Genomic DNA, 57671 nt, shown 5'->3' on the forward strand with positions numbered 1-57671 from the left:
CTTGTCCCGAGGTAATTACCGAAATCAAGATTGATCAGCTTGTGGTAAACGAAACCTGGCTTGCCGCTTCCATCCATACGTTTGATTTTGTACCAGTTGTTGTTTTTACCGATGAGTTCAACTTGTATGTCTTTCGCAAGAATATCGACGATATCCGCCTTTGAAGATGAAACTTCCCGCACATTGCTTTTTAGAAGAGTTCTACCTGTTACGATAGGTGTCACAACTACTGTTTCAGTTCTTACAGTCGTCTTCACAGCATTATTTTGAGTGTTTGTTTTGGGAATACATCCCACTACAAGCAGGCAAGTTATCAAGCAGATTATCAGGCCGAAAAACAATCTAGATGACATGAAATACCTCCCTTTATTCATGAAAATGCGCTGGCTGCTAAGATATGTAAATCGGGACGATTTTAAAAATCATTCCAAGTTGCAATCTGCTGCATATTTTCTAGATAGAATAAGGCGGTTTACCTGATTTTGTCGATAAAAAAATAAATTTATAGGAAGAAATTTTTGAGGAAGGAAAATAAAAAATCCCACAGAGTCATTCTCTGCGGGATTTGCTTATACTTGTTCACCGGTTTTGCCGAATCTGCGTTGCCTTCCGGCAAAATCAGCCAGAGCTTTATCCAACTCTTCGGGGGAAAAGTCCGGCCAGTAGACGTCTGTGAAATATAATTCCGAGTAGGCGGCCTGATAGAGCAGGTAGTTTGACAAACGCTGCTCTCCGCTGGTGCGGATAATCAGATCGGGATCAGGCTGTCCGGCTGTATACAGATACTTGGACAGTGATTCCTCTGTTATATCATTTTCTCTGACGCCTTCGGCGATCATTTTCTTGCAGGCCCGCACCAGTTCGTCCCGGCCAGAATAATTCAGAGCCAGATTAAGTGTCATGGACTTGCAGTTTTCCGTTTTTTTTATGGTGTGGGCAACAACCTGCTTTACGCCAAAGGGGAACTCAGAGAGTTCCCCCAGTATTTTCAAGCGTATATCCTGCTCACGCAGGCTGGACAGTTCTTTCTTGAGGAAGACTGTCAGCAGGTCGAAAAGCGTGCTGATTTCATCTTTCGGTCTGGCCCAGTTTTCCTTGGAAAAGGTATACAGGGTCAGGTGTTCAATACCGAGTTCGCGGCATCGGGTAACGATGTTTCTCGCAGCTTCTGTTCCGGCCCGGTGACCTTCACTACGTGAAAGCCCTCGGGCTTGTGCCCACCGTCCATTACCGTCCATAATAACGGCTATATGTCGGGGCATCATTATACTAGATTTCCAGAATTTCCTTTTCTTTCTCGCCGCATGATAAGTCGCATTTTTTGACGTAATCATCGGTGAGCTTCTGAACATCATCCTGAGCTTTGCGCTGTTCGTCCTCGGAGATATCCTTGTCTTTTTCCAGCTTCTTCAGGGTATCGTTCATGTCGCGGCGAACGTTACGGATAGCGACCTTGGAATCTTCGGTGTATTTTTTAGCGATCTTAACCAGTTCCTTACGGCGTTCCTCGGTGAGAGGAGGAATGGAGATGCGCAGTACTTTACCGTCGTTAACGGGGTTCAAGCCGAGGTCGGACTGTTGCAGTGCTTTGTCGATAAGGGGAAAAGCACCTTTGTCCCAGGGCTGGATGGAGATGGTACGGGAATCCGGGATGGAAACGGAAGCCAGCTGGTTAATGGGAGTGGGAGTTCCGTAGTAGTCAACGGAAATGCTATCCACCAGCGAAGTGGCCGCGCGACCTGTGCGCAGTTTTGCAAAGTCGTTTTCCAAAGCGGTCAGTGCGCCTTCCATTCTTTTTTTGCCATCGGCAAGAACTTCATTAATCATTATTATCCTCCGTGAACAATTGTTCCGATCTGCTCACCTTTAACAACCCTTTCAATGTTTCCTTTTTCGAAAAGGTTGAAAACAATGATGGGCATGTTGTTGTCCATGGCCAGTGAAGTGGCGGTGGAGTCCATTACACCCAGTCTCTTTTCCAGAGTCTCAAGGTAGGTGATAGATTCAAATTTAACAGCATCGTCGTGCTTCATCGGGTCCTTGTCGTAGACACCGTCCACTTTAGTCGCCTTGATGATAGCTTCGGTCTTAAGTTCCATGGCCCTGAGCGCTGCTGCGGTATCGGTAGTGAAGTAAGGGTTACCGGTACCGGCTGCACAAATTACCACCCTGCCTTTTTCAAGGTGGCGTACGGCTCTGCGGCGGATGTAAGGCTCGGCCACGGCCTGCATGGGGATTGCTGACATTACTCGTGTATCGCATCCCAGCTTTTCAAGAGCATCCTGAACAGCGAGGGCGTTCATGATGGTTGCGAGCATTCCCATGTAGTCGGCGGAAGCGCGATCCATGCCTTTTGCAGAATCAGACATGCCGCGGAAAATATTACCGCCACCGATGACCAGGGCAACCTGAAGTCCTTTCTTGGCAACCTCTGCAATTTCGCCTGCGAACTGGCTGATTGCTGAAGGTTTAATACCGAACTGCTGGTCACCTGCGAGTGCCTCACCGCTGAGTTTGATCATTACCCGTGAATAGCGCAATTTGTCCATAGTTTCTCCCGTTTTTCCGCGGATCTTGTCCGGTTATTAGTCGATAAGCAGGCCGGAAGTTAATTTAATTGGCGCGGGAGGGTGCTCCCTCCAGTTTCCGGCTGTATAAAAATCGTTGTTATCCGTTTCCGTTCAGTTGCCCGATGTTACCGGAAAATCCCGCTTCCGGTAATTGATCGGGTGAAAATTGCCCCTTTAAAAAGCTCAAACCCATACGGCCATTACCGTATTGATTTGAGCTTAGAAAAATATCCACCGCTGAACTTCCTTCATTCTCTTTCGTTGGATTCGTTGATGAAGGTCGGTTCGTTTTTGCGGCTTTCCGGTGCTATGAGGAGCAATTGTTATATGTTTCAAACTTGTCCTTGGTATGTGTGTGGCCGCTTGTTAAAAAACGGACAAAAAAAACGGGCCTTGCGGCCCGTTTTAATGAAGTCTTATTCGGCTTCGCTTTCTTCAGCGACTGCTTCCGCGAGGTTGATGCGGGCGAAGCGACCGATCTGCATGTTCTCGCCGAGAACTGCGATGGTGTCGTTGAGGAGATCTTTAATGGTCTTCTTGTCGTCCTTGATGAAGGGCTGTTCAAGAAGGCATACTTCTTTGTAGTATTTGTTGACACGGCCTTCAACGATCTTTTCAGCGATGTTTTCGGGCTTGCCTTCAGCGATAGCCTGCTGCTTGTAGATTTCTTTTTCTTTCTCAAGCATTTCCTGAGGCAGATCTTCAGGCTTTACACAAACAGGGCTGGTCGCTGCAACCTGCATTGCGAGGTCTTTGGACAGCTGGATGAACTGTTCAGCCTTAGCAACGAAGTCGGTTTCACACTTGAGTTCAACCATAGCAACGAGCTTGCCGTTGCTGTGGGTGTAAGTGCCAACCAGACCTTCACTGGTAGCGCGGCCTGCTTTTTTAGCAGCCTTGGCGAGACCTTTCTCACGCAGGTATTTGATTGCGTTTTCTTCGTTGCCATCGCATTCAGCGAGAGCTTTTTTGCAATCCATCATTCCTACGCCGGTTTTCTCACGCAGGGCCTTAACCATCTGTGCGGTAATAGCCATGATTATTTTGCCTCCTGAGGAGTTTCTTCTTTAGCTTCAGTTTCTACAGCTTTCTCAGCAGCTTTGGTTTCTTCTGCTTCCATAGCTTTGTCTTCCTTGCGGCGAGCTGCGCCTTCGAGGCAAGCATCAGCCATGTGGGAAGCGAAGAGCTTGATGGCGCGGATAGCGTCATCGTTACCGGGAATGATGTAGTCAACCATATCGGGATCGCAGTTGGAGTCTACTACTGCAACTACGGGGATACCGAGTTTGCGGCATTCCTGAATAGCGATCTGCTCACGCTTGGGGTCGATGACGAAAGCAACAGCGGGTGCACCGTTAAGGTCCTTGATACCGCCGAGTGCGAGGTTAAGTTTTTTAACCTCACGACCCATCATTACGATTTCCTTTTTGGGGAAGCGTTTGATGGAACCGTCTTCGAACATTTCTTCAAGCTTTTTGAGGCGATCGATGCTTTTTTTGATGGTCTGGAAGTTGGTAAGAGTTCCACCCATCCAGCGGTGAGTCACGTGGAACATGCCTGCACGGCTTGCTTCAGCAGCGATAGCTTCCTGAGCCTGGCGCTTGGTACCGATGAAAAGAACTTTGCCGCCTTTAGCTACGTTGTCAGCGATGAAATCGTGAGCTTTGCGGAAAAGTTTAACAGTCTGCTGCAGATCCATAATGTGGATACCGTTACGTGCACCGAAAATGTAAGGGCGCATTTTGGGGTTCCAACGACGGGTCTGGTGACCGAAGTGAACGCCGGTCTCAAGCATCTGTTTCATAGTTACGTATGCCATAATTTCCTCCTGGGTTTTTCCTCCATTCCGGCGGTAATGAACCTGCAACCGCTGCAGGCACCCATATTGAGGCCGGAATGTGTGATTTGGCTACGCACCATTACGGGAATTAGGTTTGAAAATCAAGTCCCGGTGCGCGTTTTTTGAAAAAAATTATATAAATGTATCCCGGAAACAACAATCAGGGACTCCAATTATTGCTTACTGAACCGGCGTCTTCAGCGAGTCGTCGTCAACAACGGGGTTGCTGAGTTTGCCGATTCCTTCGATTTCTACTTCAACACGATCCCCGGCTTTAAGAGTGCCGATTCCCGGAGGTGTTCCAGTCAGGATCACGTCTCCGGGATTGAGAGTCATGTGGTGCGAAATATAGCTGACCAGTTCCGCAGGGCTGTGCTGCATGTCGGCAATGGTGCCTTCCTGCCGGACCTTATCATTAACTATAGTACGGATACCAAGACCGCTGATATCGATATCTGTTTCAATACAAGGTCCGATGGGTGCGAAAGTGTCAAACCCTTTGGCCCGGGTGAATAAAGTGTCCTTGCGCTGGAAATCACGTGCGGTGACATCGTTGGCACAGGAATACCCGAAGATCATTGGATCGACATCCTGCGGCTGAACGTTCTTGGTCGTCTGGCCCATGATGATGGCAAGTTCCCCTTCGTAATCAACCTGCTCCGAGATGGAAGGGATAACAATAGCATCATTGTTGCCCACAACGGCAGATGGCGGCTTAAGGAAAATCATGGGGTCATCCGGGATTTTCATATCCAGTTCAGCTGCATGCGCCTTGTAGTTCAGGCCTACGCAGACAATTTTTGAAGGAACCACGATGGGCAGGATCACGCATTCCGAAGATGGAATAGGTACGGAACCGGGCTGTCCGGTTACCAGACTCTTGAAATGTCCGTCTTCCAAAGTTGCATAGAAAACCTTTTCGCCATGTCTGATTCTGTAAACTTTCATTTAATCTCCCGGCATGATCTGATTCAGTCGCAAAAATAAAAATAGCACAAATGGAAAAAACAGCCAAACAGGTGTTGGTGTTTTTAGAGAATACATTTATCGCACTTGGCGTCGATATCCTTTTCTTCGTCCCCGGTAATGGAGATAACGAGGGGGATGACCACCGGATCACGGCCGAGAACCTTGCGGAAAAAACGGCGCAGGGCAGAGCGAATGCGTTCCTTGAGCTTATTGGTGTGTCCCGGGGGTATGTTTTCAAAAACATCAAGCACAATGCACTTGGCATCTTCCAGCAGATGAGAATACTGCTGTTCAAAGACAAACCCTTTGGATGTAACTTCCGGCCCCCTGAGGATTTCTCCGGTGCTAACATCAACAACCAGTGCGACAATGACCAACCCTTCTCCGGCCAGCAGCTGGCGTTCCTTGAGCACGGTCTGCCCAACATCGCCGACTCCCTTGCCGTCCACGAGAGTGCACTGAACAGGCACGTTTTCTTCAAAACGGATGCCGTGCAGCAGGAAGGTTACCGGTTCACCGTCTTCAATTACTAAAGAACGCTCTGGAGCGACTCCGGTTTCAACGGCCAGACGGGAATGCTTTATTAAATGTCTGTATTCACCGTGTACGGGGATAAAATATTTGGGACGCACAGTTTCAAGCATGGTGCGCAATTCTTCGCGATGTGCATGGCCGGATGCGTGAATGCCCTGCACCTTTTCATAGAGGACTTCTGCTCCAAGCTTGTAAAGCCTGTTGATGACCCGGGTGATGGCTTTTGTGTTGCCGGGGATAAAACGCGAAGACATGAGTACAAGGTCGCCCTCTTTGATGGAAAGCTGGCGGTGGTCCCCGGTGGAAAGACGTGAAAGGGAGGCCAGTGATTCACCTTGAGATCCGGTTACCAGCAGTACTATTTCATCATCGCGATAATCGGGAAGGTCTTCGAGATCGATAAGTGTACCGCCCGGAAAACGCAGCTTACCCAGATCGCGGGCCAGATCAATATTGCGGGCTAAAGATTTTCCGCTGACCCCGACCTTGCGCTTGGACTCAACCGCAAGATCAAAAATTTCCTGCATGCGCTGAATATGGCTGGAGAAGAGAGTGACCAGAATACGGCCTTCTGCTTCAATGAAAAGGTCGCGCATGGTGTTCTTGATTTCATTTTCGGTGAGGGCATACCCGTCCTGCTCAACATTGGTGGAGTCAGAGAAAAGCAGAGTAACACCCGGTTCGGAAAATTTTGCAATGGCTTCAAGGTCTGTTGCGTGACCATCCAGCGGATTGCGGTCAATCTTGAAATCACCAGTATGGATTACCCGGCCTACAGGTGTTTCAATTCCCAGAGCGTAGCCTTCAATAATGGAGTGGCATACAGGGAAGAAATTGAATGCCATGTCGCCCAGTTGTATTCGGTCATGCGGGTTTACCACGCGCAGGTCAACATAGTCCTCAAGATTATGTTCGCGAAGTTTGTTTTCCACCAGTCCGAGGGTGAACTTTGAGCCGTAGACAGGTACATCTATATAAGGAAGCAGCCACGGCAGGGCTCCGATATGGTCTTCATGTCCGTGAGTGAGCACGATACCTTTCAGGGTATCCTTCATGGTCAGGATATGATCAAAGCGGGGAATTGCTATGTCCACGCCGAAAAGAGCATCGTCAGGAAAAATCAGACCGCAGTCGACTACCACAGCAGTTTCAGCAGTGCTGAGCATCATACAATTCAGACCGATTTCGCCAAGGCCCCCGAGCGGACAGACTGTAAGCTGAGGATCACTCATCTCTCAGCTCCGCGTAGGCTGCGCCCATTACTTCTTCGAGCTGTTCTTTGAGTTTGACGCGGTCACGGACTTTGTATTCTGAAATATCAATGGGCGGCAGGGCTTTGATTTTTATTTCCTGAAAAGGATTCATCCACAGGCTGTGTTTTTTGCAGACCCTGTTAACGCCGTACATAACCACCGGAGCGATGGGTTTCTGGCACTTAAGGGCCAGGACCATTCCGCCTGTTTTAAATTCCATGAGACCGTCCTTTTCCGGAGCGGGGTTGCGGGTTCCTTCCGGAAAGATGAGCGGGGAAAGGCCGCTATTGGCAGTGTCAATGGCGTTCTGGATGTCGCGCATTCCCTGTCTGCGGTTTTCGCGGTCAATAGATATGTGTTTTCCCGCGGTCATCGCGTGTCCGAAAACCGGGAAATCGAAAAGTTGCTTTTTCGCTACGAATTTGAATTGCCAAGGTGCAAGATATTTGAAGAGCAGGGGGATGTCATAAAAGCTCTGGTGGTTTACCATGAAAACATAAGTTTCATTTTCATCAAGGGCGCTTAAGTCCACACGGTTTGTGCTCGCGCAGAGCCAGACAACAAGTTTACCCCAGTTCCGCTCACACCAGTGGCTGGATTTCTGGGTGCGCCCAATAATAGCCACGATGGAAAAGAAGATAGTGGCCGGGAAAAAAACAAGATAAAAAAATAAGGTTCTAAGTAAGCTCACGATAGTAGTAATTATGGGTTAAACTGTTTTGCTGGAAAATATATTGAAGGCCGCGGATTTCTGAATTCAGCCGACCAATCATTAACTAATAACAAATAAACCACCCATTAAGTAGTTTAATTTTTCCCGCTGGACAAGGGGAAAGGGAAAATAATGAAAATAACGCCTTTGGGGCATATGGTAAAAAAGCGACGTTCCAAAATAATGAAACGTCCCTTTTTGTAGTCGTTAATTAAGTTAAATCAAAAAAGGCCTAGATTCATAACCTTATCCCATGCGGAGATGAAATCGGTTACAAATTTCTCTTCTGAATCATCACAGCCATACACTTCGGCAATGGCCCGGAGCTGTGAATTGGCTCCGAAGATAAGGTCAATGCGGGTTGCGCTCCACTTTAACTTACAGCTTTCGCGGTCTCGTCCTTCAAACAGTTCTGCATCTTCGGAAGTAGGTGTCCATACAATATCCATATCGAGCAGGTTGTTGAAGAAGTCATTGTTTAGGCTTCCCGGTTTATCTGTGAATACGCCGTGTTTTGATCCATCAAAGTTTGCATCTAAAACACGCATCCCGCCGACGAGTACGGTCATTTCTGGTGCGGTCAGGGTCATGAGCTGGGCTTTGTCTACCAGAAGTTCTTCCGCGGTAACTGAGTATTTTATTTTCTGGAAGTTGCGGAAGCCGTCAGCCGCAGGTTCCAGCACAGAAAATGAATGTACATCGGTCTGTTCTTGTGAAGCATCGGTACGCCCCGGAGTGAAAGGCACGGTTACATCAAATCCTGCGTTCTTTGCACCTTGTTCAACTGCCGCGCAGCCGCCCAGTATGATCAGGTCGGCGAGAGATACTTTTTTATTTCCGGATTGGCTGTTGAATTCCTGTTGGATTTCTTCAAGTTTGTTCAGCAGTTCCGGCAGTTGTAACGGCTGGTTTACGTACCAGTCTTTTTGCGGCGCAAGGCGGATTCGCGCACCGTTGGAACCTCCGCGTTTGTCGGAGTCACGATAAGTGGAAGCGGATGCCCAAGCTGCGGATACCAGCTTCGAAACGGATAATCCTGATGCCAGAATTTTAGCTTTCAAATCTGCAATATCAGTGTTGTCTATCAGTTCGTGATCGACTGCGGGCACCGGGTCCTGCCAGATGAGTTCTTCATCGGGGACCATAGACCCCAGATAACGTGAGCGCGGTCCCATGTCGCGGTGCGTCAGCTTGAACCATGCCCGTGCAAAGGCGTCCGCAAATTCTTCAGGGTTTTTATGAAAACGTTTGGCAATGGGCGCGTATATCGGGTCCATGCGCAAGGAAAGGTCGGCGGTAGTCATCATTGGAGGATGAGTCTTGGATGGATCGTGTGCATCCGGTACAGTCTTTTTAGCTTCCGGGTCGGATGGATGCCACTGCCATGCCCCGGCAGGACTTTTCTCAAGATTCCATTCGTATCCGAACAGGGTATCAAAATAGCTGTTGTCCCACTTGATGGGGGTCGGGGTCCATGCGCCTTCTATGCCGCTGGAGATGGTATCGCCACCCTTGCCGCTGCCGAATTTGCTTTTCCAGCCCAATCCCTGCTGTTCAATCGGTGCTCCTTCGGGGTCCGGGCCTACATTCGCTGCGTCTCCGGCTCCGTGGCATTTACCGAAAGTATGTCCTCCGGCAACGAGAGCCACGGTTTCTTCATCGTTCATGGCCATGCGGGCAAATGTTTCGCGTACATCCTTGCCTGAAGCCACGGCATTGGGGTCGCCGTTAGGACCTTCGGGGTTCACATAGATCAATCCCATCTGAACTGCTGCCAATGGGTTATCAAGTTTACGGTCACCTGAGTAGCGGGTGTCGCCGAGCCATGTGTCTTCATCGCCCCAGTAAATGTCTTCTTCCGGTTCCCAGATATCTTCGCGGCCTCCAGCGAATCCGAAAGGCTTCAGTCCCATGGATTCGATTGCGCAGGTTCCGGCAAAGACCATCAGGTCGGCCCATGAAATTTTGCGTCCGTATTTTTTCTTGATGGGCCAGAGCAGCCTGCGGGCTTTATCAAGATTTACGTTGTCCGGCCAGCTGTTAAGCGGGGCTAGGCGCTGGCTGCCTGATCCGGCTCCACCGCGCCCGTCACCGATGCGGTAGGTTCCGGCACTGTGCCATGCCATGCGGATGAATAATGGGCCGTAATGCCCGTAGTCGGCAGGCCACCAATCCTGCGAATCGGTCATCAGTTCGAATAGGTCTTTTTTGAGGGCTTCAAGATCAAGCTTTTTGAATTTTTCAGCATAGTTGAATTCTTTATCCATGGGGTCAGATTTTGCTGAATGCTGATGCAGGATGTTCAGGTTAAGCTGGTTGGGCCACCAGTCTTTGTTTGATGTGCCGCTCCCGGCTACCTGACTTGAAGAGCGCCCTGTTACTGGACATTTCTTTTCATCACTCATGGTTTTTATCTCCCGTTTGCGTGAGTTCGGAATTTTACGATTGCGACCACATTAGCATTTATTTGCAGTTTAATCCAAGGGAGAGGGTGCGTTGGATACAATTTAATTTGAAGCGTGGGGGACAGATTTTTTTGCGTTCTTTTTAATCCTGATCCATGCCGTGAGTAGTGACCCTGCGCAAACAGCTATTATAAATAGGATATGTGATTGTTGAATCCAGCGAAGGTCTTGAACCCCAAAAGCGGTCAGCTTAGCTCCGGCCTCTATTTTTAGAGTAGCTACAAGTGAGCCTAACTGATTCAATTGTTCATGGTATTTCAATAATGCTAGATGGTTGTTAATGCAAAAAATAAGGTAGGCCCCAATAATTACTAGTGGCTCCTTCATAGTACGTACGGCCTTGTCGCTTTTTAATATTATTCCGACGACTGTAAGCGATACAACGCTGAAGTAGTCCCATATTTTGCCGACTTGCTCGGTTTGAGCTTGATACACGCTAACTGCATTTAAAACGAGTTCCATATTTTCCATTCTGTCCTCCATTAGTTGAACTTACATATGTGTATTATTGTTATAAGTCTAGAACTGTAGTTAGGCAATATAAAAGGCCGGGACACATGTCCCGGCCTAAGTAGTTCAACCATAGTAAATAGATGCAGGTTTATTCGTCCTTACCCGCATTGTATTCTTCGATGACCTTGTCCGCGATCGGCGGGGGGCATTCTTCGTAATGGGACATTTCCATGGTGAAAGTTCCCTGACCACCGGTCATGGAGCGCAGATCCGGTGCGTACTTGAGAATTTCGGACATGGGCACGTGGGCCTTGACCTCGGTTACGCCTGCGGTGGAGTCGGAGCCGAGCACCTTACCGCGGCGGGAGGAAAGGTCACCGATGATGTCACCCATGAATTCATCAGGAACTTCAACCACAACGTTCATAAGTGGCTCAAGCAGGGCAACCCCGGCTTTTTCGCATGCCTTTTTAAAGGCCATGGATCCGGCAACCTTGAACGCCATTTCCGAGGAGTCAACGGAATGGTAGGAGCCATCGTAAAGGGTTACTTTGAAATCGATGATCGGGGACCCGGAAAGGAAACCCTTCTGGGCTGCTTCCTGAACACCTTTGTCTACTGCGGGGATGTACTGTTTCGGAATTACACCACCGACAATGCTGTTGACGAATTCATAGCCGTTACCCTTGGTCTGAGGCTCGAGCTTGATCCAGCAGTCACCGAACTGACCGCGTCCGCCTGACTGCTTCTTGAAACGTCCCTGAACTTCGGCAAAACCTTTGATGGTTTCACGGTAGGGAACCTTGGGTGCGTTAAGAACGATTTCAGCCTTGTAGCGGCGCTTTGCTTTCTCAACGGAGATTTCAATATGGTTCTGACCCATACCGGAAAGCAGGATGTCGCCGGTTTCCCCATCGCGGGAAAGGCTGAGGTTAACGTCTTCAGCAAGCAGCTTCTGGATAGCTTGAAAGACCTTGTCCTCATCGCCTTTTTCCGCCGGAGAAAGGGCGAAGGTGATCAGCTGCGGAGCCAGCTGCGGTTTTTCGAGGGTAAACTTGTTGTGGTCATCGCAGAGAGTATCGCCGGTAAAGGTTTCCTTGAGCTTGGCAAGAGTGATGATTGCGCCGGGGCCAGCAGGATTTTTGAGGGGCTTTTGGTCCTTGCCTACCATTAGCTGGATATTGCCCATTCTTTCCTTGGCGCCGGTATTGGTGTTGGTCAGGGTCTGGTCGCCGCTGACTGTTCCGGAGAGAACGCGGCAGACGGTAAGCTGTCCGGCAAAGGGGTCGGCAATGGTTTTGAATACAAAGCAGGCAACAGGGCCGTCTGCGGAAGATTCACGGGTTGTACCGTCTTCACCCTGCCATTCGGGATGGTCAAGCGGGGAGGGCAGATAGGTCTGGATCATATCCAGCAGGAAGGAGCCACCTTTATTTTCCAGTGCGGAACCAACGCATACCGGGAACAGGCTGCGGTTTTTAACACCTGCGGTGAGGCCTTTTGCGACTTCTTCGGGAGTGAGTTCGCCTTCTTCGAGGTATTTTTCCATGAGATCTTCATCACTTTCCGCGATGTTTTCGATCATGGTTTCACGCAGGACTTCTACTTCGTCTGCGATATCGGCGGGGATATCTCCCTTGGTAACCTTTCCGTTCTCTTCGAACAGATAGGCCTGACCGGAGAGCATATCCACTACGCCCTTGAAATTTTCCTTGATTCCGATTGGATAATGCAGCAGTACGGGGCTGATGCCGAGGGAAGAGTTTAGGCTATCGAATGCAGAATCGAAGTCTGCACGGTCTCGGTCCATCTTATTGATGAAAATAACAGTGGGGAGGTTTGCTTTTTCAACTGCTGCCCATGCTTTGCGCGAAAGGGGCTTGACTCCGTCCACGGCGTCAATGGTAAAGACAACGCCGTCGGACGCGGCTAGAGAGTAGGGCAGGTCTCCGCAAAAGTTTGCATCACCCGGAGTGTCGATCAGAAAGTGGTCATTTTTGTCCCACTTGTACCCGGCGAAACCGGACTGGATGGAACCGCGGCGTTTAATTTCTTCAGGTTCGGTATCGAGGGCGGTGGTGCCTTCCTCAATCTTACCGAGTCTGTCGATCACACCGGCATTAAAAAGAATCATCTCGGCGGTAGAGGTTTTGCCACAACCGCCGTGGCCCACAAGTGCAAAAGTCCTTTGGTTTTGTAAAGCTTCAGACATTCAACAACTCCGTTTCTCTGAATGTTCACAGCCGGGACCTGACGACCCGGCCAGTACAGGTCTAAAGGTGCAACTTATAATTCTTCCTAATAATCCCTATAGGTATAGCCCAGCTAACATGTCAAGCGTAGATAATTAATTAAATATCGTGCATAAACAATAATTGAGCACGACCTTATTCCGTTTTTCGGAGGTTAGATAAATTGAGTAATCCCAGTGTTTGCAGCCTTTCACCGGCTGATATTGACTGTTCCGGTCCATGGCTTCTGCACCCTGAATCCCCGGTTGAAAAACTTATTCCATCGTTGAAAAAGCACGGACAGCTCGTTCCGGTGCTGGCAGTCGAAGAATCCGGCAGAACCCTGCTTGTTGCAGGCAGGTCAAGGGTTGCTGCCGCTTCAAAGCTTGGAATGGATGTTTTGGTGCGTTATATAGATGCAGCTGATGAAACCTCAAAAGCGGTGCTACATCTTGAAGAAAATAGCGCGCGTTTAACAGACGAATCGGTTAAGTTGGCGGCAGTGCGCTTTTTTGCCGCACGTATGGATGCGGCTGAGCTTCCCAAAACAGTTGCCCCTCTGCTTGGCATTAAGCCTAAATCAAGGGACATGAAATTCTGGCTTGATTGGATGGAACTTGAACCGGAATATGATGAGTTGCTCAAGCTCGGGCATATCCCTTTGGCAGCGGTTTCAGTGCTTATTAAGCTTGATGAAGCTGACCGCGCCGCGTTGATTAGTTTTTTTGAGAAGCTGAGTTGGTCCCGTTCCAATGCGGTTAACTTTCTTACTTGGCTCTACGAGACTTCACGTCGCGAGAACAAATCCATTGTAGAATTGATTTCCGTTCCTGCATTTGAAGCTGCGAGAGAGAGTGAATCGCCCAAGGATGCGGTTACCCGTTTCTGCAAGGCTGCAAAGGAACTGCGTTATCCCAAGCTTAGCGAGCTGGAAAAGGTTCACAACAAGATCGTTTCAGAAATTTGTGCCGGAACCAAATGGCGGGTTGAACCAGTTGGCAGTTTCGAGACCGGGGAAGTCATGATCCAGACTCGTTTCAAGAGTCTTGAGATGATGGAAAAGGCTATGGCTGACCTTGAGTCCATCGCTAAATTTAGTGGCTGGGAAGAGCTTTTCGAACTTGGTAGAGACAAGTAGCGGATTTAAAAAATGAGCAATGATTTAGTACTTCCCGACCATTTAAAGGGAATAGAAAAAATATATATTGATCGCAGCATGCAGAAGGTTCCGCTTACAGAGCGGGTGCTTTCACGCATGCCCGACCTCCCGGTAGAGGTTGTGGACCCGGAGAATTTCCCGCATGGGGAACTGGGTGGAAAGCAGTCCCTGTATCTTAAAGAGTACAAGGGTAAATTTTTGCGGTTTTGTCCCGGCACCCGTTACTACCATTGCTGCGGATACCGGATCATTCATATCGGTGAGGGCTGTCCTATGGCTTGCTCTTACTGTATTTTGCAGGCTTACTTTCAGGACAATGTGCTTAAAGTCTGGGCCAACCAGAATGATCTGTTCGATGAGCTGGGCAAGGCTTTTTCTGCGGATATTTCAACCTGTTACCGTGTCGGTACCGGGGAATTCACTGATTCCCTCGCCCTTGAAGCGGTCACCGGATACAGCCGCGATCTGGTAGAATTTCTTGGCGATTATCCCAACGTCTGTTTGGAGCTTAAGTCCAAGATCATCGATCTTTCATGGATGGACGTGGTCAAGCGAACCGACCGTCTGCTTCCGGCTTGGTCCCTCAATGCTCCGTTTGTTAATGAGCATGAGGAGTTTGGTGTATCAACTCTCAAAGAGCGTCTTGAAGCCGCCCGCACCTGTGCAGATGCCGGTTTCAGGGTCTGCCTGCATTTTGATCCCATTATCCGTTTCGACGGCTGGCGTGAAGGCTATGCTGAAATCATCGATATGATTTTCGATTACGTGAAGCCTGAGCAGATTGCATATTTCAGCCTAGGCTCATTCAGGCATATGCCGCACCTCAAGCCGATCATTGAGCAGAACTTCCCGGAAACAACTTACATATTCGATGAGTTCATCACCGGTAATGATAACAAGATGCGACTGCTGCGGCCCCTGCGTCTGCGTCAGTTCAAGTTTATCGTAGACCGCCTGCGCAAGCATGGTATGGGTAAGCAGCTTTACTTCTGTATGGAATCTACCGAAAACTGGCAGGATGTGTTCGGCTACACTCCTAAAGATCTGGGCGGACTCGGCAAGCATCTTATGAAACAGGCTTTCAATGATTAGAATTGTTTAATATCGTATTCAACTCAAACCCCGCAGCACTAATAGTGTTGCGGGGTTTTGTTTTGCACAAAAGCGAAGGGATGTGTTGCACACAGGTTATCCAAGTCGTGCAAGTTTTTGCATTTATTTATATTAAGTTAAAATTAACAGAGTCTTAAGTGCTTCTCTAATCAGTGCTGATTAAACATTTTTTTGTTTCTGGCATGCAGTATGTAATTCTATTTACAAAAATCGCGAGGTTTAGAATGGAATTATATGATGTTGCAGTTGATGTTTTAGGCGTGCTTTTTTCTGATGGGATGGCAGGAGCCGTCTTTTGGATTCTGGCTATGCAGTTAATTTTTGCAGTTATCGTCATCTGGGCTGCGTTTCGTTCTCTTCGCAAATCAGCGGATACATCCGAATTTTCCACGGCTTTCTACGTTAAGAAGAAACGCTATGGGATTAATGTGATGGATGACAGACCTTACGATTATCTGAAATAGTTGTGGGGGAAATATAATGTTTACACTGAATGAGCTTCTTGCTTTTGTTTGTATTATGTTTTTTGCATATCATGCCCTGTTTGGCGGGTCATAATCTGCTTTTGAACAGTCTTTGTGCAAAATCTTGTTGTTCATTTGTGAAGCGAAATGCACATTTGTCAGATGTTGAAATTGTAATGTGTTATATTTACTACTTATATCTCATGGCATGAGTTATGCTTTTAGCTTAGTAAAATTAAAAGAATGAGGTAAGGACATGGAATTTATCAGTGCATTAAGCAGTTGGTGTAGCGGTTCAGGATTCGGTCATGGTGCCGGATATGGCATGAGTGGTATGAGTGGCTGGATGCCTTTTCATTTTGGCGGTATATTACAGCTCGTAGTAATCGGGTTGATTATTTATTTTACTGTGCGCATGTTTCGTAAGCCGGATACCGGCACCAGTGCGCCCTCCGCTCAGGATATTTTGAAGAAGCGTTACGCTTCCGGCGAGATTGACGAGGAAACTTACATTCGCATGAAGAATGAATTGAAGTAAGGAATAAACTAGTTTGATTAGCTGTTAAACTTGGTGTAATAACTCAATTAAAGGGGGATTACACCAATGTCCTTACAAGATTATAAAGATCGCATTGATCGCTTGCAGAAAGGGCTGGGAAAAGCCTTTGCTGAAAATCCTTTTATCCTGAATATTCCGGGCAAATCCATCGCGTTAAAGGTGGACCCCTATTATTACGTGGCCTTCGAGCCTGCATTTTCCGAAAACTTGAGCCGTTTCGGGGTCATGCTGCCCAAAAACGTGCGTGATACCTTGGTGCGTACCGGTAACTTGGTTACAGATCACGAGACCCGAAACCCTATCATTAAAATCCGCATGAAGTGGAATGACCGATCATATGCCATGAACGTCTGCTTCGTGGAATCCGGTTTCATCGACCAGGCCTTGAAAATTTATGGCGGTGTCAAAGAGGAAGTCGGATTATCCGAAATCCGTATTCTCGAATCCGAGCGCGAAAGGCTGGAAGAGTTCTTTGGTGAGCGGACACTTTTGAAAAGTGTGGCGTTTGTGGAGTAGGGGATTCTGAAATTTATTAAGAAAAGAGCCGCAACATCGGTTGATGTTGCGGCTCTTTTTTATTCTCTTGTCCATATTAAAATTGTTCAGTAGGATTAAATCCTACACAAAATTTGGAGGTTCATTTTATGCGTTCAACCAAGCAAATGAGCATAACTTTACCCCTTGAGATGGCAAAGGCAGTTAAAGAAAAAGTCTCGTCTGGTGAATATGCTTCTGAGAGTGAAGTTATTCGTGACGGTCTGCGAGCACTATTGGCTCGCGACAGAGCTGTAGATAATTGGCTGAAAAGTCAGGTTGGTCCTGCTTATGACGCAGTAAAAAAAGATCCTGAGCGGGGCATTAGCTTAAAAGAAATGCGATCCCGGATTGCCACTGAGATTGAGGAAGAAAGGACTGAATTTTAATGGCGTATCGAGTTGTATTTGCGCCGGAGTTTGAATCTCAGATTCTCGATTTGTTTCGCTATCTTAAAGAAGTGGAATCGCTCGAAGTTGCTGCTGATTACACAAATGCGATTATTGATTATTGCGCGAGTCTTGCAGAATTTCCTATGCGCGGAACTGCCCGTGATGACATCAGACCCGGTTTGCGGATTACGCATTACAAAAAAAGAGCGATAATTGCGTTTGCTGTTTTAGACGATAAGGTTTCAATTTTAGGCATTTTCTATGGTGGGCAAAATTACGAAGGGAAATTAAGTTAGTTCTCATATTCCTGTTCAAACAAAAAAGCCCGCCAGAGCAAACGCTCCGGCGGGCTTTTCGAATACTAAATCAACAAAAAACTTAATTCTGACGGGTCTGGCTCTTAGGACAGGTATCCTCAAGGTAGCAGACTTCACAGCCACCGGAGTACGGGAAGGGAGTGAATACCGCGTACTGGCGGTTAACGGTACCTTCCTGATTCCAGGTAAGTCCGAGGGATTCGAATGCCTTGAGCACTTCTTCACCCGGCTTGGGCAGCGGTGCACATTTGCCTTCTTCCAGCTGCGGAATCAGGGACTGTGCTGCGGACATTACGAGGGTGATAGCGAGGTTGTGATGTGCAAGGCCCTCGGTGGGGGTGTCCTGCCAGATCTCCTCAACGGAATCCTCAACTTCCTTCTCAAGGTAAAGCAGCAGGAAGTCTGTACCCTTGGCATCATCAGGCTGTTTCAGGGTATAAGCCTTGAGGTGGGGCAGCCATTCGTTCCAGTATTTTTCGAGGCTTTCCATGAGGGAATGCTCGATGCGGGTGGAACCGTTCAGTTCTGCGAAGTAAAAAATATTAAAATCCGGATTCGGCTTTGCTTCAACAATTTTAAAAGCGCTCATATTTATATCTCCTGACTTGCTGTTCTGGTTGGTGAACAGTTTCTTTACATGCTTCCGCGAATTGCCTCAAGTGTAAAAAGAACCCCCGGAAACCAGAAGGTTTCCGGGGGTGAATAAACTGAGTGATCCAGTGCTGCTTAGATTTTGCAAGCAGTTCTGAGATCGTCTACAGCGTCGGTCTTTTCCCAAGTGAAGTTGGGGTTGTTGCGACCGAAGTGTCCGTAACAAGCGGAAGGCTTGTAGATGGGACGACGAAGGTCGAGACGCTCGGAGATGTACCAGGGGCGCAGGTCGAATACTTCCTTGACTGCTTTGGTCAGGGTTTCATCGGAAACTTCGCCGGTACCGTGGGAGGTAGCCAGAACAGATACTGGCTCAGCAACACCGATTGCGTATGCAACCTGAACTTCTGCGCGCTCGGCAAGGCCGGCAGCTACGATGTTCTTTGCGATGTAACGTGCCATGTATGCGCCGGAACGGTCAACTTTGGACGGGTCCTTACCGGAGAAAGCACCGCCGCCGTGGTTACCCATACCACCGTAGGTGTCGTTGATGATCTTACGACCGGTCAGACCGCAGTCACCCATGGGGCCGCCGATTACGAAACGACCGGTGGTGTTGATGTAGATTTTGGTTGCATCGTCAACCATGTCTGCGGGAAGGGAAGCCAGCACAACTTCACGCTTGATGTCTTCGTAAATCTGTCCCTGCTCAATACCGTCATCGTGCTGTGCAGCGATAACAACGTCAGCAATGCGGACGGGTTTGCCATCAAGGTATTCGAAAGCAACTTCGGTCTTTCCGTCAGGACGGAGGTAATCGAGAGTTGCGTCCTTGCGAACTTCAGTTAGTTTGCGGGACAGCTTGTGAGCGTAGTAGATAGGAGCAGGCATGAGTGCTTCAGTTTCTTTGCATGCGAAACCGAACATCATACCCTGGTCGCCGGCACCCTGGCTTTCAGGAGTGTTGCGGTCAACACCCTGAGCGATGTCTACGGACTGTTTATCAATAGAAGAGATAACAGCACAAGTATCAGCGTCGAAACCCATATCGGAGTGAACGTAGCCGATTTCACGGATGGTGTCGCGAACGATTTGCTGAAAGTCTGCGTAACCAGTGGTGGAAATTTCACCTGCGATGAATGCCATACCGGTTGTTACCAGTGTTTCGCATGCTACGCGGGCATCTTTATCTTGAGCGAGGATGGCGTCAAGAATTGAGTCGGAAATCTGGTCAGCCACTTTATCGGGGTGACCTTCGGTTACTGATTCAGAGGTAAAAAAGTACTTGCCTTTGCTGCTGATCATTTAAAAGTTCCTCCTGGAATTAATTGGCGGGGGAAATGTCGTTCGAGACCATTTCTCGATAACTCCCCGAAATATATAGCTCATAATCACTATATAAATAAATTTGCATATAAGAATGAAGACACCTTACACTTTTATGAGCAAATTGTCTATCAATCTTGCGTTGCCAAGTTGTATTGCTACCGCACAAAGTGCTGAATCACCCACATTTTTAAGTATATTGATGTTTTCGGGGTGCACAATTTCGATATAATCAACCCGACCGCTCGGAATCGTTTCAGTATAGAATTCAACAAGGTCGGATTTTAGTTTCGCCACATCAGACTCTCCGGCTGCTACCCAGTCACGCATTTTCTGCAATCCTTTCTGGATATTGGGTGCCACAGATTTTTCATCTTCGGTGAGGTAAACGTTTCGAGAGCTCAAGGCCAGCCCGGATTCTTCGCGCACTATTTCGTGTCCCTGCACATCTACCGGAATGTTCAAGTCGCGGACCATCCTTTTAATTATAGCCAGCTGTTGCCAGTCTTTTTGTCCGAATACAGCTACATGCGGCTGGGCGGTCATGAACAGTTTGGTTACTACAGTTGCAACCCCCCGGAAATGTATGGGGCGGGATTTGCCGCAAAGATTGGTGGCCAGATCGGGAACTTCCACCCACGTGGAGTGGTCATCAAAATACATGTCGTCGCGCACTGGAGTGAAGAAAATATCCACGCCGTGTTTCTCGGCAAGTTCGGAGTCCCGCTCCAAATCATGGGGATAGGCATCCAGGTCTTCATTTTCACCGAATTGAGTGGGGTTCACGAAGAGGCTGACGATGAGCACATCGCATTGTTTTCGGGCAGCATCCATGAGGCTTAGGTGGCCTTCATGAAAATAACCCATGGTTGGTACAAGGCCTATCTTTTTGCCTTCAGCGCGAAGCATGAGGCACAAGTTCTGAAGTTCTTGCGGATTACTGATTGTTTCCATTTTATAAACCCTGATAATTGATTTTGTAGCCAGAGGCTCTCATTCATTAATATATGGAAGGCTGGGAAATCCGTTTACGCTGATCAGTATCTGCTGTCTATAACATATGGGGAGATTTGTTGTCGATTTATGATTCACTATGATTTAAGTTGTACTTAAATTATAAGTGTCTCAATTTCTGGTGTGTTAACCGAGGAGGAATAGTCTCTTGCCTAGGTGGACTATATTTTACGCAATTGCCGGAATCATCGTTCTGGCCGTTATTTGGTGTCTGGTGCCGAAGCCTGAATTGTTGGTGTCGATTATTGTGCGACTTTTCGCTTTTGGGATTGCGGTGTCTGTTTCAGTTAAATTTCGGGAGTGGAAGATACTTTTTCTTGCCGCAATGTTTTTTTTGATGGCCTTAAGGCAAGTGCTTACATTTTTAATTTGGACCAATGAGTTGCAGCGGGGCCCTTTGATTAATGCCTTGAGTGAGTTGCCCGGGTTTGTTGTTACCATACTTTCGTTAGTATCTATGATTTATCTTGGCAGTCTTCTCAACAAGAATGCGAAAGTATTAGAATTAAAAGAAGCAAATATCCGTACCTTGAATAGCTTGCTCCCTATGTGTTCCAAGTGCAGAAAGATTAAGGATGACGATGGGTATTGGAATGATCTGGAAGCGTACATTGAAAGTAATACAGATTCTCAATTCAGCCACGGTCTTTGTGAGAAGTGTTCTGACGAGTTGTACGGTGATCAGGAGTGGTATCAGAAGAGTAAAGAGAAACGTAAAAAAATGAATGAGAATAACTCTTAGATATTATTGTGCATTGATGGTGGAGTGGGTGTTTTTAAAAAGGCCGCACAGCAGGTTTGTCTGCAAAAGGGGATGATTGCGTCTTGTGTGCTTGTTCTACTGTACGGCCTTGTTTTCAGAACTCCATCGCCGGGGATGGTCGATGTGAAAAGTCCTGCAGGGGAGTTGCGAACTATTTTTTATTATTTGGCGTTAAATTTTCAATTGAACAGGTCCGTGGCATATGCAGCCTAGCCTGTATGTTATAAATCGCTCCAAGGTATGTTCTGAAGGCCATTATTAGGCTGCTGGATTTTAATGCGAAGTTCATGACTTACTCCTTGTTTGGAAGCGGTTCAGTCTTTGTGGTCTGAATTCCTCATTTTTTAATCCTTTTTTGTCTATTAATGCAAATAGTTTTCACATAAGCTCGATATTATCAAATATTGTGCATAGGATTGACTTTATTTGCATGAGGTGTGAAATATATGTTTGATACAAACCTGTAATCGCAAAGAGTTTGCATATGATAAAACTTGATGATGTGGATCGGCAGATAGTTGCTGCACTTCAGGAGAATGGAAGGATTTCAAATAAAGAGGTGGCTGAGTTGGTTAATCTAACCCACTCAAGCTGTTCTCGCCGGATAGCGCGTTTGGAAAAAGAGGGGATTATTGTTGGGTACCGTGCCCTGACTGATCGCCTTAAGCTCGGCTATTCCGTGCGTGCGTACTGCGGGGTGTTTCGCGATGCAAGTGTAGGCTGGGCAGAGCTTGCTGAAGAGCTTGCCAAGATTGAAGGGGTGGTCAGCGTTTACGCTGTCTCCGGTAATGTTGATATCATGGTCGAGATTGTCGCACGCGATATGCAGCACTACTCATCGGTGGTGATGAAAGAGTTTGCCAATACCAAGGGAGTCAGTGCCACCCGGAGTACGTTTGTTCTGGAAGAGGTAAAGTCTATCTACTAAAGATCAATCATTGTTTCGATTGCGGACATCATCGCGCCAAGTCATGAGCGGAGCGCAACAGCCGAGACCTTCGAAAAGCTGACGCTTTGCGTCCTCTCCTTCATTCGGGTCACTCATCAATAGACAAACGTAACGGTTCATGGATTCGTCCCAGAACAGATCCGGGCATCTTCTCATGTATCCATATTTATGGTGTGAAACTTCACATTGATCGGAAATACAACACCATCCGCAGCCTACACATGGTTTACCGGACAATTGCCATGCCGCCTCTGCAGACAGCATGTGACATATTCAAGGAATGTAATAAACGGACTTTTACTGCCCGGGTATGAGGTAGGTTCATTAGAGAAATCCTGAAAAAGTGGGCAGTATTGCTGTGGCGATGTTAATTGGTGTCCGGACACTAAGTCTGGCAGCCATAAAATGCAAGTTATACATAATATTATTGTTAAACTAAAGGTATAATTGATAAAAAATATGAAAGTAGGTGTTCTGTTTAGTGTAAAATAAACATTTACACTTGCGCGTACGCTCTGAAATATGCTTATATTAAAAGATTAGAAGCCCGTCATTCGTACCAAAGAATTAAGGAGCAGTGATGAAAAATTTACCTATTGCGATGAAATTGGCATTGGGATTCGGGGTCGTGATTCTGCTGTTATCTATTTCGGGGGGAATGGCGTATTATGCTTTGTCTTCCAATCTGGAGTCTTTCACTCAATATCGCGGGTTGGCGCGGGATACCAACCTCATGGCACAAGCACAGGCTAATCTGCTTATGGTGCGCATGAATGTTAAGGATTTTTTAATCACTGATAGTGAGAAGGATAGGAATGAATATAAACAATACATGGAGCTGACCGAGGGCTTCATGAGTGAAGCTAAAGAAGATATCAAGAATCCGGAGCGAGCTAAATTCGTGGAGGAAGCAGGGCGTCTGCTTATCGGCTATAATGCAAAGTTCAATGAAGTTGAGCGCTTGCAGAGTGAGGGAAATGTCGATGTGCAGGTTTTGAATAGTGTCGGACCCGAAATTGAGGAAAAGTTAACCGAGATAATGCGCTCGGCTCATCAGGACGAGGATATCAGTGCGGCTTATTATACAGGATTAGCATTGAGGAATCTGCTGCTGGCCAGGCTGTATGCAATGAAATTTCTAAAGAGTAATGATTTGGCAGATATTGAGCGTGTTAAAGCTGAATTTGATATTTTTGATCAGCAGCTGACAATTCTTGACCGTGAAGTTCAGAACCCCGTACGGCGCCAGCTTTTAGCTGATGTTTATGTAGCCAAAGATAAATATGTAGACGCATTTGGTGAGACTGTTGAGCATATAACAGCCCGTAATGTGATTGTTAAAGGGAATCTTGATAAGTGGGGTCCCGTTATCGCTAAGAATCTCGAAGACGCTAAGTTGTCGGTTAAAAAAGATCAGGATACTTTGGGACCGAAAGTACAGGCTCAGAGCGAGCAGGCTAAGACTAATGTGGGGCTGTTGTCGTTTGCGGCTGTGGTATTTGGCGTTATTGCTATGCTTGTTATTTCAAGGGCCATTACCCGTCCTCTGGGCATTGCGACTGCTTTTGCGGGAGATGTTGCGGCTGGAAGGTTCAAAACAAGCATTGATATCAATCAACAGGATGAAGTCGGTAAGATTTGCGATGCACTGAACAGTATCCGTGATTCTGTTTCATCTGTAGCAGATGAGGTTGAAGATATTGTTTCCCGAGTTGAGAACGGGGAAATGAACGCAAGCGGAAATCCTGATGCTTTTGAAGGCGGTTTTGCTGATTTGGTTAGTGGCGTAAATACGCTTGCTGGTGTCTATAGCGGATTTTTGGATCAGTTGCCGGTGGGAGTAATGAGTCTGTCCTCCGATTTCAAGCCCATATACTTGAATAAGGAAGCAAGAACTATTGCCGGAATAGACTCGTATGGAGATAAGAAATGTTATGAACTTTTTAAAACCGATGATTGTCGAACCGCTGACTGTGCTTCGGATATATGTATGAAGAAAAAGGCTGCCGCCGCTTCTGAGACCTTAGCTCATCCGGTTAGCGGAGAATATGCGATTACTTATTCTTCTACCCCGTTGATAACCCGTTCTGGCGAAGTTGTCGGTGCCACAGAGGTCATAATTGATCAGACTGAGATCAAGAAAGCTCAAGAGACCATGCTGAATGTTGCAGGGCAGGCCAATGAGATTGCTGATCGTGTGGCTTCGGCATCTGAGGAGCTGGCAGCCCAGATTGAGGAAGTCAGCAATGGTGCGGAGATTCAGCAGCAGCGTGTAGGGGAAACAGCAACTGCCATGGAGCAGATGAACTCCAGTGTACTTGAGATTGCGCGCAATGCTTCCGAAGCAAGAGAGCAGTCTGATAACGCCAGGGATAAAGCTCAGGAAGGTGCGGAACTGGTTAATAGTGTTGTTGCTGCTATTAATAAGGTCAACACTGTTGCCAATGTATTGCAGGATGATATGGAAAAGCTCGGTAAGGAGGCGCAGTCTATCGGTGGTGTAATGACCGTGATTACTGATATCGCTGATCAGACAAACCTGCTGGCTTTGAATGCGGCAATTGAAGCAGCACGAGCAGGTGAAGCCGGGCGCGGATTTGCCGTTGTTGCTGATGAAGTCCGCAAACTGGCTGAAAAGACGATGGATGCCACTACCGAGGTGGGGTCGAATATCAGGGCTATTCAGACAGCAACGGACACCAACCTGATTAATGTCAACAGTGCAGTGGATAATGTTGCTGAAGCTACTGAACTTGCGGGTAATTCAGGATCAGCTCTTAGTCAGATTGTTAGTATGTCCACGGAATCTTCTGCACTGGTGGGCGAAATAGCAACCGCAGCAGAAGAACAATCGGCAACGAGCGAGCAAATCAACCGTGCTGTTGATGAAGTTAATCGTATTGTAAGCGATTCGGCGGAGGGTATGGTTCAATCTGCCACTGCTGTTCAGGAGCTTGCAGAGATGTCTCTTGAGTTAAAGAAGGTTCTCGATAATTTGAGAAAATAGTCTCCCAAAAGATTCTGCTATTATAGGGGGGGTGATCCTTTACAGGATCGGCCCCTAAATTAATACCCTCACCAAGCAGAGTACATCGTTTCTGTAGCTTCCATCTCTTTTGTATTCCCGGTATCCGGCTGAGTGTGCGCAGCCTACTGCATAAAGAGAACCGTCTTCCTCAACCAGCTTAACTGTGGATTCGCCTTCACCCAGCTGATTGAAATCAGGGTCTAAAGTTATGGTTTCACCCGGTTTTCGCTCCGGGTTGGTTGCGGAAATAAGTTTTCCCCCCGGTTCTACAAACATCCCTTCTGCTCCATCTATAATTCTGCCCTGACCGTCTTTGGGAAGCACATCTCCCAGCATCGCTTTAAATTCAGGTTCTGAATCAAACACAATACCGATGCCGCCCAGTACTCGTGACGGGTCATCGTGCGCGGTGATGGATGCATTGTATATGTATGTGTATCGGTCCTGACCTTCCGAAGCATAGAGGTCGGTCTTGATGAAATCGGAAACGCAGTAAAGCTGTGAGTCTGTTATTCTTGTGGCTTCGACCACGTAGCCGGAGTTTAATACTCTTCCTTCCTTATCGCATTCTCCGGGGTTGGAGCAGGCCAATATTTTCCCTGTCCGGTCATAGACAAACAAGTTGGTATAGACCGTGTACAGGCTGTTGATATAGCCAAGAATTCTTCGCATCCGATCTCGGTCTTCTTCATCTATTGTCGGCTTTTCGAGGATTGTCTTGAAGTCTGATGTCAGTGCCCACCAGCGGCAGTCGTTGGCTCGTTCGTATAGGTTGCGGTCCATGATGTCGATGGCCAGCTGGGCAAGAAACTGTGTGTCGTGCAGTCTCGAGGCCGTTACAAGCTGTAGGAGCTCGTCAGTGGAGTACTGGAATACGCTCTGTACCTGATCGCCTATTTTCTTGATTTCATTAAGAATATGCGGGAGGGCACGGCCTTCCATCTGTTCTACCGGATTCGGCTCAATGCATTTTTTGGCAGCCATGATCTCGCCGTTCTGAACAACCAGTTCAAGGTCCGAAAGAACATTTTCCGAAGCTTCTTCCACATGGGTGAGTCTACCTGAAAAATGGGCTTTGTCTCTTATGGCTGTTGCATCAAATGAATTGTCGTTATTCCCGCTGAAAGCTGTATCCATCCGTTTTAGAACATGTCCATACCATGGTAATCCGAAAAATCCCTGATATCCTTTGGTTCTGACTGTTTTGGATAAGTACGGAGTGTTGTCGATGCTGACGATCTGAAAATCCTCATCCAAGTTCATGCTGATCCTTCTGCCGACGGGGATTGAGTCTGAGTTGCTGGAAGCAATTGCACAGCCCCGGTCGTCTAATACAATAAGGACCGTGTCTTTTGAGAACTCGCTCAAGTTTTTGAATACCCCATCCATTTCACCGGCAAAATCAAAGATCAAACACAGGATTCCAAGGTCTCTTCCTGTCTCAGGAGATTTAATGGCCTGAGAGTATATCAGAACTTCTCCCGAATCCGGGGCTAAATCGCTGCTTCTGTATGTTTCCACATAGTCTTTTGCTTCAAGAGTTTCAGAGATAAGCGGATCTCTTGAGGCTGTGATCTTATTGTTTTGGTCGAGGTGTGCGCAGACACGGCCCTCAGTATCAAGGATAACTATTTCATTGTATACTGTGTACTTGTCTCTATATTCGCGAAGTCTGTCTTCGATAATGGAAACATCATGGTTATTTCTCTCGGGGTTGGACAGAAATCGGACAATATCATCGTCAGTAGCAAGAAATCCTACGTCTGCGGTCCTTTCGAAGAGGTTTCGTTTAAGAATGTCGATGACGACCTGTGCTACAGCGGACATTTCCTGAACAACTTTGTTTGTGTTTTCTTTGATAAGGATATCAATCAGGTTCTGTCTGAGGCCGGAGAAGTTCTCTTGAGTTGTGAAGATAAAATCAATGAGGGTCTGGGCAATCCGGCTGCAGTTAATTTTTCCGGTCATAGTTGCCATTGTCCACTGTCTGTCCAGCCTGGTCAGTCTCGACATACAGTTAGAGGTGGTGGGCATTACCTGTAAGAGCTGTTTTGAGTGTTTTTCGATCAGGGTAGGGTTCATTGAAATCTCGCTTGTGAGTCTTTTTTTTTGAAATGTAAATTTCAAAATTGTATAAAATAGTTCTTCGTATTTGTATTTTATGATTAATATTTGCAATTAGTGTGCAAAATATGTTTTTAGTGCCTGTTTTATTGTTTTAATATGTGTTTAGTGATTGATTGAGTAGTCAAAAATCGGGAAACGGGAGTCGTTATCTGTGCGGTTGAGAAGCTAGAATATAGCAATATATAATGTAAAGTGTTGCAAATTTGTATCGAGTTACAAAGTGTCTTTATATGTATTTACAAAAATGTTCAAAGATTAAAAAAAGCTGTAAATCTATCTTTAAAATACAATTAACAGTCCGTTTCACCAACTCCCTGCTTGTCTTGAATCTCCATGCGGGTTATGTCCCTGCCTATGAACAAGGATAACCTCTTCACCTCTGGAATCAGTCTTTCCCCGCAGGATTTGATCCTCTACGAGCACACCCTCAAGGACCTCATTCAGGAATTCCTGCCTTTCGAATCCTACAGCCTCTATTTTCCCAAGCCCGCTAAGGGGCAGTTTCGGGCCAAACTAGAGGTCCGTTACAATGCCGAGGAAGCTCAGTTGATGCTGCCTTTGCGGTTGCGTGGCCGTGATCTATGCTATTTCATTGCACGAGGCGTGGAACTTGAAGCACCTGAAGCTTTGCCGCCTTACCTCGAAGCCCTGGCTGGCTGCTCGCTGGAAAAGATTCTTCTTTATAAAGGTTCCATTACCGATCAGCTGACCGGTATGGCTACACGCGATTACTTCATGTCCAAGCTGAACAGAGAATTGGACCTGATCCAGAACTGCATGATGCCTACTACCGGTGGTTGCAAGGACCCCGGTATCCCAACTTTCAGTGGGTCCGTGGGTGTTGTTGTTCTCGATCTGGATCATTTCCAGCGTATCAATGACCGGTACGGCTATGGTTTGGGCGACTCCATAATTGCTGATCTTTCGGCTAGCATTAAGGAAGTGGTGACCGAGTCTGTAATCTGTGCCCGAATTTTTGATGATAAGTTTGCATTCCTGATTCCAGATGGGCGGCCTAAAGCTTGTGCCAAGCTGGCTGAAGAGTTGCGCGCTCTAGTTGAAAAATTTCAGGTTGCGGACCCGTTAACCGGTGATGTGCTCAAAATCAGCGTCAGCGCAGGTTATGCCAATTATCCTCAATCTCTTTCCGGCCCTCATTTCAAGCGTTCCGCAGACGAGCAGGCCCGCATCCTCATGCGCAAGGCCGCAAAAGCAGTAGCAACTGCTAAGGATTTCGGGCGAAATTGCGTTTTTGCCTATTCCGAGATTTTACAGAAGGGTGCCAAAGTTCTGGAAGTTCTGCCGTTGCAGCGTCTGGCTTTGTCCATCGGTCAAAGTGTTGATGCGCGTGAAGGGGCTCGTTTTCTGGTCTGGTCCCCGGATTATCAGTCCGGCACACAGGCCCGCCTCACAGAAGATGAGCGTATTTCAGGAACCTATCCGACTATGTACAAAGCTGAGGTGGTCATTATCGAGGTGCAGGAAGAAATCGCTTTTGCAGAAATTCTGCATTTAAGTGATCCGGCATGGCCTGTCTCCGACGGCGACCGGCTTACTCTGCTTAATGAAAAGGACAGTTTTTTTGATGCACAGGCCGGACCGGAAGCAAATGTCTCCCCGCAGAGGGATATGATCACCGGATTGTACAGTTACAAAGAATTCATCGGGCGTTACAGCCGTATGCGTCAGAATTTGGATAAATTTTCAGTAGCTGTGCTGCGTCTTGCTGCCAATCCGGCAGAGCAGGGGGGTAATTTCCAAAAATTGACTGATGCTCAAGTCCAGAAAGTAGCCTCAAGGGCGGAGACCTTTTTTGATAAGTCCTGCATGGGAGGGCGTTACAGCCTGAACAGCCTGATTTATTTCTTTCCTGACGGTGAATCAGATGCTGTGATGGAAAATGTACTGCGGTTGGTGCGTGAGTGTTCAGATGACTTTGAAATCGAACTTGCTGCCGGTGTAGCATCATTCCCCTTCCTTAATTACCGGCGCAGCGAAATTCTTGAAAACTGCCGCAAGGGTCTGGATCATTCCCTGATGCTTGAAAAGCCCATGGTGGCTCAGTTTGATTCAGTTTCTTTGAATATTTCCGCAGACCGCTATTACGTGGATGGTGATATCTACGGCGCTATTGAGGAGTTCCGTCTCGCTCTGCTTGCTGATTCTGACAACATACTTGCCCGCAACTCGCTGGGTATTTGTTATGCGCAGGTCGGCAAGCCGGAACAGGCCCGCAAACAGTTTGAGGAAGTTCTGAGCATTACTCCCAAGAACATCATGGCTCTCTACAACCTTGGCTGGACCTGCCAGATGCTCGGCAGCATGGATAGGGCGCGTGAGGCTTATGAAAAATGTCTTGAGCTGGAGCCGGAAAACGTTTTCTCTCTTGTTCGTCTCGGGGTGCTTTCCGAGCAGGATAAAGGCTTGGATGAGGCAGAGCAGTATTATCTCAAGGCTGCAAAGCTCAAAGGCGGGGATGCCTTGAGTATGCGTCATCTGGCCCGGATCTCCTATTCCCGGGGAGATATGGATAAGGCTCGTGAATATCTGCATCAGGCTTTGAACGCCAACCACAACGATGCTGCAGCCATGAATATGCTGGCCCGCATTTATCTTGAAAGCGGAGAGGACCCGCAGGTTGCTGAAGTTCTGGCCCGCCAGAGTGCTGCACTCAAGCCTGCTAAAGAGCAGTTCTGGATGACTCTTGCCAAGGCCTTGGAAGTGCAGGAAAAATTTGATGAGGCCGAACAGGTCAGGTCCAGATTTTAGGCTGTTAATAGTTAATGACTAGATTCATTGTTGCCTTGTATCTAATCCTCAGCGGGGCTATTGTGTTCCGTATGATCATACCGTTTGATGCGGAACGTGAGTTTTCACCTTCGCAGCGGCATGAGGTTCAGCAGCGCATAAAGGTGGCAGACCGTGAGCGGGTTCCCGTTCCTCCGCTTTTCGGACAGGTTGCCGATGAATTTTCCCTGCATCCGGAAATTCTGAATGCTATTGCGGATCATGAGAGCGGCTACAACCCGTGGGCCTTGAACATAGAGGGGCGAAGCGTGTATCCTGATTCCCGTGAAGAAGCTCTTGCCATTATCGAGAAGTATAAGGGCAAGAGTTATGATGTGGGACTGATGCAGGTTAACTCGTACTGGATCAGGAAATTTGATCTTAGCCCTGCCGAGGCTCTGGAGCCGGAAGAGAATTTACGACTTGGTGCGTGGATTTTACGGTATTGCCTTGACCGTTATGGTTATAATTGGCGGGCTATCGGGGCCTATCATACCGGTTCGCCAAAAAATCTTCCGGGGCGGGCTCGTGCGTATGCGGTGAAGGTGATGAAGAAATATAATGCCTTGATGGAAAAATCTGCAGCTGCCGGGAAGTAGAAATTTATGCCTAATACTGAATACGTAATTTTCGAGGTTGATTCCTGCAAATTCGCCTTGCCTTCGGTTGCTGTGGATCGAGTAGAGCGTGCAGTGCAATTGACCCCGGTCCCGGATGCGCCTGTTCCTGTTTTGGGAGTGGTTAACCGTAGCGGAGATGTTGTACCGGTTCTTGGTCTGCGGGGCAGAATTGGTGGAGAAGAGCGGGACGTAATTCTTAGCGACAGGCTAATTTTCAGTTCTGCCAATGGACGGCGCATGGCTCTTCTTGCAGATAGAATCAGTGATGTGCTTGAAATTGAAAACAACGTAACACGTGATGCAGAGGAAATCTGGCCGGGAATATCTCTCCTGAAATCTCTTGCCGGCATGGGAGCCGATGTGGTGCTGGTTCAGGATATGAGCAAGCTTCTTGATCCGGAACAGGAAATGGATTTACTGGCAGCTATTGCGGCAATGAATGAAGCTGAGGGCTCCGCAGCAGATGATTAATTTTCTGACTGATGACAGGGTTAGCGAATTGGCGGACATGGTCCGTAACAGGTTCGGCCTGAATTTTTCCTCGGAAAGGTGGAAGGATTTGCGCAGTGCTGTCGTTCGTTTTCAGCGAGAGGATTCGTCATTCAAAACCCCTGCCGAGTGTCTGGAATATATTCTTTCCCCGACAGTTGGAAATGATGATCTTGAGCAGTTCATCAATAGGCTGACCATTGGTGAAACATTTTTTTTTCGCGACACCAATGCACTAAGAGTTCTGGAATATGAAATCCTGCGAAAAATGAGCGGCAGGGGGAGTGGGGTGAACGGTGCAGCCAGAATCTGGTCTACTGCTTGTTCAACAGGGGAAGAACCTTACACTCTTGCCATGATCTGCCGCAGGTCCGGAATTAGTGCTGAAATATTCGGAACGGACATTGATAGCAAGGCTTTGATCAAAGCCCGCGAAGGCTGTTACCGCAAGTGGTCATTCCGTTCTGAGGACACAGGATTCAGGGATATTTTTTTTCGAAGGGTCGGTACCAACTCATTCATTCTTGATTCATCCATTAAAAGAATGGTCAATCTTTCCCGTCTCAATCTTATGGATGCAGCTGTACCTGTTACATTACAGGATATGGACGTTATTCTCTGCCGTAACGTACTCATGTATTTTTCGTCTGCGGGAGTTAATTCTGTACTTGATAAACTCTGGGATTGTCTGGTTCCCGGTGGCTGGCTTGTTGCTACTCCCAGCGAGTCGGGGCTGCTTAGCAGTCATGGGCGTTTTGAGCCTGTGAATGTAGGTGGTGTTCTCCTGTACCGGAAAAATGAGAATTATGAGCCGGAATGCAGAATGGGCTTTGACGGGTTCAAATTCAGGGATGATTTTGATGCTTCTGTGTCTTCGCCTGCAGAACAGTTTGATTTTAATGCCCAATTGGAGTCTACTCCGGTTGATTCTGTCGATTTACTGCTTTCTGAACCGGAAATTTCCGTGCCTGAGGTTGATTTTGGGCCTGAACCTCCTGAGATACCGAGAGCGGGGAACTATGGCGGGGGATTGCTCAAGCAGGCGGAAGAAGTGCGGATGCATGGCGATACCCTCAAAGCTGTGGCACTTTATAAAGAAGTAGTTGAGCATGAGAACCCTAGAGAAATCAAGGCTGCTGCATTTCTGGGAATTGCCGGGATCAAGGCGGATTCAGGTTTGACGGATGAAGCCGCTCTGTGGTGTGCTAAAGCTCTTGAATTGGATCGGGTTTCTCCTTGTGCTCATTTTTTGCTCGGACAGATTTGTTTTCAGCAGGGAGATTTTAGTACAGCTTTAGCTCACATGCGTAATGCTGTTTTTCTGAATAGTGAGTTTATTATGGCCCATTTTCTTCTCGGCAATATCTATTTAGAGCAGAATGACAGGAATGGAGCATTGCGACATTTTCGTATTTCCATGCAGGAGTTGGAGAAAATGGATCAGGATGACCCTGTTCCCTGCTCAGACAATGTAACAGCCGGACGGTTGATGGAAATGGTTCGCTTGGTTCAGCAGCAGTTGGTTCAGTAGTATTTGACCAGAGGTGGAAGAATGGACACTAATTCCTTGGATTATTTCAAACGTGAAAGTGATAGGGAGCTTCTTCGTAAAAGAGCGGAAAAGCTGGCCCTGAAAATTTCTGCAGAACCAAATGAAGAGGAGCAAAAGTCCGGTGCACGGGAATATGTATTTTTTCGCATGGGCACCCATACTTATGGTTTAGAGGCCTCAGTTGTTAAAGAAGTAATGATTCCTGAAGAGATTGTTTCCGTTCCCTGCACCCCGGATTTTCACCTTGGGGTGATGAGTGTTCGCGGCCATTTGTGGGCGGTAGTTGATTTATGTGTTTTCCTTGGAACCGGCGATAAGCTTGATTTAGAAAAGCCCGGTGTTGTTCTGCTGGCTGATGACGAGATGGAATTCGGCATCGCAGTTGATGAGGTTGTCGGGGTGATACCTGTTGCTGATGCAGATATAAAATCTCTTCCTGACGGTGAAAATCTGCTGACCAGTTTCAGTATAGGACTCACCGAGGATCGCAGGACTATTCTTAATGGGCTTGCCTTGCTGCGGGAAGAATCGTTCATCATCAATGAGTTTGTTGGTGGTAGTCGACACGGCCTGTCTTAACGGGAACACTGGGAGCAGATGTGGGTATGATTGACGGTGATCTAAAGCAAAGACTTTTGGCGGCGTTCAGGGGGGAAAGCGCTGATCGCATGCGGGTTCTTTCCAATGATTTTATAAGATTGGAAAAAGGATGCGGCACAGAAGACCTTTCAGCTGTAATCGAATCTTCCTACCGTGAACTGCATAGCCTGAAGGGTGCGGCAAGAGCTGTCGGGCTTGGAATGGTGGAGGAATTTTGTCAGACTTTTGAGTCTTTTTTTGCGGTGCTGAAGAAAGAAGGGTTGGTGCCGTCCGGTAGGATTTGCTCAATTATGTTGGGTTGGCTTGATTTGTTGGAAGGCATGCTTCGCGAGGAGGATGATTCCCGGGATTTTAAGACTTCTCCGCAGGTTCAAGTGGCCATTGCCCTCATGAAAGAATTTGCTGAATCTCCGCAGCAGATTGAATCAGAATGCGGGGCGCAGGATTTAGAAAAAGCCACCCTTGTAGATAAAAAAGATTTTGAAGTATTCGGAAAAGCAGATTGTACTGATGCGGATAGCACTACCGAGGGCATAAAGCTTGAGGAAGGTGTTGAACATCATGATCATAAACAAGAACACACTATCACTCCCACTTCGATGGGCGATTCTGTCAGAATCAGTTCATCATTCCTTACCGGTCTTCTTTTGCAGACAGAAGAGTTGATTTCCTCACGTAATTCACAGCGTAGCAGAGTTCATGATATCTCTGAAATGGATACTCTCCTGCGGGAGTTTAAGCTGTTTTTTAATGATTCACAGGATAAGCGGATTGACTCCTTCTCTGAAGAAGAAATGAAGTTGAATGCGCTTATGGACAACAAACTGGACGAGCTTTCCAGACGATTCAATGCGCTGGAAATTTCGACCCGGCGTGCAGAGCGTGATCTTGCTTCAAAAATTGATTCACTGCTTGGCGATTTTAAAAACTCTATGCTGCTTCCCTTTTCTTCCTTGCTGGATGTGTTTCCCCGTATGGTCCGTACTTTAAGCTTGGAGCAGGGCAAGGAATGCAGGATGGAGAGTAGTGGTGAAAAAGTGCGTATTGATCGCAGAATTCTTGAAATGCTGCATGATCCTCTTATGCATATGATGCGCAACTCCATTGACCACGGTATCGAGGATAGCGAAGCCAGAAAAGCTGCAGGCAAGCCCTCCGTGGGCAGGATATTTTTTTCCATTACCCAGACAGATCGAGACGTGGTCAAAATTGTATACGGTGATGATGGCCGTGGAATAGATCTGGAGCGTTTGAAAGCGGTAGCGGTAAGCCAAGGGCTTATTTCGTCCGACGATGCTAAGAAAATGGATCGTCGTGCTGCACTGGATCTTGTTTTTGTTTCCGGTATGTCCACCAGTGAAATCATAACGGATATTTCCGGACGTGGATTGGGTATGGCTATTGTGCGCGACAAGGTAGAATCTCTTGGCGGCAGTGTCGTTCTCGCCAGCCCTGCGGGGAAAGGGTTCAGGGTGATTTTGAATATCCCCGTGGCTCTGACATCATTCAGGGGGATAGTCGTCGGATCCGGCGGTAAGAAATTTGTGTTCCCCAAATCCGGGGTGCGTAAAGTTCTGCTGGTTCGGCAGGATGATATTGTTGACACAGGTGGTAAGGAGACCGTTTTTGTTCTCGGAAGGCCGCATCCTCTGGTTAGCCTGGCAGATACCCTCGAGTTGGGAAGCCAGAGTAATCAAAGCCCGTCTTTTCCGGTCTTGATTGTAGGTAAAGGCCGAAAAGCTGTAGCCATAAGTGTTGATGAATTGTCCGGTGAGCAAGATGTTATGGTCAAGAGCATGGGGCCTTTACTTAAAAGGGTTCGTAATGTCTCAGGCTTTTCCATGCTTGGCTCCGGAGAGCTTGTGCCCATTCTTCATACTCCGGATATGGCTCGTACCGCTATGGGAATGCATACGGCGGGACAGGTTAGATCCGTTGTCCACAGGCAGGGAGTTCAAGAGCGCAAGACTGTACTTGTTGCTGAGGATTCCATCACCTCACGTATGCTGCTCAAGAATGTTCTGGAAGCTGCCGGGTACAACGTAATAACTGCTGTTAACGGCCTTGATGCTTTGCAAAAAATAGAAGCATCATTGCCGGATATTCTGGTTTCGGATGTTGAGATGCCCCAGATGGACGGCTTTACCCTGACAGCAAAAGTCCGGAAAATGGACAATAGCGCAAGTTTGCCCATAATCCTTGTTACCTCCCTTGGCTCGGCAGAGGATCGGGAACGCGGGGTTGATGCCGGTGCTGATGCTTATATCATTAAGTCGAATTTTGATCAGGGTAATTTGCTGGAGGTGATCGGACGTTTAGCTGGATGATAATTGTTTTTACTAAAGTGAGTGTTGTTCTTATTTGTATTATTGAAATGTTGATTTTGCGTGCCTGATAATTAGCGTGTAAATGATAGCTCCTGATGCAGAATTTTTAGAGTGATTCAATTGGAGTGGGGAAGTGATTAAGGTTTTGATCGTGGACGACTCAGCATCTGTGCGAACTTTGTTTGCTGAGATGTTTAAGCGTGAGCAGGATTTTGAAGTGGTCGGCTGTGCCGAGGACGGCTACTCTGCTTTACGCATGGTCCGGGAATTGAAACCGGATGTGGTCACCATGGATGTGAACCTTCCTGACTGTGATGGATTCCGGGTTACCAGGATGATTATGGAAGAGAATCCGGTCCCCATTGTGATTGTCAGTGCCATATACCGGGCCTCGGATGCTGAGATCGGTTTTCGCCTTATTGATACCGGAGCTCTTGCTTTTCACAACAAGCCTGCATTGAAAGATGATAATTTTGAAGAACAGATGCAGGAGATAATTATTTCGGCACGCTTGATGTCCGAAGTCAAAGTTGTACGCCGTAAGACGCGGTTCAGCCGCAAAGGTCCCAATAGTTCGGTTATACAGCCGGAACCTCCGTTTCAGCCGGAAGAATCATCTTCCGCTATAGCTAGAGTTGTTTGTATCGGGGCTTCCACCGGTGGTCCGCAAGCTATAAAACAGATTCTTATGTCGTTGCCTCAGGGGTTTCCCGTTCCCATACTCATTGTCCAGCATATGTCCGAAGGTTTTACTGATGGAATGGTTAACTGGCTTAAAAATAATACCGGTCATGATATCAGGGTTGCCGTCCATAATGAAGAGTTGAAGCCCGGGGTCGTTTATTTCGCGCCGGAAGGTGTGCATATGGAAGTCTCTCCCAAAAGACGTGTAGTTCTTACTGATGCGCCGAATGTTAATGGCATCAAGCCATCTGCATCAATTCTTTTTAATTCTATTGCGCGTAATATAGGACGGGCTGCTGTCGGGGTATTATTGACCGGAATGGGTAAGGATGGTGCCGACGGGCTGCTTGAGATAAGGCGCAATGGCGGCTACACTATTGCTCAAGATAAAGAGAGCTCAATTGTTTTTGGTATGCCCGGGGAAGCGGTTAAGATAGGTGGTGCTGTCTCTGTCTTGCCTCTTGATAGCATTGGGGGAGAGCTTTGCAGGATTTTTTTGGGATTGCTGGAGGATAAATAGTGGGAAGCAATCATATTCTGGTCGTGGAGGACAGCCTGACTCAGGCGGTTAAGCTGGAATATATTTTATTTGAGAAAGGGTTCAAGGTATCCCTTGTCTCTAATGGTGAAAATGCCCTTCAACTCTTGGAGGACAAAGATGTAGATCTGGTCATCAGTGATGTAGTCATGCCCGGAATGGATGGCTATGAACTATGTGAAAAGATCAGGAAGAACTCCCGTTATAAGGATGTTCCGGTCATCTTACTGACCAGTCTTTCCGAACCAGGAGACATTATCAAGGGGCTCAAGAGCGGGGCTACTAATTTTGTAACCAAACCTTACGATGAAGGTTTTTTGATTTCGCGCATTGAGTCTGTCCTTAAGAATAAATATTTTGATGCTGAAAGTTCAACTGTACAGGAAGTTGATTTTGAGTTTCAGGGAGACAAGCATGTCCTGAAGGCTGACTTTAGTCAGGTCTTTCATTTGCTGCTTGCAACATATGAAAATACTCTTCTGCAATCCAGACAGCTTGATGTAGCCAACCGTAAGCTGCTTGCCCGTGAAGAGCAGCTCAGTTCTGTGCTGGCTTCCATGTCCGCTAAAATTGCCGTTCTTGATACGGACATGAAGGTCATAGCCGCGAATGATTCATGGCGGGAGATTTTTTTACCCGGCACAACCGAAGAAGCTCTGGATGGAATAGATTTCAAGGATGCCGTACTTTCATCAGGGTGCCTGCGTGGTTCCTTGAATGAACTGGTAGACGGGGTCCGGTCCGTGGTAGGCGGAAAGAACCGTAAATTCTCCTACGAATATTCTATTGATCAGGATGGTGATTCTAGATGGTATCTGCTGGAAGTAACCCCGATGCAGGGTGAGTCCGGTGGCGCTGTCGCTTCTTTTATTGAGATCACCGAGCGAAAGGAGATGGAGAGGGAGCTTATTACGGCCCGTGATGCAGCTGAAAAGGCGAACCGTTTCAAATCCCGTTTTCTGGCATCAATGAGCCATGAAATTCGCACGCCTCTTAATGCCATAATCGGTTTGACTGACCTTACCTTACGTTCCGAACTATCAACAAAGCAGGCTGAAGATCTTGAGCTGGTTAAAATTTCCGCTGATCAGTTGCTGACCCTGATTAATGACATTCTCGACCTTTCCAAGGTTGAGGCCCGTATGCTTACGCTGGAAGAGTCCTATTTCAGTTTGAGCGAGGCCATGCAGGATGTTGTCAGGAGTATGGAGCAGCAGGCTCGGGATAAAGGCTTAGCCCTGAGTATTGAGGTCGATGCTGATGTGCCCGAAGCTGTTTGCGGTGATCAGGTCCGGTTGAAACAGATTTTGTATAACCTTATCGGTAACTCCATTAAATTCACCGAACATGGTGGTGTTTTTGTTCAGGTCAGCAAACTTGAGGATCGCAAGGAGTCTGATGAAGCAGTTATTCTGGTTTCTGTCCGTGATACCGGAATCGGAATTCCGGAAGAAAAGCAGAATATTGTTTTTGAGAGCTTCCGTCAGGCAGATGATTCGACCACTCGTAAATTCGGGGGAACCGGGCTGGGACTTGCAATTTCCCAGGAGCTGGTTGAGATGATGGGCGGCCGGATCGGGGTCAAGAGTTCTGAAGGTTTCGGCAGTGTTTTTTCTTTTCATGTAGTCCTTAAATATGGTGATTCCAGTAAACTTCTTACTGGACAGCGTGCTGACTGCGTTCAAGATCTCTCTGCGGTATCTGCTGAGTATTCTATACTTTTGGCTGAGGATAATCCCATTAATGTTCTCGTGGCTACAAGCCTTCTGGAGAAGATGGGGCATTCAGTAGAAGTGGCTTCAAATGGACTGGAAGCGGTCAGCATGCTCTCTGGAATTGATGTTGATCTTGTGCTGATGGATCTGGAAATGCCAGAGATGGACGGCTTTAGTGCATCTAGGAGTATCCGCAGCGGAAAAGCTGGTGATGCCGCCCGCAATGTCCCGATTATTGCCATGTCCGCCCATGCTATGGCCGGAGTCAAGGACAAGTGTGCCAAGGCCGGGATGAATGATTATATTGCAAAGCCTGTGCAGTATGTGGATTTACGGGAAGTGATTCTCCGGACCATGAAGAAAAATTCCGGGGCTCCTGTCGTTATTCCAGAGTCCGTTACGATAGAAGAAAAGGTTATTGATCCTGATAAGGCAAGTTCTATGTATCAGGGGGACAGTTCTTTGTACAATGAGTTGTGCTCTATGTTCATGAGTGATGTGTCCGGTGATATTACAAAATTTAAGGAAGCTCACGATAGTAACAAGGTTTCAGTTGCCAAGAGGATCGTTCATACCTTGAAGAGCAGTTGCGCCGCGATTTGTGCCCCGCGCGCCAGGGATGCGGCTGTACAGCTCGAAAAAGCCCTGCTCAATGAAGATGCTCAAGCGGTTGAAGAGTGTCTTGCTAAATTTGAGGCAGAGGCGACCAGAGTTTGTGTCGAGCTGACTGATTAGTCGGATCAAAATTTAAGAATAAAAAAAATGGCGGAGGGCTTAAAGCTCTCCGCCATTTTTATTGTCATTTGAACTCAGAGTTATTTCAATGCAACTTCGAAAGCAGCATTTACTATCTTGGCAGCTTCTTCTTGAATGGCCACGAGATGAGCCAGTCCTTTGAATGATTCAGCATAGATTTTGTAAATTGATTCAGTGCCGGAGGGACGGGCGGCAAACCAGCCGTTTTCTGTCACAACCTTAAGTCCCCCGATGGCTTCTCCGTTACCGGGGGCCGCGGTGAGGCGTTCTTCAATTGTTTCTCCGGCAAGTGTTTTGGCTTTAACCATATCCGGAGTAAGAATGCTGAACGCTTTTTTCTGTTCCTCAGTGGCCGGAGTGTCGATGCGTTTATACACCGGGTGCCCGAATCTCTTTTCAAGGGAGGTGTAGTGCTCTCCGGGGTCCTGCTCGGTGATGGCGGTAATTTCAGCCGCCAGCAGGTTCATGATGATGCCGTCTTTGTCGGTAGTCCATACGGTTCCGTCTTTGCGGAGGAAGGACGCGCCGGCGCTTTCTTCGCCGCCAAAACCGCAGGTGCCGTCCAGCAGCGGCTCAACAAACCATTTGAAGCCAACCGGAACTTCCATAAGCGGGCGGTTGATGGATTCGGCCACCCTGTTGATCATGGAGCTGGAAACAAGGGTTTTACCAACTGTGAGTTTATCGCTCCATTGCGGCCTGTGCTTGTAAAGATACTCAATGGCAACGGCCAGATAATGGTTCGGGTTCATCAGTCCCCGGCTCTTGGTGACGATGCCGTGCCTGTCAGCGTCCGGGTCATTGGCGAATGAAATATCATACTGGTATTTCAGCTCAATAAGACCGGCCATGGCGTAAGGAGAGGAACAATCCATACGGATCTTGCCGTCCTTGTCCACATGCATAAAGGAGTATGACGGGTCGAGCTTTTTGTTTACCACATTGATGTTCAGACCGTATCTCTCAGCAATAGGCTCCCAGAAATCAATGGCTGCGCCACCGAGGGGATCTACACCGATGTTGAGCCCTGCGGATGCAATGGCCTGCATGTCAACGATATTTTCCAGATCATCAACATAGGGTGTAATGAAATCAAATTCTTTAGTGGTGTCAGCTTTGATGGCTTGGCTGAAGGGAATCCGTTTTACATCCTTGAGTCCATTTTTCAGGATTTCATTGGCCCTGTTCTGGATGGTGCTGGTTGCAGCGGTCCCTGCTGGTCCGCCGCTGGGCGGGTTGTATTTAAAACCGCCATCACGCGGGGGGTTGTGGGATGGCGTAATTACAACTCCGTCAGCAAATCCGTCTTTTCTGCCCTTGTTATAGGAGAGAATTGCATGGGAGATGGCAGGAGTGGGGGTGAATCCCTTGTCGTTGAGCAGCACGGTAACGCCATTTGCTGCAAACACTTCTAAGGCCGAAATTTGAGCCGGTTCTGAAAGGGCATGCGGGTCCTTGCCCATGAAGAGCGGACCTGTGTAGCCTTTTGTCTTTCGGTATTCGCAGATGGCCTGAGCAATTGCGAAAATGTGGGCTTCGTTAAAGGAACCGTCGAGGGCAGAACCTCTATGCCCGGAGGTTCCGAAGGCAACAAGATGAGAATCAAGGGAAGGATCAGGTTTTACTGTATAATACGCTGAAACTAATCTCGGTATGTTTTCCAGAATGTTTGCAGGAGCCAGTTGTCCTGCCAGTTTGCTAAGAGCCATTTAATCCTCCGTATTTTGAATGCCGATAAAGAATATCAAAGAAATATAAAAAAACAACAGTTAACAGATGTTTTTAAGCTGATTGTAACCTGCTTAGGAGCAGGGAGCATTTAGTGATAATTAACAGGTAGCAGATACCTTTGTCTATGATTCTCGGCAGATATGGTGGCTCTTTTGGTAATAATGGGAGCAGGAAGGGAGGAGATGGAAATAATTAGGAAATATTTTATGAGATAAAAATAAAATCCCAATTCAGTACTGTGCCGTAGAGCAGGCATAATCCGGTCAGCAGGGATATGATGGAAAAGAAGATTTCTTTTGTTTCTGTTTTATGGGGATTTTTGAGCAGCTTGAAAAGCTGCACAGGCAGGATAAGACCCCGAATGCTGAAGATAGTGCCGATTATAATCAACACAGGGCCGAGCATCGGCATTCTGGCAAATTCTCCTGCACCTGAAAATGCGTATAGACCGAAAACGGCAAGGACTATTGCAATGAATGCAGTCAGAAGTGGGGGGATCGGTGAATGTTTCTCGGCAAGTGAAGCCAGTTCTTCTCCGGCACCGAAGTAGCGGTAAGCCTTTGGGCCGACAATAATTATCACGATATGCAGTATGGCAATCAGAAAGCAGACTGTTCCGCCAAAGTTGAGCAGGATGGTAGGGTCGTACATATGCTGTCCGGGTCAGTTGTTATGGGTATCGTGGTTTTAAATCCTGAGTTTTAATGAATTTGTCTACTCCGTGCTGCTTCATGAAGTTGTTATTGTCCTGCCATCTTTGAAGTAATGCTTCAGGCAGTCCGGTTTTACCACAATCTGGAAAGCTGCTGCATTCAAAACAGAATTCGCAGTTGTTCTCCTTTGCACATTCGGAAACGTTGCACTGAGGGAGGCATTTTCTGTTTTCAGAACGACATCCATCGCAGTGCGGTGAGCTTAATGATTCAAGTAGTTCACGAAACTGGAGATAATTTTTCATTGCGGGGTTGAAACCGCTAAGTCTCTCTGCATAGGTATGGAAATTATCGCCAAGAGTTTCCTTTATTCTTTGGGCATGTGCGGAAACTGTCCCGGCAGTGCAGCCTACACAGCGAGAACAGTCTAAACCACAGGGAGCTATGAGTTCACGTTTGCTATTTGAGATGTTTGTCATTTGGAAGTCTCATGTAACAATGGGGTCAGAATTGAAAATAGTTTTCTATTTGAAAGCAATATAAAACAGAATCGTATAAATTACGAGAGGCTTACAGTCTGAAAAAGATGTTCAGCGGAAAATTATATTCGTTAAAAAAGTCCCCCGATCCAATTTGGACCGGGGGACTTTTTTAACAGTATAAATCAGCAGTATGCGTATTAGCGGTGCTTCTCAAGTTCCTTGAGGAATTCATCGGATACATCAAAGCCGGTTTCAATTGCTTTATCTACGCATTCGATTGCTTTTTTGTAGTCTTCTTTTTCAGTGTAGCAGAGAGCGAGGTTGTTCCATGCGGGACCGAAGTTATCTGCCAGCTTGAGAGCTTTTTCGCAGACTTCGATGCAGTCATCCACTTCGCCTTCGTTAAAGTAAGCTGCGCCGAGGGTGGAGAGAGCCTGTACGAAGTTGGGGTCGTACTTGATAGCGCGTTTCAGGGCTTTGATAGCTTTATCTGTTTCGCCCTGTTCCATGTAAACGTAGCCGATGTTGCCCCAGGGAACAGCGAAGAAAGGACGCTGCTGGGTAGCAGTGATGTTGTAGCGCAGGCAGCCTTCAAGGTCGCCGCGCTGCATGGCGATACCGCCAAGCTGTACATATGCTTCCGCCATTTTGGGGGATTCGTCGATAGCTACGAGGAACTCACGTTCAGCTTCCATGAAGTCTCTTTTGGACAGGTAGGCAACACCAAGGTTGTAGCGGGTGTTACTACAGGTGGGGCTGGCTTCTTTCTTCTTTTTAAGGTCCGCGATGTAATCATCAATATTATCAAATTTCTGCATGGGATAAACCTCTTATATTACAAAAGTTTTGTCGTTGTTGGTCTACTGCTGAAGACTATTGGCGAAGGCTAAGCTTTTTTACCTTCTTTTCTCAGCAGCTCTTCGTACCAGACGCAAAAGTCATAAATGGGGCGAACTTTTTCAAAGTTCATGACCAGCATTACCCCGAACTCGGCTGCGGCCTGCGCATATTCAGAGTTGCGGCTTACGTGGACGTCTTTGATAAAGTCTTCACAGAGTTGCTGTGAAGTTCTTCCGGTGACATCCTGACGCAGGTCAATGGGATCGAAAGGTCTCGCAAAAGGGTCCCATTCGTCGTAACCGATCTTGTCGACAAACCTGCGCCTGCGTGGTGAAAGTTTGTCGTACATGTATCGTTTTTGTTCTTCAATTTCTTCCGGAGTAAGGGTGCCCAATTTTATCTCCTGTGTCCTATTTCCCGGGCATAGCGCCGAGTTCTACAGAGTAGTTACAGTTGGCACATGCAGACTTGTCTTTGTCGCAGGTCCCACAAGCTTCAGAAGACTCAGCAGCAGGAGCTTTAGGCTCAGGCTTGTCTCCGGTGTTGGCGCCGAGGTATTCCGGGGTATAGTCGGTTACCAGTGCCATGGAGAGGGGAACCAGTACTTCCGGGAGCTCTTTCAGGGAAGAGTTGATGGAAGCAGCCAGTTCTTCGCTGAGCTGCATCAGTTTGGACTGTAATGTGTCCATGTTGATGGTGGGGTAGGCTTTACCCGCAGTAAAACCTGATTTCTGGCAGGAGTGAGCCTGTCCGCCGATATTCATGGGAACACCGTAGATGCGGCAGGTCAGCGGCCTGTAATCATAGAGGGCACAAAGGTTGTCTTCCTTCAGGCAGGGGCATTTGACCCGTGCGAGGGAAACTTCTTTGAGGATTTCTGTTGTGGAGGCTCCGGACTGGCTGGCTTTGAAAGCCCTTCTTTTGATCTTGTGGATCAGTCGGTCCGCTTTATCCGCATCCTGCATGATCACGGAACGTTCCATGCCGCTATAAGTTTCATTGAACTTGCGGTTGATGTAGATCGCTTCCACAAGAGTCAGATCGAAGAGGGCGTGACAACAGTCGCTGCAACCTTTGGCGCATTTGATGCCATCTTCAGTCTGTTCGGATATTTTATTGAAAGTCTTGTCTACTTCAGCGACAAGAGCTTCGTATTTTTGAAAAATTTCTTTGAACTCCAAAGCAAAACCTCCGTAAAAAAATATGTTCAGAGCCTTGGCGGAATGAACCGCGTAAACTCGTATTAACTAAGTCTTATTGTTCAGCAGTCAATTGTTTGCGTGAAAATAATTACTGATTTTTATAGAACCGGTCCCGCATGACGGTTCAATCGGCACTGTCAGCATGCCGGGGATGGCGCATAAAAAAGAAAAGAAGAGGGGGAGGAGAAAAAGAAATCCGGCTCCGGCAGGCTGGTCCACTGAACGATTTTAAATTCGCTGACCGTTAATTAAAGAGCAGGCGGGAATCTGGGCTAACCCTGATTCCCGCCTTTAAAACTTCGTTTAATGAAGAATTTTCTACTGCTCTTCGATGGTGATAGCGTCCTGTTCACAAACTTCGATACAGGATTCACAACCGAGGCATTCGTCTTCGTTAACAGCTACTGCTTTGCCGTCCTGAAGTTCGTAAACTTCGGTAGGACATACATCAACACATTCGCCGTCGCCGTTACATTTGTCATTATCAATGGTAATTACGTAGCTCATAGAGTTACCCTCCAAAAAGATTGATTTTTTAGCCTCTGGTAGCCTGCGTACAAAAGCCTACAGGCTACGCAGTCTTTTACAACTAGGATTGAGCCGGATTAAGTCCAGCTGTGACCCCCGACTCAGGGCTATTGAAATGTGGATAGCCACAAGCCTTCCGCATGTCAAGAAGGCAGGTACTAAAAAGTACAAGAAACATACTAATTATCAAGATTAAGATTTTCAAGCAGAGATTATGATTTTCAGTTCAGTGGGCCGACTTTATTCATAGATGATGACTTTAGTTGGACATTGAATTAATAGGTGACTTTATTTCGAAATAATGGATGTTATAATTTTAGGAGTTTTTATGCTGACCGATGAACAGCTGGAAAAATATGTTGATGCCTTGTGGTGGGGCCTGACTACCGCCCGTACCAAACCTTACGAGAAGGGTGATCTGATCATGGTTCGCTATGAAGCGGAAGCCCTGCCTCTTGCAGAAGTCGTCTTTAAGCGCCTTATCGCTGAAGGCCTTAATCCTGTGCCGAGAATGACCCTCACCCCGGCAATGGAGAAAAGTTTTTACGGTGACGGTAATGACGATCAGCTTAAGTATATTGCTCCGGGTGAAGAGGAATTTACCGAAGGTCTTCACGGCTTGATCGTGCTTCTTGCTCCTTCCTCACTAACCCATTTAGCCGGAGTAGAGCCTTCCCGCATGGGTAAATGTGCGGTGGCACGTAAATTTTTACGTGATATTATGGAAAAGCGGGAGCAAAAGGGCGAGCTGGGTTGGACTCTTTGCTCCTACCCCACAAGGGCTCTTGCTGAATCTGCCGGACTTACCATTAAAGAATTCACCGACCAGATCGTAAAGGCCTGTTATCTTGATGAAGAAGATCCCGCAGCCTGCTGGAAGGGTGTTTTCGATAAGGCTTCCGAAGTCAAGAATTGGCTGAACGGTCTGGATATTGAATCTTACCGTGTTGTTACCGATGACATGGACCTGACCGTTAAGCATGGTGAACTGCGCCAGTGGATCGGTGTTTCCGGTCACAATATTCCCAGCTTTGAGCTTTTTATCTCTCCTGACTGGCGTGGAACCTCCGGGGTCTACTACGCTGACCAGCCCTCCTACCGCTCCGGTAACTATGTTGAAGGCGTACGTCTTGTCTTCGAAGATGGTGTAGCCACGGAGATAAGTGCCAAGGAAGGCGAGGAGTTCGTCAAAAAGCAGCTGGCAATGGATGAAGGGGCAGCACGCCTTGGTGAGTTCTCTCTTACTGACCGTCGCTTTTCACGCATTGACAAGTTTATGGCTAACACTCTCTATGATGAAAACTACGGTGGAGAGTTTGGTAACTGCCACGTTGCAGTAGGTTCTTCTTATGCCGATACCTACGCCGGAGATCAGGCTGAGCTTAATGAGCAGATGAAAGAAAAACTGGGTTACAATACTTCTGCCCTGCACTGGGATCTGGTGAACACTCAGGATAAAACCGTTTACGCTAAGTTGAAAGATGGCAGTGAAGTGGTGATTTATAAGTCTGGTGAGTTCCAGATTTAATTTATATTATCAGAACTGACTTTTCTATGACGTTTCCCGGCTGGATTAATTCAGCCGGGATTTTTTTTGAAAATTTCAGAAACTTGTTATCTCCGTTCAATTGGAATAACTTGGCACAAAAGTAATAATCAAAGCAAAGAAGGAGCACCCAGACATGGCAAAACATTACCAGCCCCGCATGCATTCTGCGGAGCATATTTTGAATCAGGTGATGGTGCGTAAATTTGATTGTGATCGCTGTTTCAGCGCGCATATCAACAAGAAGAAATCCAAGTGTGATTATAATTTTGAACGCGGTTTGACAGATGCGGAAGCTGGCGAAATTGAGCAGGGTGTTAATGATGCTATTTCTTCCAATCTGGCAGTGACTGAACAGATGATCAGTCTTAAAGAGGCCGATGAACGCTTCAATCTTACTCGTCTTCCTGAAGGGGTGACAGAAGTTAGAGTCGTTAATATCGGTGATTTTGATGCTTGTCCCTGTATTGGTGAGCATGTAGAAAATTCCAATGAAATAGGTGAGTTCAAGGTGGTTTCGCATAGCTTTGATGATGGTGTTCTGCGCATTCGCTACAAGCTTGGTGAACCGGAAATTTAAGGTAGATTTGAAAAAAATGTTTACAGAGCTGAAATCTGTTGCTAGTCATAGATCAGCTTTTTGAATATACATTCCGTGCAACTGGCGATGTAATGTGGAATTAACCACAGGGAAACACGGAATTTATTTTACCAGCCGCTCGCCTGGGCCTCGTCTTTTTCAAGACGTGCATCCTTACCTCTCCACGAGGTGAATCATAAGGAGTGCCCATGCAGCAATATCGAAATCTTCTCCAAGCAAATGATCCTGACATTTTCAATGCTCTTTCCGGCGAGGAATCCCGCCAGAGAGCTGGTATTGAACTGATCCCTTCTGAAAATTACACCTACCCTGAAGTACTCTGTACCCTCGGCAGTGTTTTCACGAACAAATACTCCGAAGGTTATCCCGGCAGACGTTACTACGGCGGTCAGGAATTTACCGATACCATCGAAGACATTGCCCGCGAAAGAGCGAAGCAGGTCTTTCGCTGCGAACATGCCAATGTGCAGCCTCTTTCCGGTTCTCCCATGAACCAGGCTGTATACCTCGGTCTCCTTGAACCCGGCGATACCATTCTGGCCATGGATCTCTCTCATGGCGGACACCTCACTCACGGTGCCCCGGTTTCCTTCATGGGCAAGCTTTTCAATTTCATCCGTTACAAGACCGATCCGGTTGACGGTAGTATAGATTTTGACGAGCTTCGCAAAACCGCCCTTGAGCACAAGCCGAAAATGATCCTTTGCGGTTACACTTCCTACCCCCGCGATCTGGATTACGCTGCTTTCAAGAAAATTGCCGACGAAGTAGGGGCCATTACCATGACCGATGCTTCGCACTACGGCGGACTTATTGCAGCCGATGTCATCCGCAACCCCTTTGACTTCGGCTTTGATGTTGTCACTTCCACCTCACACAAATCCCTGCGCGGTCCCCGCGGCGGAATGATTCTTTGCAAGAAAGAATTTGCGCCCAAGATCGATAAGGCTGTCTTCCCCGGTCTGCAGGGTGGGCCGCATATGAATACCATTGCCGGTATTGCGGTTACTCTTAAAAAAGCACTTGAGCCGGAATTCAAGGAATACGGCAAGCAGGTGCTGGTTAACGCCAAAACTCTCGCGGATGAACTGCTCAAATCCGGTGCATCCCTTGTCACCGGAGGAACAGACAATCACATGATGGTGCTCGACACTGAGAAGAGCTACGGCATTAACGGCAAAGTTGCCGAAGAACTGCTCGACGAGGTTGCCATCACCACCAACAAGCAGATCATCCCCGATGATCCCAATCCGCCCCTGAAACCCAGCGGTATCAGGATCGGTACTCCCGCTGCTACTTCCCGTGGCATGAAGGAAGCCGATATGGTCAAACTGGCGGGCTGGATCACCACCATCCTCCAAAATCCTGAAGATAAGAATCTGGCCGTCACCACCCGGTCAGAAATTGAATCTTTCTGTTCAAGGTTTCCGGTTCCGGGAATCTAGTTGAAAACTCCTTCCTTCCCATGTGTCCGGGATTCCATGCATCCCCGGGAATCCCGGACAGATATTTCTTCCCGGGCTGGCTGAAAATTTTATTGTAAATTGTCTTGTGGGTAACAACTTTTTTAGCCAGCCCGGATATTTTTCATCACCCCATCCTCCAAATAAAAAATCGACTTGAGCCTTATGGTTCAAGTCGATTTTTGTTTTTATGGCCTATACTTCTCCGGCAACTTATACTTCAGCCAGTGACTCCAAAGCAGCCAGACGGATATTGCCACACATGCCCCAAAGGCCCAGCCTGCCATTACATCGGTGGGGAAGTGTTTGCCTAGATAGAGGCGCGAGTAGCCGACCCCGATGGGCAGGAATAGCATCCACGGGCGTAGCTGGCGGAAGAAAAACATGAGCATCACCGCAAAGGCCATGGAGTTTGCCGCATGTGCGGAAGGGTAGGAATTGCCGCGTTCTTTTGTCTGCTGATAATCGAGCGGCCTGCGCTGCCAGATTCCGTCTTCTTTGAAATAGGTCAGGGCGATGGAGTTCAGCGGACGAACTCTGCCGATGGATTTTTTAACGATGTTGGTGGAAAAGTCTGCCAGTCCCATGGTGGCGGATATGAGCAGGATGATAACAAGAAATTTAGCTCCCTTTTTCCAGACCCCGAAAATTGTCACCAGTGCAATAATAGACCAGAGCAGGGCGGCAGACGAAAGCAACGGCATTGCTACATCCATCCAGCTTGTACGGAATATCTGGTTGGCAAGAATGAATATTTGCATATCCAGCGGTTGAGTAAAAAACGGCACTTATTTCTCCTGTGTGAGCGTTTTCCTTGGCAAGACGGTTGTTTCCGAATAACATCCCCGTCCGTTGTTATGAACTTAACTCGTAATTTTTAATTTCAGCCGGCTTTATCGCTGCCGGATATGGTTTGCGAGTATCAATATAAATAAAAGCCCGCAAGGGACTTCCTATAGATGAATATGAAAAGAATTGCCTTAATCCTGCCCCGTTTCAGCCGTTACGGCGGAGTGGAGCGCTTTGGATACAATTTGAGCGCGGCTCTTACCGATGCCGGATATTCCGTTGATTTTATCTGTGCCCGTGCAGAAGATGAGCCTCCCAATGGCGTGAACATCATCAAAGTAGGCCGTTACGGATTTTGCCGTGCCGGGAAGCTGCTCTGGTTTGTGATGGCTGCTGAAAAGACGCGCAAAAAAGGTAACTATGACCTGACTATCAGCCTTGGCAAGTCCTTGAATCAGGATATTCTGCGTATCGGTGGCGGGCCGCTGGAATCTTTCTGGGCACTTTCAAAGCGAGCTTGGCCTGCCGGTTTTGCGCGTTCTTCCAAGATGTTTCGCCGCCGTACCGCACTGGTCAATATGATCATCAAATATATAGAGCGCAAGCAGGCTGCCTCTGACTGCCGTATGGTTTGTGTTTCTCACCGTGTGCGTGACTGGATGGTGGATTCACATCCATCACTTAGTGGACGCAAAATTGATGTCATCTACAATAAGCCGGACCTCTCACTGTTCAGTCCGCTCAGTCAGGAAGAAAGGACCCTTGCCCGCGCTGAATTTTCCTTATCGGATAATGATGTTTTGATTTCCACCGCGACAACAAACTTCGCTCTCAAGGGTGTTTCTTTCCTGATCAAAGCTCTTGCCGAATTTCCCGCTAATTATCATTTGCAGGTTGCCGGAGGGCGCAATCCTTCCAAGTACATCAAGCTTGCTGAAGAGCTGGGTGTTGCCGAGAGGGTCCGTTTCTTAGGTAAAGTGGAAGATATGCCCGCACTCTACGGACGTTCTGATATTTTCGTTCTTCCTTCATTTTACGATGCCTGTTCCAATTCAGTGCTGGAGGCTCTGGCGTGTGGAATCCCGGTGATCAGTTCCCGCGATAATGGAAGCAGCTATTTTCTGCCCGAAGAGCAGATCATAGATGATCCGTCAGATTATACGAAGCTTGCCGGAATGATCAGGGAAGTGGCTGTGAAGAAGAGCGGAGAGGCTTTTGAGTGGCCCGATGATGTGCCTTGCGGAATTGAACCGTATCTGGAACTTGTGGCGGAGATGATTGGATAGCTGAAGCTGAAATTATATGCGCCCTTGCAGGCTTTAATGCTCTGCAAGGGCTTTTTCGTCTTTTATCTTTCCATCATTTCAATAATGATCCCTGTGCGGTCCTGAGTCTGACGGAATTTCACAGCACTGAACTGAATGAAAAGGGAGCCAAGTTTGGTGTTCCCAAGTTTCAGATCAGAAGTGTTGCCATTATCCATTGTTTCCTTGTCTCCCCAGATCTCACCACGATAGGGCTTTCCGTCGAGAGTCTTGTCGTAGTTAGTGCCTTCAGTTTTATTCAGTTTAATCAATTCAGCACGAATAGCCTGATAGTCTTCCTGACTACCATTAGGGATATATAATTCGCAAAATGCTTTTCTGAATTTTTCACCGGTTGTTACTATTAGTGTCTGGCCATCTGTTTTTTTTTCAAAGACTTTTTCGCCAAATGGATTTTTAGGTTTTGCTGAGCTTTCAGCAAAGCCCAGTTTTACAACAGCGGCATCACCGGAATTAAGCGAAGCATCACAAACGGCAGCAGCTTGTTTGAGGATAGGGGAAGCTGCGAAAGCAGGAGTTGCAATCGCAACCAAAGCGAGAAGTAAAGTAAATACTATAGCTTTTCTCATTAGTTTCTCCAGAATTAAATTGTTGGTGGAAGAATATCCTTCTCTTAGCGGAGAAGGGTAGAATCGTACTTTTTTTTTGCCATAGAAGACTGATTTCGCGGTATAAATAAAAAACCGATAAAGTCTCTATTAGAAGTGTAATAAAAAAGCAAGGTCATCTGATTGTCCTCGCGCATTTGCACAGAGAAAAGGAAGAGGCGTTGATGCTGCCATCAACGCCTCTTTTCAAAACTATGATTAATATCAGAATCTACCAGCTGTTACGAACCCGCACACCCTGAGCGGCCATGTGGTCTTTGAGCTGTGGAATGGTGTAATCACCGTAGTGGACAATGGAGGCGATGAGCGCTGCTGTGGCGCGGCCTTCGGTTACGGCCTCTACCATGTGCTGCGGATTGCCTGCTCCGCCGGATGCGATAACGGGTATCTGAACGCTCTCGGCCACCAAGCGGGTCAGCTCGAGGTCGTAGCCGGTTTTAACGCCGTCGGCATCAATGGAGTTGAGGCAGATTTCACCTGCACCGAGAGATTCTCCGGTCTTGGCCCATTCGAGGGCATCAATGCCCATGTATTTGCGTCCGCCGTTGATGACGATCTCGAAACCGGAAGGAATATTTTCGGACTTCTCGACTCGTTTTACATCCATGCCGAGCACGATGCACTGGGAACCGAAAGCTGCGGCACCTTCGCTGATGATATCCGGATTCTTAACAGCACCGGAGTTAACAGAAACCTTTTCCGCTCCGGCGAGGAGTACATCGCGCATATCCTGCACTGAGTTAATGCCGCCGCCAACTGAGAATGGGATGAATATTTCGGATGCAACGCGTTCAACCACGTCGAGGAAAATTCCGCGACCTTCGGAAGATGCGGTGATGTCGTAGAATACGATTTCATCCGCACCCTGCTCGTAGTAGAGACGGGCGGTTTCCACGGGATCGCCGATATCGACATTGCCTTTAAATTTAATACCCTTGGTGAGGACTCCGTTCCTTACATCAAGGCAGGGGATGACTCTTTTACTAAGCATCGGAAACCTCCTTGCAGTATTCGTAGAAATTGGAAAGCAGCTTCAAGCCGGGGCGTCCACTTTTTTCCGGGTGGAACTGAACAGCCCAGAGCCCTTCACGGCCATGCAGGGAACAGAAAGGACGACCATATATGGTTTCACCGATGATGTATTTTTCTTCGGGTGCCGGATAGTAGCTGTGTACGAAATAGAAATGTGCTTCAGGATCAATGTCCTTGAAAAGGATACAGTCCTGTTTGAGCTCAATCTGGTTCCAGCCCATGTGGGGTACGCGAATGGGCACACCTTCGTAATCTTCCCATGAGGGGTTGAAAAGGCGGCATTCGCCGGGAATTACGGAAAGAGCCTGAGTGTCGTTTTCTTCACTGTAGTCCAGCAGGATCTGACAGCCTACACAGATGCCGAGCAGCGGTTTTTTCTGCTGCAAGAGATCCTTAAGAAGTTCATCAAGTCCGCCGGATGTTAGTTCATCCATGGCCTGACCTGCAGCTCCGACACCGGGAAAGATGATGCCTGTGGCTTTGGACAGGACTTCCTTATCAGAAGTGATCTGGTTTGGAATGCCCAGTTTGTTCAGCGCGCGCTGTACACTGGTTTGGTTTCCGGCCTTGTAGTCTAGAATAGCCAGCATGAGAGGGGCCCCCTTCTGTTTGTTAAATACTTATTGAACCGCAGAAGTCTGTAACTTTAATGAGGGTATATTTCCCGGATGCAGAAATGTATCCGAAAGAACGGCTGCCTTAAGGCGGCAGTATATAACGGTTCTGTTCTATATATAGGAGCTAGTCAAAAAAGCGAAGGAAAACAAGTGAAAATGTAGCTGGAATATGTTTTTTTCGAAAAAAGAAAAGAAGAGGGCTGTAAAAGATTACTTTGCCATTATGCGCAGATACAGATCGCCCTTGAATGGTCCGAGTTTGCGGCCCTGACCTTTAAGGCGAATAGGCCGTCCGATAACGAAATCACGGGGCAGGGTGATTTCAAGGGTTTTGCTTTTTTTGCGGAAGCCCTGTTGCAGGGTGATGCGTACGGTCCGGCCGGGATGGAGTGCAGATGCCGGGAAGTAGACAGTCTGTTCGTCATCAAGCTGACCTTTAAACCAGCCCTTGATTCCTGATCCGAGACCGGAGGAAACATCTACAGAGGTGCTTTTATCACCCCAGTTTACATTCAGCTTGCGTTCCTTGATTGGTTCGGAAGGCTTGCGGAATGGTTTGTCTTTGCTGATCTGGCTGTAAATGTCTTCAAAGACCTGCCGCGCAAAAGGGTCGTTTAGAATATCCTTGAGCACGTCTTCTTCCTTTTGGAAAAAGTAACGGCTTTGCTGGGCACTGGATGTGCCGTTGCTGCGGGATTCGGATTTGGCTTTGGATTGCTGCGCCCGGTAGGCACTGGCACCTTCGCGGGCGGTTTTGCGGTCTGAACTTGAATTGAAGTTTGATTTTTGACTGGTGTACGAACGTTTATCCGCAGAAGCTTTTCCGGCTCCAGAGTTTCCGGCTACATTTTTAAGAAAGACGTATGCTTCATTCAGTTCGCGGAATTTCTTAGCGGCATCAGGGCTGGGGTTTAAGTCCGGGTGCATGCTGAAGGCCAGCTTGCGGAAAGAACGTTTGATGTCCTCCTCGCTGGCGTTAGGTCCGACTTTTAAAATGCTCTGTGCCTGTCTTGTGTTCATAGCAGCAATTAATCTTCGTCAGTAATCAGTGCGTTGGGTGCAACATCAGGATCATGCTGGCGCAGTCCTTCGGCGCGGATGTATTCCTTGCCTTCTTCAACAAACTTGGCATGTCCGGCTTCCTTGTTCACGCCGGGACAGTAATCCTGAATCATCTCCCAGCTCATCTCGTCAATGAGATTGCCACGGAAGAAGGGCCATGCTCGGCAGATGTCCGGACGTCCGGGGTGGATACCGCAACCTTCATTGAAAAATACACAGAATCCGTCCTCACGTGACTGGAGGCGGATTTTGCCGTTAACGGTTTCACTGTGTTTTTCAATCAATTCCTGTTCGGAGATGCCGAGGTGATCGGCGAGTCGATTGCGGTCCTTGGCGGTCATGATGATACCGCCTTCGCCTTGGCAGCAGTGGCCGCACATCTGGCATTCAAAAGCCTTGCTCATTATTTATTGCCTGCTAAATTTTTATGGTCAACCATTATGCAACGGTCTTCTATTACGGTGATGTCTTTACCGGAAAACAGCTCGCGTGCTTCGGGACTGAAAATATCCTGCTGCATCCAGAAACATTTGGGCAGGCTTTCAAGCTCCAGTACTTCCCGGGCGTGGTCCGCACAGAACTCGGAAGCCCTGAACAAGTTAACGAGATCAACCGCAACGGGGATGTCTTTAACGGACTTGTATGTCTTAAGTCCCCAGACATTTTCTCTTTTGGGGTGTACGGGGATGATTTCATATCCGGCATCGATCATATAGCGACAGACCCGATCAACAGGGCGTCCGGGTTTATCCACCGCGCCGATTACGGCTATTACCTTGACCTCGTCAAGAAGTGTCGCTAACTTTTTTTCGTCAACTATAAGCATATTTTGATCTCTCCGGGTAATTGATTTCAGCATGCTACAGTAAAGCCCGGTTACTTGCAAAGCTCTCTTTTCCGCGAATCCTTATTTATATGAATCCGATACATCCAAGGAGTATAACCCATGTCTGATCTGGAATCCAATGTTGTTGTTCCGCGTAGTGAACTTGAGGCCCGCTGGGCAAAGTGCCGCCGTTTCCTGCCCGAAGTAGCTCCTCAGGCGGGGGGCATGCTCTGCTTTTCGCGCTTGCAGATTTATTACCTCTCAGGCTCATTTGTCAACGGCGCAGTATGGCTTCCGCTGGAAGGAGAGCCTGTTCTTTTTGTCCGCAAATCATGCGATCGTGCAAATATTGAAAGTTCCATCAAGAATATCGTGAGTTTCAGGTCCTTCAAGGACCTCGCTCCCCTTGCCAAAGAGTTGGGGCAGCCGCTGACCGAGGTTATGGGTGCCGAGACCGCAGGACTGACATGGCAGCTTGGGGAAATGCTTACTTCCCGTATGTCGGAGTATAAATTTGTTCCCGGAGATATGGTCTTGGCTTTGTCTCGTGCAGTTAAATCCGAGTGGGAGCTGGAAATCATGCGCGAAGTGGGGCATCTGCACCACACCGCACTGTTTGAGGTATTGCCGGAGCTATTGGAAGTCGGCATGAGCGAGCTTGAGATAGCAAAATATCTTTGGAATATCTTTTTTGAGCTGGGTCATGAGGGGCACATGCGCATGCAGACCTTTAACGAAGAAATTTTCCTCGGTCATATTTCTGCCGGTGATTCCGGTATTTACCCCAGTTCCTTTAACGGCCCGCTTGGATTGCGCGGAGTGCATCCGGTTTCCCCGTTTATGGGCAGCGGCGATAAATTCTGGGAAAAGGGTGCGCCTCTTTCAGTTGACTGCGGATTTGTTATGGAAGGGTATCACACCGATAAGACGCAGGTTTACTGGTCCGGCCCTAAAAGCTCCATCCCTAAGGAAGTTCTGGATGCCCAGTATTTCTGTCAGGATATGCAAGCCCTTGCTGCTGATCATCTTTACCCCGGAACTCCTGTCAGTGAAGTATATGCCAAAGTCATGGAACAGGTTGCGAAAGAGGGCTTCACGGAAGGCTTCATGGGCATCGGCGAATGCAAAGTTCCCTTTATCGGGCACGGTATAGGTCTTACTGTGGACGGCTTCCCGCCCATTGCCAAAGGTTTTGATCTTCCCATCGAAGAAGGTATGGTCTTCGCTCTTGAGCCGAAGCAGGGCATCCCCGGAATCGGCATGGTCGGGGTGGAAAATACCTTCGAAGTCACTGCTGACGGTCCAGAGTGCCTTACCGGCGATGATTACGATATAATTTGCATTGAGTAGGTTCTGGTCTGAAAAATTAAATGGTGCGCAGGTTGTTTTTGCGGCCTGCGCACCTTCTTCTTATAATACAGTTATCACATCTTCTTGTGGAAGACGTGCCTTAGGCTGCCCGTGGTTAAAATCACCACCTTCCAGATGATATCCCAGCGCCAGTGCGGTTTCGCACACGTATCCATCAAGCTCTTTCTTGAAAATTTCACTGATATGTTCAGAATCAACGCCCTCCATGGGAGTGGAATCAATTCCTAGGCGTGCAACCGTGTGCAGGATATTACCCAGTGCAAGATAGGTCTGGGCTTTGGTCCAGCAGCCGTTGTAGCCTGTTTCGTCAGTGTTCAGGCCGGCAAAGAACATTCCTTTTTCCATCATTTCATCATATTTTTCTGCTGGCAGATGGCCCGATTTAACTTCGGCATTCACGACTTTTTTGTATTGTTCTGCTGTGAAGTATGGATTGTAAGCGAATAGAATTATATGTGATGCTTCAGTCGCGTGGGGTCTGTTGAATTCGAATTTATTGGCAAAAGTGTCATGGAAACGCTGCTTAGCTGCATCACTTTCAATGATGATAAATTTCCACGGCTGAGAGTTAACGGACGATGGTGACATGCGCAGTGCATCTTTAATCACAGCTACTTTGTCAGCTGGAATGCGTCTGGCTGGATCGTATTTTTTGCAGGTATATCGGCAGTTAAGTTCTTCGATAATCGAGTTGGTCATATTTCATCTCCGTTCAAGGATTTAAGGTTATCAATTTTTCGCTAAGTCTAACCCGACATGGCGGCCACGTTCAATCCATTTCTTTTGTAAGCTTAAGAAAATAGAATCCCCCGCAACTATCTGGCTGCGGGGGATTTGTCTTCATCCTTTATATCGAAATTTTACTTCACATCAATATCAAGTCCGTTCCCGGTTTTGTTGATGACTGGCGCCGGCGTCTGGCCTTTCAGGTCCATGACCATGCGGATTTTGTCATCGTAGATACCGATCCTGAAGCGTGAAAAAATCGGGTTTTCCGGCTTAAGCACGGTGGGTCCGAAGTAATCCCACTTGCCTTGGATATCGACCACAAGACGGTTAGGATCTTTCAGGAAAAAGGATGTGTAGGACAGGGGCGATCCACCGAGATCAAGGCTGATTCTGGTTTTGCTGTCCACTTCTTTGAAATAGATGGACCTGAGTTTACCTTCTTGTAGACCGTGTTTTTCGTCTTCCTGTTTCTGTGGCTTTTCAGCTACAGTCGTTGCGTTGCTTACATCCGTTCCGTTGAAGGCCAGAATGGTTTTTGAAGTCGAGTTTTCCTGCGTTGCGTTGACGAAAGTTGCGTTGGCAGTGCCATTAGCAACGGAGGGGGGAATAGTTCCATTCTCAACGGTGAAACTGCTGTTGGTTGCATTGGCAATAGCCATGGACAGCAGAGGAAGTTCGTTTTCCGGCTCGGATTCAATAATTTCAATCTCAGCCTGTTCCGTTTGCTCTGTTACTTTCTGTTCCTCTTGGAGCAGCCAGCTTTCAGGGAGCAGCAATTGCGGATTGATAAAGGCGAGGATTGCCAACGCACCGAAAATATGAATCAGGGCCTGCT

At 47.5% G+C, this 57671-nt stretch carries 56 protein-coding genes and 1 riboswitch (2 of these 57 only partly in view); of the genes, 23 read left to right on the top strand and 33 right to left on the bottom strand.

Features of this window, described 5'->3' with window-relative positions; genetic code table 11:
• The 12 genes from ACNI23_RS02035 to fusA all read right to left on the bottom strand — a co-directional run.
• Positions 1–353, bottom strand: partial view of an SH3 domain-containing protein gene (locus tag ACNI23_RS02035; protein WP_420246412.1) — the 5' portion only. 1414 nt of this gene lie to the left of the window's left edge; only the first 353 of its 1767 coding nucleotides appear in the window; the start codon lies at positions 351–353; the stop codon falls past the left edge of the window.
• Positions 354–569: 216 nt separating this feature from the next.
• The gene (gene uppS / locus ACNI23_RS02040; protein ID WP_420246414.1) at positions 570–1265 is read right to left on the bottom strand and encodes a polyprenyl diphosphate synthase; all 696 of its coding nucleotides are present in this window, start codon (positions 1263–1265) and stop codon (positions 570–572) included.
• 4 nt (positions 1266–1269) lie between these two features.
• Positions 1270–1827, bottom strand: a complete 558-nt coding sequence (gene frr, locus ACNI23_RS02045) for a ribosome recycling factor (RefSeq protein WP_420246415.1) — start codon at positions 1825–1827, stop codon at positions 1270–1272.
• 2 nt (positions 1828–1829) lie between these two features.
• Entirely contained in the window at positions 1830–2549 is a 720-nt protein-coding gene (gene pyrH, locus ACNI23_RS02050) for a UMP kinase (RefSeq protein ID WP_015851143.1), read from the bottom strand.
• Between the two features lie 437 nt (positions 2550–2986).
• On the bottom strand, positions 2987–3607 hold the full coding sequence (tsf, locus tag ACNI23_RS02055) for a translation elongation factor Ts (protein WP_015851144.1): 621 nt from the start codon (positions 3605–3607) through the stop codon (positions 2987–2989).
• 2 nt (positions 3608–3609) lie between these two features.
• Positions 3610–4389, bottom strand: coding sequence for a 30S ribosomal protein S2 (rpsB, locus tag ACNI23_RS02060; protein ID WP_015851145.1), 780 nt, complete (start codon positions 4387–4389; stop codon positions 3610–3612).
• Between the two features lie 201 nt (positions 4390–4590).
• Positions 4591–5358 (bottom strand): fumarylacetoacetate hydrolase family protein, encoded by a 768-nt coding sequence (locus ACNI23_RS02065; RefSeq protein ID WP_420246416.1) that lies wholly within the window; start codon positions 5356–5358, stop codon positions 4591–4593.
• 83 nt (positions 5359–5441) lie between these two features.
• Complete coding sequence (locus ACNI23_RS02070) at positions 5442–7145, bottom strand: ribonuclease J (protein ID WP_420246417.1); 1704 nt, start codon at positions 7143–7145, stop codon at positions 5442–5444.
• A complete protein-coding gene (locus tag ACNI23_RS02075) occupies positions 7138–7857 on the bottom strand; it encodes a lysophospholipid acyltransferase family protein (RefSeq protein WP_420246418.1) in 720 nt (239 codons plus the stop codon). Before ACNI23_RS02075 ends, ACNI23_RS02070 begins: the two co-directional genes overlap by 8 nt.
• A 242-nt stretch (positions 7858–8099) precedes the next feature.
• Entirely contained in the window at positions 8100–10283 is a 2184-nt protein-coding gene (katG, locus tag ACNI23_RS02080) for a catalase/peroxidase HPI (protein WP_420246419.1), read from the bottom strand.
• A 102-nt stretch (positions 10284–10385) separates the two neighbouring features.
• Positions 10386–10814: a hypothetical protein gene (locus ACNI23_RS02085; protein ID WP_420246420.1), complete on the bottom strand. Its 429-nt coding sequence runs from the start codon at positions 10812–10814 to the stop codon at positions 10386–10388.
• Positions 10815–10944: 130 nt separating this feature from the next.
• Entirely contained in the window at positions 10945–13008 is a 2064-nt protein-coding gene (gene fusA, locus ACNI23_RS02090) for an elongation factor G (RefSeq protein ID WP_420246421.1), read from the bottom strand.
• A gap of 203 nt (positions 13009–13211) precedes the next feature.
• On the opposite strand from fusA, the gene ACNI23_RS02095 reads away from it, so the two are divergent.
• The 7 genes from ACNI23_RS02095 to ACNI23_RS02125 all read left to right on the top strand — a co-directional run bounded on the left by ACNI23_RS02095 (position 13212) and on the right by ACNI23_RS02125 (position 17544).
• Positions 13212–14165: a ParB N-terminal domain-containing protein gene (locus ACNI23_RS02095; protein WP_420246422.1), complete on the top strand. Its 954-nt coding sequence runs from the start codon at positions 13212–13214 to the stop codon at positions 14163–14165.
• A 12-nt stretch (positions 14166–14177) separates the two neighbouring features.
• Positions 14178–15278, top strand: coding sequence for an SPL family radical SAM protein (locus tag ACNI23_RS02100; RefSeq protein ID WP_420246423.1), 1101 nt, complete (start codon positions 14178–14180; stop codon positions 15276–15278).
• Between the two features lie 245 nt (positions 15279–15523).
• Entirely contained in the window at positions 15524–15763 is a 240-nt protein-coding gene (locus tag ACNI23_RS02105) for a hypothetical protein (protein WP_420246424.1), read from the top strand.
• A gap of 256 nt (positions 15764–16019) precedes the next feature.
• Entirely contained in the window at positions 16020–16301 is a 282-nt protein-coding gene (locus ACNI23_RS02110) for an SHOCT domain-containing protein (RefSeq protein WP_420246425.1), read from the top strand.
• 66 nt (positions 16302–16367) lie between these two features.
• Positions 16368–16838, top strand: a complete 471-nt coding sequence (locus ACNI23_RS02115) for a hypothetical protein (protein ID WP_320176228.1) — start codon at positions 16368–16370, stop codon at positions 16836–16838.
• A gap of 128 nt (positions 16839–16966) precedes the next feature.
• Entirely contained in the window at positions 16967–17245 is a 279-nt protein-coding gene (locus ACNI23_RS02120; RefSeq protein WP_420246426.1) for a ribbon-helix-helix domain-containing protein, read from the top strand.
• A complete protein-coding gene (locus ACNI23_RS02125) occupies positions 17245–17544 on the top strand; it encodes a type II toxin-antitoxin system RelE/ParE family toxin (protein WP_420246427.1) in 300 nt (99 codons plus the stop codon). The genes ACNI23_RS02120 and ACNI23_RS02125 overlap by 1 nt, the downstream gene beginning before the upstream one ends.
• Before the next feature lie 82 nt (positions 17545–17626).
• On the opposite strand, the gene ACNI23_RS02130 is transcribed toward ACNI23_RS02125, so the two are convergent.
• The 3 genes from ACNI23_RS02130 to panC all read right to left on the bottom strand — a co-directional run bounded on the left by ACNI23_RS02130 (position 17627) and on the right by panC (position 20436).
• Entirely contained in the window at positions 17627–18154 is a 528-nt protein-coding gene (locus ACNI23_RS02130) for a hypothetical protein (protein ID WP_420246428.1), read from the bottom strand.
• 137 nt (positions 18155–18291) lie between these two features.
• On the bottom strand, positions 18292–19461 hold the full coding sequence (metK, locus tag ACNI23_RS02135) for a methionine adenosyltransferase (RefSeq protein WP_420246429.1): 1170 nt from the start codon (positions 19459–19461) through the stop codon (positions 18292–18294).
• Between the two features lie 126 nt (positions 19462–19587).
• Positions 19588–20436: a pantoate--beta-alanine ligase gene (panC, locus tag ACNI23_RS02140; protein WP_420246430.1), complete on the bottom strand. Its 849-nt coding sequence runs from the start codon at positions 20434–20436 to the stop codon at positions 19588–19590.
• 208 nt (positions 20437–20644) lie between these two features.
• On the opposite strand from panC, the gene ACNI23_RS02145 reads away from it, so the two are divergent.
• A complete protein-coding gene (locus ACNI23_RS02145) occupies positions 20645–21238 on the top strand; it encodes a hypothetical protein (RefSeq protein WP_420246431.1) in 594 nt (197 codons plus the stop codon).
• 505 nt (positions 21239–21743) lie between these two features.
• On the top strand, positions 21744–22187 hold the full coding sequence (locus ACNI23_RS02150) for an Lrp/AsnC family transcriptional regulator (protein ID WP_015851162.1): 444 nt from the start codon (positions 21744–21746) through the stop codon (positions 22185–22187).
• Between the two features lie 3 nt (positions 22188–22190).
• Here ACNI23_RS02150 and ACNI23_RS02155 read toward each other — a convergent pair whose 3' ends face one another.
• Positions 22191–22445, bottom strand: a complete 255-nt coding sequence (locus tag ACNI23_RS02155; RefSeq protein ID WP_420246432.1) for a hypothetical protein — start codon at positions 22443–22445, stop codon at positions 22191–22193.
• Positions 22446–22788: 343 nt separating this feature from the next.
• On the opposite strand from ACNI23_RS02155, the gene ACNI23_RS02160 reads away from it, so the two are divergent.
• Complete coding sequence (locus ACNI23_RS02160; RefSeq protein WP_420246433.1) at positions 22789–25215, top strand: methyl-accepting chemotaxis protein; 2427 nt, start codon at positions 22789–22791, stop codon at positions 25213–25215.
• Between the two features lie 54 nt (positions 25216–25269).
• Here the strand turns inward: ACNI23_RS02160 and ACNI23_RS02165 are convergent, their stop codons facing one another.
• Entirely contained in the window at positions 25270–27318 is a 2049-nt protein-coding gene (locus ACNI23_RS02165) for a chemotaxis protein CheW (RefSeq protein ID WP_420246434.1), read from the bottom strand.
• Positions 27319–27696: 378 nt separating this feature from the next.
• Between ACNI23_RS02165 and ACNI23_RS02170 the strand changes: the two genes are divergently transcribed.
• The 8 genes from ACNI23_RS02170 to ACNI23_RS02205 all read left to right on the top strand — a co-directional run bounded on the left by ACNI23_RS02170 (position 27697) and on the right by ACNI23_RS02205 (position 39410).
• Positions 27697–30132 (top strand): tetratricopeptide repeat-containing diguanylate cyclase, encoded by a 2436-nt coding sequence (locus tag ACNI23_RS02170; protein WP_420246435.1) that lies wholly within the window; start codon positions 27697–27699, stop codon positions 30130–30132.
• A 14-nt stretch (positions 30133–30146) separates the two neighbouring features.
• Entirely contained in the window at positions 30147–30749 is a 603-nt protein-coding gene (locus tag ACNI23_RS02175) for a lytic transglycosylase domain-containing protein (RefSeq protein ID WP_015851166.1), read from the top strand.
• Between the two features lie 6 nt (positions 30750–30755).
• Positions 30756–31241 (top strand): chemotaxis protein CheW, encoded by a 486-nt coding sequence (locus tag ACNI23_RS02180; protein ID WP_420246437.1) that lies wholly within the window; start codon positions 30756–30758, stop codon positions 31239–31241.
• Positions 31234–32790 carry a CheR family methyltransferase gene (locus ACNI23_RS02185; RefSeq protein WP_420246438.1) on the top strand — a complete coding sequence of 519 codons (1557 nt, stop codon included), beginning with the start codon at positions 31234–31236 and terminating at the stop codon, positions 32788–32790. Before ACNI23_RS02180 ends, ACNI23_RS02185 begins: the two co-directional genes overlap by 8 nt.
• Positions 32791–32811: 21 nt before the next feature.
• Positions 32812–33390, top strand: coding sequence for a chemotaxis protein CheW (locus ACNI23_RS02190; RefSeq protein WP_420246440.1), 579 nt, complete (start codon positions 32812–32814; stop codon positions 33388–33390).
• Positions 33391–33416: 26 nt separating this feature from the next.
• Entirely contained in the window at positions 33417–35738 is a 2322-nt protein-coding gene (locus tag ACNI23_RS02195) for a hybrid sensor histidine kinase/response regulator (protein ID WP_420246441.1), read from the top strand.
• 133 nt (positions 35739–35871) lie between these two features.
• Positions 35872–36942: a chemotaxis-specific protein-glutamate methyltransferase CheB gene (gene cheB, locus ACNI23_RS02200; RefSeq protein WP_420246442.1), complete on the top strand. Its 1071-nt coding sequence runs from the start codon at positions 35872–35874 to the stop codon at positions 36940–36942.
• Positions 36942–39410 carry a response regulator gene (locus ACNI23_RS02205; protein WP_420246443.1) on the top strand — a complete coding sequence of 823 codons (2469 nt, stop codon included), beginning with the start codon at positions 36942–36944 and terminating at the stop codon, positions 39408–39410. Before cheB ends, ACNI23_RS02205 begins: the two co-directional genes overlap by 1 nt.
• An 80-nt stretch (positions 39411–39490) precedes the next feature.
• Here the strand turns inward: ACNI23_RS02205 and pgm are convergent, their stop codons facing one another.
• The 7 genes from pgm to ACNI23_RS02240 form a co-directional block, all read right to left on the bottom strand.
• Complete coding sequence (gene pgm / locus ACNI23_RS02210) at positions 39491–41140, bottom strand: phosphoglucomutase (alpha-D-glucose-1,6-bisphosphate-dependent) (RefSeq protein WP_420246444.1); 1650 nt, start codon at positions 41138–41140, stop codon at positions 39491–39493.
• 226 nt (positions 41141–41366) lie between these two features.
• Positions 41367–41813 carry a hypothetical protein gene (locus ACNI23_RS02215; protein WP_420246445.1) on the bottom strand — a complete coding sequence of 149 codons (447 nt, stop codon included), beginning with the start codon at positions 41811–41813 and terminating at the stop codon, positions 41367–41369.
• A 19-nt stretch (positions 41814–41832) separates the two neighbouring features.
• The gene (locus ACNI23_RS02220) at positions 41833–42294 is read right to left on the bottom strand and encodes a DUF3795 domain-containing protein (protein ID WP_420246446.1); all 462 of its coding nucleotides are present in this window, start codon (positions 42292–42294) and stop codon (positions 41833–41835) included.
• A 200-nt stretch (positions 42295–42494) separates the two neighbouring features.
• Positions 42495–43115 carry a tetratricopeptide repeat protein gene (locus ACNI23_RS02225; protein WP_420246447.1) on the bottom strand — a complete coding sequence of 207 codons (621 nt, stop codon included), beginning with the start codon at positions 43113–43115 and terminating at the stop codon, positions 42495–42497.
• A gap of 68 nt (positions 43116–43183) precedes the next feature.
• Entirely contained in the window at positions 43184–43486 is a 303-nt protein-coding gene (locus tag ACNI23_RS02230) for a hypothetical protein (RefSeq protein ID WP_420250548.1), read from the bottom strand.
• Positions 43487–43547: 61 nt separating this feature from the next.
• Complete coding sequence (locus tag ACNI23_RS02235) at positions 43548–44318, bottom strand: YkgJ family cysteine cluster protein (protein WP_420246449.1); 771 nt, start codon at positions 44316–44318, stop codon at positions 43548–43550.
• A gap of 339 nt (positions 44319–44657) precedes the next feature.
• Positions 44658–44846: a ferredoxin gene (locus ACNI23_RS02240; protein ID WP_015851179.1), complete on the bottom strand. Its 189-nt coding sequence runs from the start codon at positions 44844–44846 to the stop codon at positions 44658–44660.
• A 349-nt stretch (positions 44847–45195) separates the two neighbouring features.
• Between ACNI23_RS02240 and ACNI23_RS02245 the strand changes: the two genes are divergently transcribed.
• From ACNI23_RS02245 to glyA, 3 genes are all read left to right on the top strand, one after another.
• Complete coding sequence (locus ACNI23_RS02245; protein ID WP_420246450.1) at positions 45196–46395, top strand: aminopeptidase; 1200 nt, start codon at positions 45196–45198, stop codon at positions 46393–46395.
• 154 nt (positions 46396–46549) lie between these two features.
• Positions 46550–46993 carry an alanyl-tRNA editing protein gene (locus ACNI23_RS02250; RefSeq protein ID WP_420246451.1) on the top strand — a complete coding sequence of 148 codons (444 nt, stop codon included), beginning with the start codon at positions 46550–46552 and terminating at the stop codon, positions 46991–46993.
• A gap of 67 nt (positions 46994–47060) precedes the next feature.
• A riboswitch (ZMP/ZTP riboswitch) is annotated at positions 47061–47149 on the top strand.
• 53 nt (positions 47150–47202) lie between these two features.
• Positions 47203–48459: a serine hydroxymethyltransferase gene (gene glyA / locus ACNI23_RS02255; protein WP_420246452.1), complete on the top strand. Its 1257-nt coding sequence runs from the start codon at positions 47203–47205 to the stop codon at positions 48457–48459.
• 206 nt (positions 48460–48665) lie between these two features.
• Here glyA and ACNI23_RS02260 read toward each other — a convergent pair whose 3' ends face one another.
• Entirely contained in the window at positions 48666–49265 is a 600-nt protein-coding gene (locus tag ACNI23_RS02260) for a phosphatase PAP2 family protein (protein ID WP_420246453.1), read from the bottom strand.
• Between the two features lie 171 nt (positions 49266–49436).
• Between ACNI23_RS02260 and ACNI23_RS02265 the strand changes: the two genes are divergently transcribed.
• On the top strand, positions 49437–50552 hold the full coding sequence (locus tag ACNI23_RS02265; RefSeq protein ID WP_420246455.1) for a glycosyltransferase family 4 protein: 1116 nt from the start codon (positions 49437–49439) through the stop codon (positions 50550–50552).
• 62 nt (positions 50553–50614) lie between these two features.
• Here the strand turns inward: ACNI23_RS02265 and ACNI23_RS02270 are convergent, their stop codons facing one another.
• From ACNI23_RS02270 to ACNI23_RS02295, 6 genes are all read right to left on the bottom strand, one after another.
• Positions 50615–51160, bottom strand: a complete 546-nt coding sequence (locus ACNI23_RS02270; protein ID WP_420246457.1) for a hypothetical protein — start codon at positions 51158–51160, stop codon at positions 50615–50617.
• Between the two features lie 250 nt (positions 51161–51410).
• Complete coding sequence (gene hisF, locus ACNI23_RS02275; RefSeq protein ID WP_420246459.1) at positions 51411–52190, bottom strand: imidazole glycerol phosphate synthase subunit HisF; 780 nt, start codon at positions 52188–52190, stop codon at positions 51411–51413.
• Entirely contained in the window at positions 52183–52821 is a 639-nt protein-coding gene (gene hisH, locus ACNI23_RS02280) for an imidazole glycerol phosphate synthase subunit HisH (protein ID WP_420246460.1), read from the bottom strand. Before hisH ends, hisF begins: the two co-directional genes overlap by 8 nt.
• Positions 52822–53058: 237 nt before the next feature.
• The gene (locus tag ACNI23_RS02285) at positions 53059–53868 is read right to left on the bottom strand and encodes a DnaJ domain-containing protein (RefSeq protein ID WP_420246462.1); all 810 of its coding nucleotides are present in this window, start codon (positions 53866–53868) and stop codon (positions 53059–53061) included.
• Positions 53869–53876: 8 nt separating this feature from the next.
• Positions 53877–54314: a YkgJ family cysteine cluster protein gene (locus tag ACNI23_RS02290; protein WP_420246463.1), complete on the bottom strand. Its 438-nt coding sequence runs from the start codon at positions 54312–54314 to the stop codon at positions 53877–53879.
• On the bottom strand, positions 54314–54736 hold the full coding sequence (locus ACNI23_RS02295) for a CoA-binding protein (RefSeq protein ID WP_420246464.1): 423 nt from the start codon (positions 54734–54736) through the stop codon (positions 54314–54316). The genes ACNI23_RS02290 and ACNI23_RS02295 overlap by 1 nt, the downstream gene beginning before the upstream one ends.
• Before the next feature lie 120 nt (positions 54737–54856).
• Between ACNI23_RS02295 and ACNI23_RS02300 the strand changes: the two genes are divergently transcribed.
• Positions 54857–56086 (top strand): M24 family metallopeptidase, encoded by a 1230-nt coding sequence (locus ACNI23_RS02300; RefSeq protein WP_420246466.1) that lies wholly within the window; start codon positions 54857–54859, stop codon positions 56084–56086.
• 60 nt (positions 56087–56146) lie between these two features.
• Here ACNI23_RS02300 and ACNI23_RS02305 read toward each other — a convergent pair whose 3' ends face one another.
• Both ACNI23_RS02305 and ACNI23_RS02310 read right to left on the bottom strand, forming a co-directional pair.
• Positions 56147–56806 (bottom strand): nitroreductase family protein, encoded by a 660-nt coding sequence (locus ACNI23_RS02305; protein ID WP_420246468.1) that lies wholly within the window; start codon positions 56804–56806, stop codon positions 56147–56149.
• A gap of 161 nt (positions 56807–56967) precedes the next feature.
• A protein-coding gene (locus tag ACNI23_RS02310) for an AMIN domain-containing protein (protein WP_420246469.1) crosses the window boundary here: on the bottom strand, positions 56968–57671 show its 3' portion. It continues 175 nt past the right edge of the window; 704 of the gene's 879 nt are visible here — the last part of the coding sequence; its start codon lies beyond the right edge, outside the window — the gene reads right to left on this strand; it ends in the stop codon at positions 56968–56970.

Source organism: Maridesulfovibrio pacificus (SeqCode), assembly GCF_048612815.1.
Lineage (GTDB): Bacteria > Desulfobacterota > Desulfovibrionia > Desulfovibrionales > Desulfovibrionaceae > Maridesulfovibrio > Maridesulfovibrio pacificus.

Bases quoted from the DNA above. Each gene is read 5' to 3' on its own strand.
- uppS (WP_420246414.1), bottom strand. From the start codon at position 1,265: ATGATGCCCCGACATATAGCCGTTATTATGGACGGTAATGGACGGTGG.
- frr (WP_420246415.1), bottom strand. From the start codon at position 1,827: ATGATTAATGAAGTTCTTGCCGATGGCAAAAAAAGAATGGAAGGCGCA.
- pyrH (WP_015851143.1), bottom strand. From the start codon at position 2,549: ATGGACAAATTGCGCTATTCACGGGTAATGATCAAACTCAGCGGTGAG.
- tsf (WP_015851144.1), bottom strand. From the start codon at position 3,607: ATGGCTATTACCGCACAGATGGTTAAGGCCCTGCGTGAGAAAACCGGC.
- rpsB (WP_015851145.1), bottom strand. From the start codon at position 4,389: ATGGCATACGTAACTATGAAACAGATGCTTGAGACCGGCGTTCACTTC.
- ACNI23_RS02065 (WP_420246416.1), bottom strand. From the start codon at position 5,358: ATGAAAGTTTACAGAATCAGACATGGCGAAAAGGTTTTCTATGCAACT.
- ACNI23_RS02070 (WP_420246417.1), bottom strand. From the start codon at position 7,145: ATGAGTGATCCTCAGCTTACAGTCTGTCCGCTCGGGGGCCTTGGCGAA.
- katG (WP_420246419.1), bottom strand. From the start codon at position 10,283: ATGAGTGATGAAAAGAAATGTCCAGTAACAGGGCGCTCTTCAAGTCAG.
- ACNI23_RS02085 (WP_420246420.1), bottom strand. From the start codon at position 10,814: ATGGAAAATATGGAACTCGTTTTAAATGCAGTTAGCGTGTATCAAGCT.
- fusA (WP_420246421.1), bottom strand. From the start codon at position 13,008: ATGTCTGAAGCTTTACAAAACCAAAGGACTTTTGCACTTGTGGGCCAC.
- ACNI23_RS02100 (WP_420246423.1), top strand. From the start codon at position 14,178: ATGAGCAATGATTTAGTACTTCCCGACCATTTAAAGGGAATAGAAAAA.
- ACNI23_RS02105 (WP_420246424.1), top strand. From the start codon at position 15,524: ATGGAATTATATGATGTTGCAGTTGATGTTTTAGGCGTGCTTTTTTCT.
- ACNI23_RS02110 (WP_420246425.1), top strand. From the start codon at position 16,020: ATGGAATTTATCAGTGCATTAAGCAGTTGGTGTAGCGGTTCAGGATTC.
- ACNI23_RS02115 (WP_320176228.1), top strand. From the start codon at position 16,368: ATGTCCTTACAAGATTATAAAGATCGCATTGATCGCTTGCAGAAAGGG.
- ACNI23_RS02120 (WP_420246426.1), top strand. From the start codon at position 16,967: ATGCGTTCAACCAAGCAAATGAGCATAACTTTACCCCTTGAGATGGCA.
- ACNI23_RS02125 (WP_420246427.1), top strand. From the start codon at position 17,245: ATGGCGTATCGAGTTGTATTTGCGCCGGAGTTTGAATCTCAGATTCTC.
- ACNI23_RS02130 (WP_420246428.1), bottom strand. From the start codon at position 18,154: ATGAGCGCTTTTAAAATTGTTGAAGCAAAGCCGAATCCGGATTTTAAT.
- metK (WP_420246429.1), bottom strand. From the start codon at position 19,461: ATGATCAGCAGCAAAGGCAAGTACTTTTTTACCTCTGAATCAGTAACC.
- panC (WP_420246430.1), bottom strand. From the start codon at position 20,436: ATGGAAACAATCAGTAATCCGCAAGAACTTCAGAACTTGTGCCTCATG.
- ACNI23_RS02150 (WP_015851162.1), top strand. From the start codon at position 21,744: ATGATAAAACTTGATGATGTGGATCGGCAGATAGTTGCTGCACTTCAG.
- ACNI23_RS02160 (WP_420246433.1), top strand. From the start codon at position 22,789: ATGAAAAATTTACCTATTGCGATGAAATTGGCATTGGGATTCGGGGTC.
- ACNI23_RS02165 (WP_420246434.1), bottom strand. From the start codon at position 27,318: ATGAACCCTACCCTGATCGAAAAACACTCAAAACAGCTCTTACAGGTA.
- ACNI23_RS02170 (WP_420246435.1), top strand. From the start codon at position 27,697: ATGCGGGTTATGTCCCTGCCTATGAACAAGGATAACCTCTTCACCTCT.
- ACNI23_RS02175 (WP_015851166.1), top strand. From the start codon at position 30,147: ATGACTAGATTCATTGTTGCCTTGTATCTAATCCTCAGCGGGGCTATT.
- ACNI23_RS02180 (WP_420246437.1), top strand. From the start codon at position 30,756: ATGCCTAATACTGAATACGTAATTTTCGAGGTTGATTCCTGCAAATTC.
- ACNI23_RS02185 (WP_420246438.1), top strand. From the start codon at position 31,234: ATGATTAATTTTCTGACTGATGACAGGGTTAGCGAATTGGCGGACATG.
- ACNI23_RS02190 (WP_420246440.1), top strand. From the start codon at position 32,812: ATGGACACTAATTCCTTGGATTATTTCAAACGTGAAAGTGATAGGGAG.
- ACNI23_RS02195 (WP_420246441.1), top strand. From the start codon at position 33,417: ATGATTGACGGTGATCTAAAGCAAAGACTTTTGGCGGCGTTCAGGGGG.
- pgm (WP_420246444.1), bottom strand. From the start codon at position 41,140: ATGGCTCTTAGCAAACTGGCAGGACAACTGGCTCCTGCAAACATTCTG.
- ACNI23_RS02215 (WP_420246445.1), bottom strand. From the start codon at position 41,813: ATGTACGACCCTACCATCCTGCTCAACTTTGGCGGAACAGTCTGCTTT.
- ACNI23_RS02220 (WP_420246446.1), bottom strand. From the start codon at position 42,294: ATGACAAACATCTCAAATAGCAAACGTGAACTCATAGCTCCCTGTGGT.
- ACNI23_RS02225 (WP_420246447.1), bottom strand. From the start codon at position 43,115: ATGCAGAAATTTGATAATATTGATGATTACATCGCGGACCTTAAAAAG.
- ACNI23_RS02230 (WP_420250548.1), bottom strand. From the start codon at position 43,486: ATGTACGACAAACTTTCACCACGCAGGCGCAGGTTTGTCGACAAGATC.
- ACNI23_RS02240 (WP_015851179.1), bottom strand. From the start codon at position 44,846: ATGAGCTACGTAATTACCATTGATAATGACAAATGTAACGGCGACGGC.
- ACNI23_RS02245 (WP_420246450.1), top strand. From the start codon at position 45,196: ATGCTGACCGATGAACAGCTGGAAAAATATGTTGATGCCTTGTGGTGG.
- ACNI23_RS02250 (WP_420246451.1), top strand. From the start codon at position 46,550: ATGGCAAAACATTACCAGCCCCGCATGCATTCTGCGGAGCATATTTTG.
- glyA (WP_420246452.1), top strand. From the start codon at position 47,203: ATGCAGCAATATCGAAATCTTCTCCAAGCAAATGATCCTGACATTTTC.
- ACNI23_RS02265 (WP_420246455.1), top strand. From the start codon at position 49,437: ATGAATATGAAAAGAATTGCCTTAATCCTGCCCCGTTTCAGCCGTTAC.
- ACNI23_RS02270 (WP_420246457.1), bottom strand. From the start codon at position 51,160: ATGAGAAAAGCTATAGTATTTACTTTACTTCTCGCTTTGGTTGCGATT.
- hisF (WP_420246459.1), bottom strand. From the start codon at position 52,190: ATGCTTAGTAAAAGAGTCATCCCCTGCCTTGATGTAAGGAACGGAGTC.
- hisH (WP_420246460.1), bottom strand. From the start codon at position 52,821: ATGCTGGCTATTCTAGACTACAAGGCCGGAAACCAAACCAGTGTACAG.
- ACNI23_RS02285 (WP_420246462.1), bottom strand. From the start codon at position 53,868: ATGAACACAAGACAGGCACAGAGCATTTTAAAAGTCGGACCTAACGCC.
- ACNI23_RS02290 (WP_420246463.1), bottom strand. From the start codon at position 54,314: ATGAGCAAGGCTTTTGAATGCCAGATGTGCGGCCACTGCTGCCAAGGC.
- ACNI23_RS02295 (WP_420246464.1), bottom strand. From the start codon at position 54,736: ATGCTTATAGTTGACGAAAAAAAGTTAGCGACACTTCTTGACGAGGTC.
- ACNI23_RS02300 (WP_420246466.1), top strand. From the start codon at position 54,857: ATGTCTGATCTGGAATCCAATGTTGTTGTTCCGCGTAGTGAACTTGAG.
- ACNI23_RS02305 (WP_420246468.1), bottom strand. From the start codon at position 56,806: ATGACCAACTCGATTATCGAAGAACTTAACTGCCGATATACCTGCAAA.